Below are 55,157 nucleotides of genomic sequence, written 5' to 3'. Positions count from 1 at the left end.
ATCGCAGCGCGACCGCTCGAAATGGCGCGGGCTGTTCTGGTGGACGGCGAGGCTCAATCGGCCGTGGCGAAGCGCGAAGGCGTATCACGCAATGCCGTTTGTCTGGCGGTCAACCGGATTTGGGATGCCCATAGCGAGGTTCCCGAAGGTTTCGAGCGCGTGACGGCGGTTTTACCGAAACACAAAGCCTTCCTTGTGCGGCAATGGCAGCGCGAGGCGGTCAGGAAATTGGACGCCAAATGATGAAAACACTTGTCATAGCGAACCAGAAAGGCGGCGTTGGGAAGACTTCAACGACCGTGCATCTTGCTTATTACTTCAAAGAGCAAGGATTGAAGGTCGCGGTTATTGATTTGGACACCCAAGGAAACGCCAGTTTCACCCTTGGCGAATATGATAGCGGAGCCTTGGCGAGCAGCCTCTTTGATGGCGTGTCACAATTCGACCAGGCTAACGCCGATGGGATTGCGGTCTTTTCCGCCGATGGCCGGTTAGCCGATCTTGAGAAACTAGATCTTGGGGAAGCGGCGGGCGCGTTCAAGCGCAGTCTGGCCGTGATCGCGGCGCAAGGCTTTGACGTGTGCCTGATCGACACCCCCCCTTCCCTTGGCGTCAGAATGGCGGCGGCGCTGCTATCGGCCGACTTCGCGGCCTCGCCTATCGAGCTGGAAGCCTACAGCTTGCAGGGCATCCAAAAGATGGTGACGACGATCGCCAATATCCGGCGCGCGAACCCGGCGCTGCAATTCCTTGGAATGATTCCGAGCAAGGTTGACGGGCGGAACCCACGTCACGGGCAGCACCTTGACGAGCTGACCAGTGCCTATCCCCAGTTGGTCATTCCAACGCCGATCGGGAACCGGAGCAGCGTTGCGGACGCGCTGGCGTCGGGCGTCCCGGTTTGGTCGATCAAACGGACTTCGGCGCGGAAAGCGGCGCAGGAAATGCGAGCGATGGCCCGCCACATTCAAGAGAAAATGGAGATTTGACGATGGCCGAGAACACCGAGGACAAGAAGCCGGGCAAATCGTCCACCAAGGCCCCTCAGAAGCCCGTGCGGGCGTCGGGGCTGGGGTTGGAGGGGTTGGGCGACCTTTCGGGCCTCCTCGCCTCTCCTGCGGCCCCGGAGGGCGGTTCAGGGGCACCGCTCGAATTGGAGCTGGCGCTGATTGACGAAGACCCGCACCAGCCCCGCAAGCAGTTTGATGAAAATTCGCTGGCGGAAATGGCCGAGACGATCAGGGCGCGCGGCGTGAAAACGCCGATTTCCGTTCGCCCGAACCCGAAAGTTGAGGGCCGCTATCTCATAAACCACGGCGCGCGGCGCTATCGCGCATCGCTTTTGGCCGAGAAGGCGACGATTCCGGGTTTCATCGACCCGGATTATACCGAGGCCGATCAGGTCATTGAGAATTTGCAGCGAGACGCCCTCACGGCCCGCGAGATTGCCGACTACATCGGCCGCGAGCTGGCGAACGGGAAAAAGAAGGGCGAAATTGCGAAGGCCATCGGCAAATCACCGGCCTTTGTCACCCAGCACGCGACCTTGCTCGATTTGCCGGAGCCGATCGCCAAGGCGTTCCAAGGCGGGCGGTGCAGGGACGTGACGTTGATCTATGACCTTGTGGGCCTCCACAAGAAGCATAGCGAGGGCGTGGCGCGTTGGCTGGCCGATGCCGATCAGGAGATTACGCGCGGCTCCGTGCGGCTCTTGAAGGAGTTTCTTGAGGCCAATTTGGGCGACGAGGGCGATCAGGACGGCGAAGGCGCGGGCGACGACGAGGGGAACGGCGGAGCTGGTGACGATGCCGGGGCCGAGGGCGGGAAAGAGCCGAAGGAGGAAGACCCGCTAAAGCTGAAAAAGGCCATTGTGCAGGTTGTCCATAGCAAGCGCCCTGCCCGCTTGATCCTGAATAAGCGGCCGTCGCGGGATGGCGTGGCATGGATCAAGTATGAGGACAGCGGCGAGGAGGCCGAGGTCGACCTTGGGAAAATGCAGCTCGTTGCCGTTCTTGAAGGATGATCCAATGAACAAAGAGGATGATTGGCAACCGATAGAGTCCGCCCCCTCTGGCGTTTCGATCCTTCTTGCTTGGACCAAGCCCGGAAACTGGCAAAAGTATAATGAGGGGCTGGATTGGGTTTGGTGCGCAGGGGAATTGGTCGATGGGGAATGGCAGGAAGGCCCCTACGGGCAACCCGACTGGTGGATGAAAGACCCCCCTCCCCCGCCCGACATGCGCTAAGATCGAGGATAGGCCCCGCTTTTGCGGGGCCTTTTCTATGGTGCGCGACATGAAAAACCGGATATAGTGGCCGCTCGAAATTTTAGCGGCTAAAAAGGACGGCTATGCAGGACACCCCGAACGCGGACCCCGACAGGGTTTCCTTGGACGAGGGCACGGGCGACCCACAGGCGGACGCAGATCGCTTGCTAGACGAGGCGCGCACGCTGGACAGTCAGGAGGAGGCGGCTATCGCCACCGCCCCGACCGAGGAAACCTATAACGCCCAGCTACAGGCCGTTATTGAGGAGAAGGTGGAGCAGGCAAACCAGATCGAGGACCGCCTAGAAAGCATGATGGAACAGCAAACCGCACGTTTGCAGCAAATCCAGCAGCAGCCCCCCGGATTCTTGGCGTTCCCCGGCAAGCGCCTCGCGTGGCAGGCCCGGATTGCCAATGCGCAGGCGGCCGTGCAGCGGATCGCGCTAAGGCTGGAAGCCGTGCGCGAAATCCGCGACGGCATGGCCGTTCACGGCCCGCGCGTGGAGACGATCGCAGCGGCCAAGCTCGAATATCGGGAGCCGAAACTTGCCGACGATTTTGAGGAGTTGATGCAGGCGCGCCGGTTGCATGAGCTGCACACCCGCGCCGAGCGAGAGAAAGAGCAGATCAGGGAAAAGACGATCGAGCGCGGCGCGGACGATCGGAAACCGGCAGGGCGCACGCTCGCGCGCGGGCTGGCAAAAGACGCCGGGTAGATCGCCGCTACCCCGATCAATGGTGGAACAGCGCCGCAGCCAGCACGACCAACGCGGCGAACAGCGTCAGGCCGGAGGCTAGGAGATTGCGGTTGGCGACGGCGCGGCCATCGTTCAGGGGCTTTTGCAGCCCTGTCCCGATATGTTCCCCGACTTCCTTGATGATTGCCTTGGCGGCGGCTTCCATGCGTTCTGTCATGGCCGCTTCCGAGGCATCCAGCGCCGCGTTCAGCACCGATTCCGCCTTGTCGGTGATGGCGATCGACCAGCGATTGCTCATTTCTTCCAGCTCGCTTTTGAAGGCGCGTAGCTGTTCTTCCTGCGCATCCGCGCTTTCGCCCAGCAACATCGCATTGATGGTTTGGAGGATCATCAAGGGATCATCAGGGGCCAGCGTTACCCCGTTCTGGCGCGAGATTTCCGCGATCAACGCCGCGATTTTTTCGTGATCGGCCATCAGACAACCTTGGCCTTATCGAGTTCAGCAAAGACGGCATCACGAACGCGGCCGAGGCGGTGACGCTGCATCAAGGGTATGTCGCCGTCGCCCAGCGCCTCCTCAAAGGTCTTGCGAGCTGCCAGCATGTCCCGCACGTCCGCCCCGAAGGTTTCCTTTCTCAGATCGGGCAGGGTGACGATCGCGGCCACGCGGTCCTTTAGCTCCCGGTAGGCTTTGAGCTGTTCAAAGCTCTTGCCCTCTGCCTCTACCGGACCATGATAGGGGTTAAGCCACACGACGATTGCAGCCGGATCGGGGAAGGCATCGGCTACCGAGGCAAAACCTTGAAGCGTGTCAATCAGGGCTTGGCCGCCTACGACGATGGTATGCAGGATCAGCTTATGACCCAGATCGGCAATCACTTCCGGCGCGCCGTTGTCGAACATATAGGAGGACAAGGCGCTGTAGCTGCTCGCGCCGCTGTCAATGACCACCGATTCCTTGGAACCGGCGATCATTTCCATCATCGCGTCGAACTTGCGCGGGTTGATGTCGCCATTCTCCAGCAGCTCGACCTTGGAGACGTTGAGGGACTGGAACCCGGCGAGGGTGGCGTTGATCGGATCGGTATCAATGCAGAGGGGACTTTCACCGCGCTTCACCAGATATTGCGCCAGCATCGACGCGGCGAGCGATTTGCCCACGCCACCCTTGCCCTGCAAAACTATGTGGACGTTGCTCATATCAAATCTTCCTTCTTCGGGGTGGCGGGGTGATTGAAGCGCGTCGGCTTGGGCCGGGGCGGCGGATCAGCGTCGGCCGATGGGGAAGGGGAGGGCGGCGCTGGCGCTGCCTTGGGCGGTTCGGCAGTCGCGGGCGCGCGATACCGGCGAACGAATTTGACGAACCACGGATAGCCGAAGCCAATGCGGCCTTCTTCGGTCAGCAGCTCCCAAATCCCCCGCAGCGGCCAGCCTTCCGCAATGGCCGCGTCAATGTCTGATCGAGCGGCGAGGAATTGGGCGAGGTTGCGGTTTTTGCCCCCCGGCTCCCTCGTTGCCGCCCGTTCCCGCAGTCGTTCCGTGAAAGGCTTCTTGTTCTCGCTCATTCCCAGCCCCGCTAATTTGCAGCGCGCCTATCGGCTCTAAATCATTCTCAAAACGGCGCGAAACCGGCTCCATACCGGCTTATTCACGCTATATCGGTTGTTTTTGGCAGATTACGGCCTGCCCGGCTAGATATTTTCGAGGGTGAACGATATAGAGCCTATTATTATCTGGTGTTTGAACGTCGAAGACGGGGCAGGATAGGTAATGGAGGCATCCACGCAAGCGCGGACACCCCCATTACTCTCCCTTATTCGCGCCGGGGGCGCTCAACGGGAATCCTGCTCTGCGAGGCCGTCGCTACCGCAACGAAGGGGAGTGATTTGAACGACAAGCCCAAGGCCAAGCGGGAGCGGCACCACGTCAAAATATGGTGCAGCGCAGAGGACAAGGAGGCGATTGAAGCCGCTGCGAAGGCCAGCGGGTTGAGTGCGTCGGCCTACTTGCGCGTCCTTGGGCTAGGGCATCAACCGCGCCCCATGATCGACATTGAACAGGGCCGCGAGCTGGTGCGCGTCAATGGCGACCTTGGGCGTCTTGGCGGTCTGTTGAAGCTCTGGCTTACCGACGACGCCAAGTTGGAGGAAATGGCACCCGAACGGATGCAGGGCATCATTCGCGGCGTGCTGTCCAAGATTGAGGCCAATCAGGAGGAGCTTTCCTCCATCATCCGAAAGCTCTTGCGGTCCCGGCAAGATTTTAGCGGCTAAAAAAAGGGCCGCACGGATGATCGCAAAACACGTCCCTATGAAGGCGACCGCCAAAAGCGATTTTGGCGGGTTAGTGCGATACATCACAAGCGCGCAGGGGCGTGATGAGCGGGTAGGCTTGGTGACTATCACCAATTGCCAAGGGCAGACGCCAGAGGATGCGGCGCAAGATGCAATGTTTGTGCAGGCGGCGAACCAGAGGGCCGCGTCCGATAAGACATACCACCTGATAATTTCCTTCCGACCCGGCGAGACACCGAGCGCGGAGGTATTGCGCGACGTGGAGGAAAAGATTTGCGCCGCGCTGGGTTATGCGGAGCATCAGCGCATTAGCGCCGTTCATCACGACACCGACAACACGCACATTCATCTGGCGATCAACAAGGTTCATCCCACGCGGCACACCATCCACACGCCGTTGCGGGATTACAAAACGCTGGCCGTCATGTGCGCCCAGCTTGAAGCGGCGCATGGGTTAGAGCGCGACAACCATGAAAGCCGGAAGCGCGGCGGTGCGAACCGCGCTGGGGACATGGAGCAGATCGCGGGCACGGAAAGTCTGATAGGCTGGGCGCAGCGGAATTGCGCCGAACCTTTGAAGGCCGCCGCGAGCTGGACCGAGCTGCACCAGATCGCGGCCGACTTCGGCTTGTCCGTGCAGGCGCGGGGTAACGGCCTGATATTCGCGGCGATGGACGGCACAGCGATCAAGGCCAGTTCGATCGCGCGCGAGCTGTCAAAAGGGGCGCTCGAAAAACGCTTGGGAGCCTTTCAGGACGCGCAGGGCAGGGCAGGGGCATCGAAGGCCCGGCAGACCTACGAAAAGCGCCCCCTGCCTTCTCGTATCGACACCAGCGCCCTATTCGCAGCCTACCGCGCGCAGCAAGGCACGCGGGCCGACCGTCGAAAGAACGAGCTGGCCGAGGCGGCCGCCAAACGTCACGCCGCGATTGAACAGGTGAAGCGCATCGGCAGGACGAAGCGCGCGGCGATAAAGCTGCTAGGTGGCGGCCCGGCTGTTAAGCGCCTCAATTACGCACTGGCGGCACGATCCACCAAGGCCGCGATCGACAAGATTGTTGCCGCCCACGGGTGCGAACGGGAGCGCATCACGGCCCGCAATACCCGGCGCGGGTGGAACGATTGGCTACAGGAGCAGGCGAAGGCGGGCGATCAGACCGCCCTTGAGGCGCTGCGCGCGCGGGAGGGACGGCGCAGCGCCCCCAAGGACGCCTTGCATGTTGCAGCCATGCCGAGCGCAGCCCATCCCGCAGCGATCCGGCAAGACCACATCACGAAGCGGGGAACGATTATCTATCGCACGGCCAATGCAGCGGTGCGCGATGATGGCCAGCGCCTTCACGTCTCGCGCGGGGCGCAGATCGAGGGCGTTGTTGCCGCCTTGCGGCTCGCGCACGAACGCTATGGCGATCGGCTCGCGATCAGCGGCAGCGATCAATTCAAGGCCCTTGTGGTGGAAGCCGCCGCCCGTTCGGCCATGCCCATCACATTCGCGGACCCCGATCTAGAGGCCCGCCGTCAGACCATCAGGCAAGAGGAGCGCGACCGTGACAGACAAATCGCTGGACGAGGAGATAGAGGCGGCGCTGGCGTTGCTGGGCGAAACGCCGTCAATGGCGCTGGACGAGACGCCAGCACCACAGCACCAGGTCGAAATGGGACATTCCGACCCGGAGCCGTCAGAGCCGCAGGAACCGACGCCGGAATCGGCCGCGCAGCCGGAGGAGCCAGCGCCTCCGCCGATGGCGCTGGCCCCGCACAGCCCGCCAGAAATGGACATTCTCGCGCCGGAGGAGCCGAGGCCGCCAGCGAGCGCGCCGTTAAGCCCAACATTGGCCGCATTGGACGAAAACCGCCGCCCGAAAGCCGAGGTCATTTGCGCGACCTGTCCCAACTCGGTGTGGTTCAGCACGCCGAGCGAGGTGGCTTGCTATTGCCGCGTCATGTTCATTCAGACGTGGACGACCAAAAAGCCGGGCCAGATCGTCCTATGCGACGGAGCGACCATAGGGAGCGACTGACCGAAGATCAGTTGCGCGCAGCGGATAAATACATTGCCGAACGCAATGCGAAGCGGCACATTGGAATGGATATACCCGCGCATCGGCTGTTCACTGGCGATCATGGACCGCTGATTTACGCCGGAACGCGACAAGTCGAAGGGCAGAAATTGATACTCCTAAAAGATGGCGCTGACATGCTTGTGCTGCCCGTGGATGCGCGCAGCGCCGCGCGCGCGGGCAAGCTGGCGGTAGGTGCGGCGATCGACGTTGCCAGCAACGGCACCGTGAAAAGCAAGGGGCGCAGCCGGTAACGGCGGCGAGAAGGGCGAGGACATGGCAAAGAAGCGCAACACCGCCATAGGGCCGCAAGTTCGGGAGCGCGGACGGACTGGCGGCAATCGCCCGCTGTTGGCGGCTCTTGTTTCCGGTTCCGCTCTCGGAGGCTTATGGAGCGCAACGCAGATGTTCGCGCACCAGATGGCCTATCAGGCGACCTTGGGGCCGAACGCGGGCCACATATATGCCCCGTGGCGTTTCCTCCAATGGTTCAGCAAATGGAGCGAGGTTCCGGCGCTGAAACCCGCCTTCGGGCAGGCCGTGGGCGTCGGCACCGTGGTTTTCGGCGTGGGCGTCCTGATAACGGCCGCCGTTAAGCTGGCGAAATCGAACGCCGGGAAGGGCAATGCCTATCTGCACGGATCGGCGCGCTGGGCCGACATGGACGACATTCGCGCCGCCGGTCTCGTTGATAACGATGGGGTCTATATCGGCTCGTATGTGCAGAAGGACGGGAAGACCGTCTATTTGCGACATTCCGGCCCGGAGCATTGCCTTACCTATGCCCCGACGCGATCGGGCAAGGGCGTGGGCCTTGTCATCCCTACGCTGCTTTCATGGCCGCATAGCGCCGTCATCACCGATTTGAAGGGCGAGCTATGGGCGCTGACAGCCGGTTGGCGGAAGAAGCACGCTAACCAGATCGTCATGCGGTTTGAACCGGCCAGCTCGCGCGGGAGCGCCCGCTGGAATCCGCTGGATGAAATCAGGATCGGCACCGACAACGAGATTGCAGACGTTCAGAACCTCGCAACGCTGATAGTGGACCCGGACGGGAAGGGGCTGGAAAGTCACTGGCAAAAGACTTCGCGGGCGCTTTTCGTGGGCGTCATTCTGCACGCGATCTACAAGGCCAAGCATGGCGGCAACCCGGCGACGATGGCCGAGGTTGACGCCTTAATGTCCGACCCGACGCGACCCGTTCAGGAGCTTTGGGAGGAGATGGTGACATTCGGCCATTTGCCGGGAGGGAAAAATCATCCCGTTGTCGGCCGCGCCGCGCGCGATCAGCTCGACCGCCCCGACGACGAAGCGGGATCAGTCCTGTCCACCGCCAAGAGCTACATCGAGTTGTATCGTGACCCGGTTGTGGCGACCAACACCGCCGCTTCCGATTTTCTCATTCGTGACCTGATGAACAGCGAGAAGCCGGTTAGCCTCTACATCATCACCCAGCCCACGGATAAGGACCGGCTGCGCCCGCTTGTCCGCATCATGCTCAACATGATGGTGCGTATCCTCGCCCCCAAACAGGAGTTCGATGAGGGCCGGGTAGTGCCGAGCTACAAGCATCGCGCGCTCTTTATGATTGATGAGTTTCCCAGCCTTGGGAAACTCGAAATCATTCAGGAATCTTTGGCGTTCGCTGCTGGCTATGGCCTCAAATTCTACCTGATTTGTCAGGACACCAACCAGCTTAGGAGCCGCGAAACAGGCTATGGGCCGGATGAGCTGATAACTTCCAACACCCATATTCAGAACGCCTATCCGCCGAACCGTCTTGAGACGGCCGAGCATCTTTCCAAGCTCACAGGGCAGACCACCGTTCTTAAAGAGCAAATCACCAAAAGCACCGGACGCGGGGGAGGGGGCTTCTTTGGCGGCACCGTGTCCAAGACGGTGCAGGAAACCCAACGCCCGCTTTTGACGCCTGATGAGTGCCAGAGGATGCCGGGGCCGAAGAAGAACGGGGACGGCGACATTACCGAGGCGGGCGACATGCTGATTTATGTCGCGGGCTACCCCATGATCTACGGCCGTCAGCCGCTCTATTTTGAAGACCCGATATTCCTCGCGCGCGCGCAGGTTCCCGCACCGGATCGGAGCGACACGATCCGGGCCAACCAAGCGCCCAAGCCGCCCGAATCTGGCCGGAGGATCAAGCTATGAAGCGGCCGAGCTTCGCCAAGATCAGCCGCTATGCAGTTTGCGGCGTGGCCGGGGCCATGCTCGCCATGCTTGGCGCGAAGGCGGCGGGATTCCGCTTCAATGCTACGCCGAGCATCCCGGTAGGCATCTATCGGGCGACAGGTGGCACCGCGCAAAAAGGCGACCTTGTGGCGTTCTGTCCGCCCGCAGCGCCGCCCTTTTTGGAGGCGTTGCGTAGGCGCTACATCGAACCCGGCGACTGCCCCAGCGGCAGCTATGAAATGTTGAAGCGGATTTTAGCCGCTAAAGGCGACCGCGTAGAGATTGGCCGGGAGGGCGTGCGGATCAACGGCCGCCTAGTGCCCTACAGCGCGCCCCAGCTTGCCGATGGGGCAGGGCGGCCCTTGCCCCAGCTCGCTACCGATTGGACGCTTGGCGAAGGGGAAATCCTTGTGCTTGGCGATAGCGCGGCGTCGTTTGATGCCCGCTATTTCGGGCCGATCAGCGCGCGCCAAGTGACCGCTCCCCTCAAACCCGTTGTGACGTGGTGATGGCATGAGCGGAGAAATCATCGTCATTGCTGAAAAGCCCGAATTGGCGCGGGCCATTGCCGAGGGCCTTGGGGGAGGGAAGCGGCAAGATGGCTTCATAGATTGCGGCCGTCATTATGTGACATGGGCAATCGGCCACATGCTTGAGCTGGTGGACCCGCAAGACCCGTGGAGCATGGAGGCGTTGCCGATCAGCTTCATCCCGTGGGAGAAGCGGCCAGTTGCCAAGACTGGCGGCCAGCTCCGCACCATCGGCAAATTGCTCAAATCGGCGCAGAGCGTCATTCACGCGGGCGACCCCGATGATGAAGGCCAGCTTATCGTTGACGAGATTCTGCAATGGGCCGGAAGCCGGTTGCCGGTCCAACGGCTGCTAATCAATGACAACAACCTAAAGGTTGTGCAGCGGGCCTTGGCCACTATGCGGGACAACTGCGAATTTGCCGGGCTGTCCGCATCGGCCGAAGCCCGTAGCGTCGGAGATTTGCTTTATGGCGTGAACATGACGCGCGCCTATACCCTTGCGGCGCAGGCACGCGGGTTTCAGGGCGTCCTTAGCGTCGGCCGCGTGCAAACCCCGATCTTGGGCCTTGTGGTGCGGCGTGACCGCGATTTTGAGGCGCACACCAAGAGCTATTATTACACGGTATCGGGCCAGTTCGGATTTGCCGGGCAGACCTTCCCCGCCCGCTATCAGATCAAGGACGGCGACCCGGTTGACGAGCAGCGCCGTCTGATCGACCGCAATTTTGCCGCCGCGATAGCGGGGGCGGTGCAGGGGCAACCGGCACGCATCGCCAGTGCGAAGACAACGGCGAAAGAGGCAGCGCCGCCGTTGCCCTACAATCTCTTGAAGCTGCAAACCGATGCCGCGCGCAAGTTTGGCTACAAGCCAAATCAGGTGAAGGACATTACGCAGGCGTTGCGCGAGAAACACCGGCTTATCACCTACAACCGCAGCGATAGCGAATATTTGAGCGATGAGCAGCACGCCGACGCCCCCGGCGTTCTGGCGGCGATCGCCGCGACAGTCCCCATGCTGGCCGCGATCGCGCAGCGCGCGGACCCGGCGATCAAAAGCCGGGCCTTCAACTCGCAAAAGGTATCGGCGCATCACGCGATCATCCCGACCGAAGCCACCGCCGACTTTTCCGCGCTGACGGAGCCAGAGCAGCGAATCTATATGCTGATCGCGCGCGCCTATGTTGCGCAGTTCTGGCCCGCCAATCACTATGACCAGACCGAAATCGAGATCGAGGTTGCAGGCCATACCTTCGCCGCACGCGGCAAGGTTGTGACCAAGCCGGGGTGGACGGTCCTCTATAAGAACGATGTGGGCAATGAGGACATTGCCGAGGACGAGGACACCCTTGCCGCCGACTTGCGTTCGATCGCGCAGGGCATGACCGGGCAATGTCTTTCGGCCAGCGCCGACCAGCAGGAAACCAAGCCCAAGCCGCTCTACACGATGGCCACGCTTTTGACCGACCTAACGCGGGTGGCAAAATATGTGCGGGACGAGCGGCTTAGAAAGCTCCTGATCGAGAAGGACAAGGGGAAGGCGGGCGAGCATGGTGGCATCGGCACCCCGGCGACCCGCGACAGCATCATAGCCACGCTTTTCGAGCGCGGATTTTTGGTCGAGAAGGGCAAGAATATCGTCAGTTCCCCGCAGGCGCGTGCGTTCTACGACGCCTTGCCGGATCAGGCGAAATTCCCTGACATGACCGCCATTTGGCACGAACAGCAGCGGGCCATTGCCGAGGGCAAGAGCGATTCCATGACATTCGTTCGCGGACTGGCCGATTATGTCGGCCGTGAGGTCGCGCGCGTGAAGGAGCAGGGCCTTGCCATAGCGATCGACGCGCCGCCCTGTCCCTCATGCTCCAAGCCGTTGCGCCGGATCAAAGGCAGCAAGGGCTATTTTTGGTCCTGCACCGGATATGCCGACGGCTGCAAATTCACCGCCAATGACAAGGCGGGCAAGCCGGAGCTGGTGAAGGCTTCCGCGCCTGCGCCGTCGCAGCAGCACAAATGCCATGCGTGCGGCGCTGGCCTTGTGCGGCGTCCTTCCGCGAAAAAGAAGGGGGCCTTCTGGTGGAGTTGCAGCGCCTATCCCGGCTGCAAGCAGACCTATTTCGATAACAAGGGACAGCCCGATTTCAGCAAAGGAGAACGAGCATGACGGATCAGCCCAACGGACAGGACGTGCCCACTCTTGACGAGCTGGTGACGCGCAAACTTGCCGATGCCGAGATTCCCGGTGCGGTTGTCGAGTTCGATCCAGAGGAGGCGGAGAGGGCAGGGGCCTTTGTCGAGGACGCCATGAGCGAGGATGACGCGCGCGAGGCCGAGGAAGGGCTTGAGGGTGACGCGGAGCCGATCGCCACGGGACGCGGCGAATTGATCGCGGCAGCGCGCAGCGCCGACTAATCGGGAGGAGGCGAGGATATGGCCGAGGGCAAGATACCTTTTCACCAGCGCGTTGCCGACAAGCTGATAGAGCAGTTGAAGCAGGGCACCGCCCCTTGGCAAAAGCCTTGGGAGGCGACGGGCAGCAGCGGGTTGCCGTTCAACCCCACCACGGGAAAACGCTATCGCGGCGTCAATGTCCTCAATCTCATGTCCGAGGGCCGGGCTGATAATCGCTGGCTGACATACAAGCAGGCCGCAGCCCAAGGCGCACAGGTGCGGAAGGGCGAGAAAGGCTCCCTTGTCCAATACTGGCAGTTCGAGGAGGAGCGGGTAGTTCGGGACGAGAGCGGTAAGCCCGTTCTGGATGCCGAGGGTCGCCAGAGGAAAGAGAAGGTCGAGCTTGAGCGGCCCCGTGCGTTTTATGCCGTGGTGTTCAACGCCGAGCAGATCGACGGGCTTCCCCCGATCGTCACCACTACGCACGAATGGAATCCGGTGGAGCGGGCCGAGGCCATCTTGCGGGCGTCGGGCGCGAAAATCACCGAGGAAGCGGGCGACCGCGCCTATTATCGGCCTTCGACCGACAGCATCACCTTGCCGTTGCGGAGCCAGTTTCCGAGCGCGGATCGGTTCTACGCCACGGCGCTGCACGAGCTGGGTCATTATGCCGCGTGCCGGATTATGCCGCATGGCCTATCGGAACGCTTGTTTTCTGCGGATCAGCTATACGTTGGTTCGGCATAATCAAAGCTTCGTCCGACAGAGTTGGCGTGCCCGAGTTGGAGCGAGTTGCTGTCGTTCTCGCTGCAGGTTAGATAAGTGATATGCGGGAACCAGATTTGCAGATCGACGGATGGTGCCTTGAAGATGGAGAGGTGTATCACGCGGATGCGCCGAGCACATTTTGGATACCAGAGCGGGAGGATCGGGAAAATCTGCAGCCGGGCGATCTGGTAAAGCTTATATTTCAAATCAGCCTTGATGATCCTGATGAACCCATAGCAGTCGAGCGGATGTGGGTGTTGGTTCGCGAGCGACTGCCTGAGGGCTTCCTCGGACTTCTCGATAACGACCCGAGCGCCATTGGCGAGAACGACGAGTTCTGGAGCGGTATCGAGCTTCCTTTCCAGACACGGCACGTGATCGACATCGACAGAGGTGACAATAGCACGCTTGCACTTGCCCTCCGCGAGCCAAGGCGAAGTTGGTCTAGAATCTAGTCATGGCAGCTGGCGCGGTTCGCGTACCTCGTCGGCATCCTGGGTGGCTTCGTGCACCTCCTCGCGGATGATCTTGGTGGTAATCTCGTCGAGATGGGCAGTGAGGGCGCTGCTCAGTTCCTCAAACTCGGGCCAAAGCGTCATCTGGACGAAGCTGGCCGGGGCACGGATAATGACGGTCTGACGGTGCATCCGCGTGTAGCGGAAGGGCTTGATGCCGTATCGGCGGCATAGGGCGATAAAAAGCTGACGTGACCAGGGATCTGCAATCGAGAATTTGAACTCTTCGGCACGTTCCTGCTTGCTGGCGTTCTCGAATTTGACCCTGATGCGCTCCGCCGCCGCGCCGGCGGCGGACTTCTCACCATCGGTCTTGGCACCAGCATATAGCGCCTCGATCTTGCGCAGCTTCTCGCGGAGTTGGTCTTCGGACATCATCGCCGTCAATGCACCGTCGGCTTCTCGGTGAGGATGCCCTCGATCATCTGGCGGCGAGCGCGAGTGCAGGACAATACGGCCTCGTGGATCTCGGTCTCCATGATCCGCGTCAGTTCGCGCAAATGCTTGAACGTCGTGTCGAGCTTGGCGGCGTCATCGGCATCGGGTGCGTGCGAAACCAGCTCGCAAATACCCGCCATCATAGCGCGCATCTCCGCAAGACGGTCGACGGCCTCGTGTGCCCGCTCAGGCAGATCGATGACGTCCTCGCCATTGAACAGGCCTTCAATGAACCCATCCAGTTCCTGGAGGCGAACGAGGCCATATTGGCCCAGGTCGACGGCGGTAGGCTCCGTGGGCGGGCGGGTCAGCCGGAACGGCTGGCTGCGCTTCTGATGCCGGGTCAGGTCGTTCCACAGCCCTTGCACGAGAGTATCGAGCAGTTCGTTGACCTCCTCGATGCTGTCAAAGGGCGGCAGTTCGCCACCCCAAAGGTCTTTGATGATCTGAAGCGGCGAGGCCGAAATCGCGGGCGTTGCAATATTGCCCAGGAAGCGGGTGCGTACCTCATGGAACGGCACGGGGCACTCATGCTTGGCTAACAATGCCTGGGCAGTCTTAATGCTCGGCCCCTTGGTCGCCTTCTTCATATCGTCCCGCCCGCAACAAAGATCATGATCGTCATGCCCTAATCGGCAATGACGAGCTGACGATAGTATTGCGGTCGGGGCGGTCGCAAGGGTCGGATCGTGCTTCCATAGCAAGGAGCACGAAAAATGCCGAACGACCTGCAATCCCAGTTCGACCGAGATATCGCTACGTTCATGGAGCGGCTGACCGCCGAAAACTACAAGCCTCAAACGATAAAGGCCTATCGGGTCCTGCTGACGCGCTTGGTATCCCTGCTCGAAGCCGCCGGAATATCGCCACAAGACCTGACAGCGGAACGGGCGGCCGAGTTGGTTCGCAATGACGAACGCAACCGGCGCGAGCCCAACAAATGCCAGAATATCGCGCGACGCTTCGTCGCCCATCTTATCTCCAGCGGCACGGTGCCAGCTCCGATCGTGACACCGGAGCAGATAGCCCGTGCAGCGTTGCGCGTCGATTATGAAGAGTATCTGATTAGGCAACGCGGGTTAAGCCCGCGCACGATCTACCATTCCTGGCGCTTTGCCGACCGCTTCCTCGACCATCGGTTCGGCAGTGACGAAACCGATCTCGCGGCGGTCAGCGCAGGCGATGTGATATCCTTCCTTCAATATCTGCTTGGGAGAAAAGGTCCCTATCGCGACAAGACCGCCGCCACCCACCTGCGCAACTTCTTCCAATATCTGTTCCAGCGCGGCGTCACGGAAACCAACCTTGCGCTGTGCGTGCCGACCGTCGCCCAGCGCTGGGGTGCGAGGCTCCCGCGCTTCCTGTCGCCTGAGCAGATCGAAGCCCTGCTCGCATGGGTCCGCGACAATCCGAAGCATGGACTGCGCGATCATGCGATGCTGCTGATGATGGCGCGGCTCGGGCTGCGGGCACCGGAGGTGATCGCCATCCAGCTTGACGATGTCGACTGGCGCGCCGGTGAGTTGCTCGTCAGGGGCAAGGGCCAGCGGCATGATCGCCTGCCTGTCCCGCCGGATGTCGGAGAAGCGATCGCAGCCTATATCCGTCAGGAGCGCGTATCGGGATCACGGACGCTGTTCGTCTCGTTGCGGGCGCCAAATGGCCCCTTCAAGGATGGGCAGGTCATCAACACCATATTGCAGGATGCCTTCGCCGCGACCGGCGTCACGCCGCCCGGCCCGTATGTAGGATCGCATGTCCTTCGCCACAGCCTGGCGACGAACATGGTGCGCAACGGCGCGTCACTTGCCGAAATCGGCGACATGCTGCGCCATAGGTCGCGCGCTTCGACGATGATCTATGCGAAGCTGGATATCGACGGCCTGCGCTCGATCGCAAAACCGTGGCCGGTGGCGGGAGAGGCACAATGACTCTCGCTCATGAACTTGACCGCTATCTCAGCGTTAGGCGCAGCCTCGGATATGATCTGGGCACAGCCGAAAGGGCGCTGCGCCGCTTCGTGCAATATGCCGATGAGCAGGGCGTCGATCATGTCACGACCGACCTGTTCCTGCGCTGGCAGGGAGCGTTCGGCAACGCCAGACGATCGACATGGGGCGCTCGCTTCCTCATGGTACGCCTGTTCAGCCAGTGGCTTCATGGCATGGACGCTGCCCATGAAGTGCTTCCCCGTGGGCTGATCCCTTACCGCTATTGCAGAACGCATCCCTATATCTTCACCCCTGCGCAGATCGCCACCATCGTCGAAGAAGCAGCGCAGTTGCCGTCAATCTATGGCATGCGCGGTCTGACCTGTTCGACCCTGTTCGGGTTGATCGCGGTGACGGGCATGCGGATCAATGAGGCGCTGAGCCTCAATACCGGCGACGTCGATCTCGATACCGGTATCGTTCACATCCGCTGCGGCAAGCTTGGCAAGGAGCGCCTGCTTCCCGTTCACGATACTGTTCTCGACCGGCTGCGCGCCTATATCGCCCAGAGGGACCGGTTGCTGGGGGCCGCATCGGTTCCGTTCTTCGTCAAATGCGATGGAAGCAGGCTCGGCGATTGCGGCGCGCGCTACAACTTTGCACATGTGTGCCAACGCATTGGCCTGCGTGAACCTCAGACCAAGGGGCGCCACGGTCGTGGTCCCCGCATCCACGACCTGCGGCACAGCTTCGCTGCGCGAACGATGATCGACTGGTACAGATCCGGCAAGGATCCGGCACGGGAAATGGTCAAGCTGACCACATGGCTTGGCCACGCCAATCCCGATCACACATACTGGTATATCGAGGCAGTTCCAGAACTGCTGGATCTGGCGTCAGCCCGGATCACCGATCCGCATGATCGGGAGATATGCTCATGACCGGCATGACGTTCCCGGCGCTGCTCCAGCGCTTCTTCACCGACCGGCTTTGCACGCAGATGGAGGCAAGTCGCCATACGATCGCGGGATATCGCGATACGTTCCGGCTTCTGGTCCGCTTTGCCGCCGCACGATCGGGAAAGCCGCCGACGAGGCTCGGCATCGCCGATCTTGATGCCGACGTGATCGGCGACTTCCTCATCCATATCGAAACGGCGCGAGGCAATGGCGCGCGAAGCCGCAATACGCGCCTTGCCGCCATCCGGTCCTTCTTCCGCTATGTCGCCATGAACGAGCCGGAGTGGCTGCTGCACTGCCAGAGAATCCTCGCTCTGCCGGACAAGCGCTATGTGAAGAGAAGCGTCACGTTCCTCGACGGACCCGAGATCGCGGCATTGCTGGCTGCGCCCGACCGTTCGACCTGGACCGGTCGGCGAGACCACATCCTGCTGCTGGTCGCCCTGCAAACGGGCCTGCGGGCATCGGAACTGACCGGTCTGCGCCGCAGGGATGTTGTCCTCGGCACCGGGGCACATGTCCGCTGTCTGGGTAAAGGTCGCAAGGAACGTTGCACGCCGCTTCGTCGGGATACCGCCAAGGCTCTGCAAAACTGGTTGAAAGAATGGCACAGTGACGATGATGGGCCGCTGTTCCCCTCCATCCGTGGCGATCCACTCTCGCGTGATGCCCTCGAACATCTGGTCCGCAAACACTGTCTGACTGCTGCGCGTTCCTGCCCAAGCCTCGCCAGCAAGCGGGTGACCCCGCATACCCTGCGCCACAGCACCGCTATGGAACTGCTTCACCATGGCGTCGATCAGTCGGTCATTGCGCTTTGGCTCGGGCATGAATCCGTCGAGACGACGCAAATCTACATCCATGCCGACATGCGGCTGAAGGAAAAGGCACTGGCCAGCGTTGCTGCGCCACAAACTCGACCCGGCAGGTTCCGTCCCGACGACGAGCTTCTCGCCTGGCTCGAAGCCCTCTGATTATGCCGAACCGCCGCATGGCTGACCCACGGACAACCACCATTCTCAAAGGCCATGCGGCATAATCCGGCACGCGGCATAATGCCCTTTATGCCGATATCGGCATAAAGGGCACTGGACTGGCCACCCCAACCGCCTTGACCGGGATTTGGCGCACCCGTTCGGTTCGGAAGGCTATGCCCGCGAAGAATTGCGGGCCGAGATAGCCAGCCTAATCACCGGGCAGGAATTGCAGATCGGCCACGACCCGGAGCAGCACGCGGCCTATGTCGGATCATGGATCAAAGTGCTTGAGGAAGACCCGCTTGAGATTGTCCGTGCCGCATCGGACGCCGAGAAGATTCACACCTATGTTCTGGCGCTGGAACAAAAGCAGGTTCAGCAGGTCGAGCAGGCACACGACCATACGCAATATTTCGTCAGCAACGAGAATACGCTTTGCTATCAGCAGCCGGGCATGGCGATGTTGGGCGTTCTTGCCAGCAATATAGACGGGCGCAACCCGATTAACGGGCCATTCTATGCCAGTCCGCTAGACCAAATCCGGCCTGCCACGCGCGAGGATTTTGACAGGTTCCGCGTTACTCTACCGCCTGACTTCCAGCAGGCGCAGGAATATCGCCAGAATGATCTTGATGAGGGCGATCGGCTTGCGGTCGCGGACATGGCCAAGACTGTTCAAGCCTATGAGGAGTGGCAGAACGGCCCACATTTTGAGGGGAACGAGGAAGCGGACCTAGTAATATCCGACGACCTCAATATGGAGCTGGACGAGCGTATAAAGGCCGCCTTCGCCAGACCGGGGCTTGCGGCGGCGCTCAATGCTTCCGGGTTTACGGTCGAGCGGCTGACAGACCATAGCGGCGACAGATGGGCCGCCGCAGCCGGGGCCGTTGCCGCCATAGGCGATCCTATACCGGAGCCGCAGCACTATTCCGACCGCACTTTGCGCGCGCTGATCGACAAGCACGGTTGGGAGCCGGTTGATAGTGGCGGGCCGATGCACACCGTTCGACGGCAATTTGAGGGCGTCGGGCCGATCGGCACGATGATAACCCCGAACGGCGAGCGAAACCTTATGGCGGGCTATTCCGCAGATAGCGAACGCCGCCGCTATATCGCCTTGTCGCTTGGGCCGAACCAGATCACCGATTTTGACGGCCGCGACCAGAACCCGGAGGACGTTGCCCGCCTTATCAATTTGAAGGCCGAGCAATATGCCGATGAGCGCCGCGAGCGGCAGGGCTTGGCCCCTCTCTATGCGGTCAATTCGCCGGGCTTGGGCAGCGCCGCGACCGATCAGCGGGACGCCGCGCCAGAGCCTTCCACCCGCACGTATCTTGCGGTCCCCTATCGGGAAAAGGACGAGGCGAAAGCCTTGGGCGCGAAATGGGATAAGGCCGGAAAATCATGGTATGTCCCGGCAGGCGTCAATGTCGAGCCGTTCCAGAAATGGCTTTCAAGCGCCGTAGAGGCACCCACAGGAGATCTAGGCCAATCGCTCCCCGGCGAGCGCGCGCAGCGCCCCACGGCCCCGGAGCAGCCGCAGGAAGGGCAAACGATGAAGGACACCCCGCGTAAGGCGCGCGAATATCTGGCGGTGCCATATGGCGAGCGAAATCTTGCCAAGGCCAACGGCGCAAAATGGGATGCCGCGCGCAAGAGCTGGTATGCGCCGGAGGGCGCGGACCCGGAGAAACTGGCACGCTGGAAAATAGATAATCAGCCGCGCCAGCAGGAGGCGAAAAGCCCGGAGGTCGAATTTGCCGACGCCATGAAATCCCTTGGCCTTGAGGTTCCCGCAGGCCATCCCATCATGGACGGCAAGACCCACCGCGTTCCCGCGAGCGGGGACGGCAAGGGGGAGACGGCGGGCTTTTATGTCGCCTTCACCGATGGCCACCCAGCGGGCTACATCAAGAACAACCGTTCGGGGCTGGATATGCGCTGGAAAAGCACCGGCTATACCTTGAGCGACGAGGAGAAGGCCCGCTTGAACGCCGAGGCCGCCACCAAGCGCGAGGAGCGGGAGCGGGAGCGGGCGGCGACATATGATGCGACGGCGGAGCGCGTGCAGCAGCGCGCCGCACAATGCCGCCCGATCGAGCAGGCTACCCCCTACATGGAGCGGAAGGGCATAGCGCCCACGATCGGCGCGCTGGCCAGCGGGGGCGACAACACAATTCACCTTCCGGCGATCGACGCCAGCGGTAGGCACTGGACCACCCAATATATTCAGGAAGACGGCACCAAGCGTTTTGCGAAGGACAGCCACAAGGAAGGCTGCTTCCATGTGGTCAACGGGGGCGTGACGCCACAGGCCGCCCTAGCCGCGCTCGACAAGGCCCCGCGCATTATGATTGGCGAGGGATATGCGACGATGGCGACCGTCTCTAGCGTGGTGGACCATGCCACGGTTGCGGCGTTCGATTCCGGCAACCTTCCCGCCGTCGCTGCCGCATTGCGCGAGCGTTACCCCGACAAGCCGATTTTTATCATGGGCGAGGACGATCAGCGCGTCCTTGAGAAATTCGGCTACAACCCCGGCAAGGAGAAGGCGACCCAAGCGGCAACGGCCGTCAATGGCGTCCCCGTGTTCCCGACCTTTGCCCCCGGTGAGCAGGCGGCCGACCCGGCGCGCTTTACCGACTTCAACGATTTGCAGCAGAACAGCCGGTTGGGCCGGGAAGGCGTGGTGCGCCAGATCAGGGCCGCGATCGAGAACCCGCGCCAGCAGGAACGGGAAGCCCCCCGCATCCCTCTCGACCGCGAGCGCGAAAGGGAGCGTTCGGGGCCGGTTGTCGGAGACGATCAACCGGCCCAGCGCCGCAGCGTTCGCCGCTAGATCATGCGGAAACCAATTTCCTAGAGTAATCGAGAGAATGGAGCGCGGTTTTGAGATGGAACGCCGTTATATCGTCGTCCATCTCAACCGCGATAACGAGGCTTTGCCGCGCGAGGTCTATGGCGTGTTCGAGGCGGCGAACCTGTTCATCACTCAGGTCCGTATCTTTCATTATCCAAGCGGTTCGCGGGGCCTCTGCCTCGCTCGCGGTTAGGGTTACAGGCTCCCGATCTTCATGGCCTTTGGCCTCTAGCTCGCTGAGGTAATGCAGGCCGTGGAGCGCGTGTTTCAGTTGAAAGGCTGATAATTCGTCGCCCAGCTCCGCCGCGATAGCGAGGCTTTCGCGTGTGAAGGCTATAGCGTGTTGGAGGCGGCGATATTGTTCGCCGTTCAAGTCCGTCATCATCCGACTCCGAGCAGGTTCCAGAATGGCAATATACCTACATTTGGACGATATGGCGCACCCATTGAGCAAACTATTCGGGAAGCGGTTGAGGGAGAGGCGGCAAGCCCTCAAAATGTCGCAAGCGATGCTGCATGAGCAAACCGGCGTCACGGCCTCCTACATTTCGTTCATCGAGAACGGGAAGGCCAATCCGACCTTGGACGTTATGGCGCAGCTCGCGGACGCGATCGGGTGGAACGTCTCGGAAATGCTGGCCGCTGAAGCATAGTCGCGGCTGTCTATGCGCTGCAGCATAGTTGCCCGCGTCTATGTCGCCGGTGGCATAGACGTTCCCGTCTATGATGTTGGCCGGTGAAGCCCTTTCGCTGGCTTAGGAGGTTGCAGCATCGAGCCGGAGCCGTAATCATCCGGTGCCATGAAGGACTGGCCCGATCCGAACGACGATTCCGGCAGCGACTTGCTTATCCACATCGAGTTTTGGGGACTGGCGGCGCTTACCGGGCTTGCCTTCCTCGCGGGCGTTGGGCCGCCGATCGTCCGCTTTGTCCGTTCAATCATCGGATAGACGCGCGCCTATGATGCTGCCCCGTGGCGGGGAACAATGTAGGCCCATATGCCGCCTTGGCGCGCCCACTCTGGATGCGAATAGTTGTAGGCCATCATGGCAAGCGTGAACAGCAACAGCAGAATTGCCGACAGGTCGCCACGCGAAAAGGGCCTGTTGTTATCGCCGTTCATCGCCCCTTTTGACACGGGCGCGGTAATCGGATCGTTGCCCGCCTTGGTTAAATGTTGGTGGACGAGCTGGGCGGCGCAAAAAGACGGACCCGGCAGCTCATGCAGCCGGGTCCAGTGCAAGAACCTAAATGATCGAGAAAGGTTCTTAGGGTCGCAGGGCTGATCTAGGGCGCTTTGGTTAATCATTTCACAACAGCAACGAGCGTGCCGCTATGGGTCCACTTGCAGCAGCGCGGCGAGGATCGCGGTTCGCTCGCCCGCTGGCAGCTCGCTAAACATGCGTTTCCAGCGTGCCGCCTTGCGCTTGATCCTCTGGCGATCGGTGAAATCCACCCCGGCATGGGTGGCCCAATGCGCCGCGTCGGGCGCATAGTTCATCCATAAACATTCGGTGCGCGGCCCGCCTCGCGTCATGGCCTGATAGGACAGGACGCGCCAGCGCGGCGCGGGCAGCAGCTCGCTATACAGGGGCGAGGGATAGCCTGAAATCATCACCGAGGCGGGCAGCGCATCGAGGACGGTCAGCAGCTCCCTATGGTCCGCGTCCGTATAGTCATAGCGGTAGCGCGTGCCCGGATGGGAGCGCGTGGCGAGGACATAGGGGGGATCAGCATAGATCAGCACGCGCCCAGCGGCCGAAAAGTCGAAATCGCGCAGGAAGGCGAGGCAATCGACGTTGTAGGTTTCAACCGCCGCGCCATCGAACGCGCTCGATTCCTCCGCCGCGATCGAGCCGAAGCACTCAAAGGTAGCCGGATCAATTTCGAGGCCGATCGAGCGGGCAGCGGGAGGCTTACGCCGAAGGACGATGCCGGAGCCTAGATGCGTCTCAATGTAGGTATCGTGTGGCGGCATATTGGCAATGACAGCCTGATATGCGCCCGAAACCTGTTTCGAGCCGAGATAGCCGGTCATGGCACCTACTGGAAAAGAAGGGGCAGGCGGGGGAAGCGTCCCCCTGCGATCGGGCCGCCCAGCGTCCCGCTCGACCCCCACAGCAAGGGGCCAGCCCCTCGCAACGCTCCCCGGCGAACACCAAAGGGAAGGTTGGGGCTGGGGGCGTTCATCTGGAACGCCGGGGCGACGGCGGCTTAGGCAGGCCGTGGCCGATTTCGTTGGATTTGGTTTTGCCTTCGCCTTCGCTCTGGCCTGTCTTGAGGGCGTCGGAGAGTCCGGCGAGCGAGCTTCCCCGTGCGGCCTTTAGGAGAGACGTTCGGCCACTTTCCGGCGTAGCTTCTCGTCCGTCGCCATGTGCGAGGCTCCCACCAACATCAGGGCTTCCAACCGAGTAAAGTTGCCCGTGGGGAGACTGTCCTTTGAATTGGAGGGCGCAATCGGGGCCGACGCGGCCGAGCTGGTTGAGCCGGTCGAACTCTCTTTCAAGCCTCTCTTGAACAGGTCCATTTTCCAATTCCTTCCGCCATATATTTACACCATCCATGCCTTCTAGGCGATGAACATTCGCACGATCGCGCACGTCATGGACGGCAACCGAAATCTGATCGCCAAAGCGACGTAATAGCGCCTCTAGGCCGTCTGGCGTTCCCTCCTGAATACGTGTCATCACGGCCGCGCTCGCGCCCCGGCCCAGCTCCTCAAAGCGTTGGAACGTGTGCGCAAGCGCCTCCTCTGGCCGAGGCAGAACCGCAATCACCCCGACCCTGCACCCGGCGTTCAATGCCTGCTCGACCTTGGCGATGCTCGCTTGCGGATCGACAAGCTGGCCCTCAAAGATCGCGCGCACGCCATCCCCAAGCCGGTTGCCCTCATGCAGCGCCGCATACTGGATTTCAGAGGTTTTCCCGGCCCCCGGCATCCCGGTTACGAACAGCACCAGGTTGCGGGCTGGATCGGAGCTATCGGCCACTACGCGCCGGTATTGTTCGGCCGCCAGAACGGCCGCGGCATTGTGGACGGGCGCGTTGTATCGGCCGCGGGCCTCCCTTGAGGCGGTATATTCGGGAAGCAGCTCCTTCATGGCGTCCGCACAGACGTAGCGGCCCCCGAACGTGCCGGTTCGGGCCGCATAGTCTGTCAGGAACCGTTCGGGCGCAGCTTGCACGGCATCGACCACGCGCCGTTGCACGTCCGCGCGATCGGCGTCCGCAAACTCCAATACCCTGATAGGTTCCAATGCCATCCCGCTTCCTCTGTCAGATCCGGCATAGACGCAGGCGTCTATGAGAACCAGAACTATTTGTTGGAGCGTGGTCTAGCACGAATATAGGAAAGCCCGACACAGGGCCGGGCTTTCGCGCCTTTCGGACACAATGGGGGTTGTGTGCGACCCGAAAGCGATTTCGTCGCAAAACCGTATCGTGCGGGCGGCGCTATAGCAAGCGGTAGCGCCTCATGGCACGATAGAGATAAGGCCCAATGCGTAGGCCGATTCCGCTACCGCTTGCAAACCGCGATGCTTGAAAGGTCGCGTGTCGGGTCAATGACAATATCGGCCGATTTGCGTTCCGAATAGCGATCTACCAGTTGATCGGCATGAGGCCGCAACAGGATCGTGAATCGTATCAATTCCTCCATCACGTCCACGATGCGGTCATAATAGCTTGACGGTTTCATTCGGCCTGTTTCGTCAAACTCTTGAAACGCCTTGGCGATGCTCGACTGATTGGGGATCGTGAACATTCGCATCCAGCGGCCGAGCAGGCGGAGCGTATTCACGGCATTGAACGACTGCGACCCGCCCGATACCTGCATCACCGCAAGAGTGCGCCCTTGGGTTGGGCGCAGACCCTTCATTTCCAGCGGCAAATGGTCGATTTGCGCTTTCATGATGCTGGTGATTTGGCCGTGTCGTTCCGGGCTGCACCACACCATGCCTTCGGACCACATGGCATGGTCGCGCAATTCGTGGATGGCGGGATGATCGTCGCCCTTCACCTGATCGGGCAAGGGGAGATCGGACGGATCGAAAATGCGCGTTTCTGCGCCGAACAGTTGGAGCAGCCTTGCCGCTTCCTCAACAGCGAAGCGCGAGAAGGATCGTTCGCGCAGACTGCCATACAAAAGCAGGATTCGCGGCGGTGGATCGGCCGCGCCAAGGCCAAGGGCGGGCCGCTCATAGGTATAGCGTAGATCAAGAGCGGGCAGATGGTGCGGATCGGAAAGCGCGCGGAGACGGGTCAAGCGATGGCTCCTTTCTCATACCAACCGCGCGTTCGCTTCACGATGGCGACAACCGACAACATCACCGGAACTTCGACCAGCACCCCAACCACTGTAGCGAGCGCCGCCCCCGATTTGAGGCCGAACAGGCTGATTGCAGCGGCAACGGCCAACTCAAAGAAGTTGGACGCGCCAATGAGCGCGGAGGGCGCTGCAACGCACCACGCAACGCCAAACCGGCGACTTAGCCAATAGGCCAGCCCGGCGTTGACATAGACTTGGATCAGAATAGGGACGGCCAGCAGGCCAATGACCAACGGCTGTTCAACAATCGCCTCACCCTGAAATCCGAACAGCAGCACCAGCGTTGCCAGCAAGGCGACCAGCGACACAGGCCCAAGCCGGGCAAGGAGGCGGTCTAGGGTAGCCTGCCCGCCCGCCGCCAACACCGAGCGCCGGACGAGCTGCGCGAGGATCACCGGCACCACGATATAGAGGACGACCGAAAGCAGCAGCGTGTCCCACGGCACCGTCACCGATGCGACACCCAGCAGCAAACCGACCAGCGGGGCGAACGCAAAGACCATAATGAGGTCATTCAAGGCGACCTGACTCAAAGTATAAGTCGGCTCGCCATCACACAGGTTGGACCAAACGAACACCATTGCCGTGCAGGGGGCGGCGGCAAGCAGGATCAGCCCTGCAATATAGGACGGCGCTTCACCCGCTGGCAGGAGCGGAGCGAACAGCCAACCGATGAACAGGGTGCCGAGCAGCGCCATCGAGAACGGCTTGACCGCCCAATTGATGAACAGGGTGACGCCGACACCCTTCCAATGCTGCCTGACGCTTCCAAGCGCCCCAAAGTCGATTTTGAGTAGCATCGGCACGATCATCAGCCAGATCAGCACCGCAACCACGAGATTGACGCGAGCGACTTCGGCCGACGCGATAGCGCCGAACAAGCCGGGGAGCATATGGCCGAGCGCGATGCCTGCGACGATGCAGAGCGCCACCCACAGGCTCAGATACCGCTCGAAGAAGGAAATGCCGGGACGAGGCGGCACCGGGGCCGCAAGGGGAGCCGTTGACATACTTGCCTCAGACGACCCGCTGGCCGCGTTCGTCCACGACCCGTTCGCCATCTTCCTTTGCGAACGCGCCCTGTTGCGGCGAAGGCAGCATGTCCAGCACCACTTCCGAAGGGCGGCACAGCTTCACGCCAAGCTGCGAGACGACCAGCGGCCGATTGATAAGGATTGGATGGGCCATCATCGCATCCAGCAAGGCTTCGTCGGTCAGGCTTTCGTCACCCAAGCCAAGTTCAGCATAGGGCGTGCCTTTCTCGCGCAGGAGGTCGCGCGGCGTGATGCCCGCGCGTTCGATAAGCTGGGCGAGCAAGGGGCGCGCGGGCGGCGTTTTCAGATACTCGATGACATGCGGCTCGATCCCGGCATTGCGGATCAGGCCCAGCGCGTTGCGCGAGGTGCCGCACTCCGGGTTGTGATAGATGATGATGTCAGTCGGCATCGGTGTTTGCTTTCGGATGAGTAGCGCCTTCGACTTGGCCGATTTCACGGACCTTGGCCGCGAGCGCCATGCGGTCGATGCTGTCATGTGGGAGCGCGAGGAACAGCGCGATACGGTTCAGCAGATAGCGAAGGGCGCGAACAAAGGCGTCGCGCTGCCCGTCCCCTCCGACCTTGGCAGGGTCTTCGATCCCCCAATGGGCCGTTATCGGCCGTCCCGGCCAGACGGGGCAGGTTTCGCCCGCCGCGTCGTCGCAGACGGTGATAACGAGGTCGATCTTTGGCGCACCCGGAGCCGCGAACTCGCTCCAACTCTTGGAACGCAGCCCTTCGGTCGGATAGCCGAGCGAGGCCAGCACTTCCAATGTCATCGGATGCACGTCGCCCTTGGGGAAGCTACCCGCCGAATAGGCCCGGAAGCGGCCTTCGCCCAGCTTGTTGAGCGCGCTTTCCGCCAAGATGGAGCGCGCCGAATTGCCGGTGCAAAGAAACAGGACGTTGTAAACCTGATTGCTCATGCACAGCCCTCCTGTCCGCATCGGCTATCCAGCGCGACCTTGGCGAGAGGCGCGCAGATTTCAGGGTGCCCACCGCAGCAATCCTGCATCAGATATTCGAGCAGTTCGGTCATGTTCTCATATCTCGCGTTGTAGATGATCGACCGCCCATCACGCCGACTCTCGATAAGGGCCGCGTGAGAAAGAATGGTCAGATTTGACGAAAGCGTGTTCGGTGGCACGTCGAGGCGACGGGCAATTTCGCCCGCCGCCATGCCTTCACGACCCGCTTGAACCAGCAGACGGAAAGCGGCGAGACGGCCTTCATGGGCGAGCGCGGACAGCGCGGCGACAGCGTTTTTCAGTTCCATATTTCTATGTTAGCGGAAATATCGAAGTGTGGCAATCTTCGCGTGATACGGCGAGCGCCATCCTAGTTGCCGTGCTGTTAATCATGGCCGACAACGGAAACTTATCATTGGGCGTGCAGCGCGCGTTTGATGGATAGAGATACCGGAGACGGGCGAAGGCTGCACGCAGTTGAGGACCGTGCGATTGCGCGCCGCATTGAGGCGGAGCGTTGGAAAGCCTTATGGGATGAAGCTCACCCCGCAGCGGTCGAGGCCCCGGCCAAGGACCAAGCGACCCCGGCGAAGCCACGCCGCTTTCGCTCGCTATTAACGCTATTTCATCGGGATTGATTGAGGTGCCCTAGCGATCCGGCACGCCCAAAAGGCGGTCATTGATGGTCACAACGATGGGCGGGATCAGGTTGTAGAGCTGATGGGCCAAGACCGCGCCGACAAAGAACACCAGAAGCGGGTGTGCCTCAATCAGATCATAGTTGGCCCGCACGAAAACTGTCCCCGCTGCGAAAGCGAGGACATAGAGGATCATCGTCAAAGCCCCATCGAATAGGCTGCGCATCGTCATGGCCTGATCCTAGCCCCTTTATTCGACAGGGGCGAGGGGCGCGCTGGCGCAATCGTCGCCACCGCACAGAAGCCGCAGCGAGGGCTTACCCCATGCCTGCGCGCCGCATGTAGGGCAGCGATATTTGATCCGGTTCGATCGGTTCCCCGTGGCGGGCTGAAGCACGTCCGCCAGATGGTCGCTGGCAGCGCCGGCGCCGGCGCCGGCGTCGATCGCCGGCGTCGGCATAATCGCCGGGAACCGATCGAGCCACGAAATGCGGAAATTCTGCGTCAACAAGGCGTCCGTGGCGAGCATGAAGGGACCGCCCGGAACGGCATAGTCGGCCATTTTCTGCCCTGTCCTAGCGCCTCCGGGCTGGCCGGTGCTGGACGGCATGAGGCCGATCGCTTCCATTTTGTCGGCCCATTCCCGGTTGTGATAGCCGGAGCGTGACGGGTTGCCGAAATGGAACTGCCATGCGTGGACCATTTCATGCACCACGGTTTGAAGGACTTCGAGCAGGGGGACCACGGCGAAATATGCCGGGTTGATGGCGATTTCATCGGTCTTGCTCTTGTCGTGATGATGCACGAACCGCTCCGATGAGAAATAGCCGTAGCTCCGCTTTTCCCTCTGCATCGTAATCAGGCAGGGGGGCAGCTCGCCCGCGAACAGCTCCCGGTTATAATGGTCGAACGCCAGTTGCAATTCAGCATAGGCTTGCGCGGTCGGGTTGGTCATGCGCACAGCCCCTTCGCTTCGGCCGCGCAGCGATCCTTATGGGAATACCACTCGCCCAGCGCGCTACCGCGACCACCTTTCCCGAACCATGTCCCGGAGCGCCAACCGCACTCGCAGCTTACCGAAACGCCAAAGCTATAGCTTGCCAGCTTGTGCCCCTTGAGGGGCCTTTCCTTCGCCATAATCAGACCCCCCTTTCATTGCGGCGTCGTTCAACGTAGCCATCGGCCTTGCCGTCCTCGTAATGCTCCCAAAGGTCGGGGTTCGTCGGTTCGCAGCCCTGATAGCGGGGATCATCGGGCCAGCGGCCACAGTTCCACCCGGCGTTATAGGCGCGCTGCTGATCCTCATGGGTCATTGGCTGGCTCCCTGTTCAGCGAGGCGGGCCATGACGCGCACCATATTGTCAGAAAGCGACTTGGCCGAGCCTAGCGCGTCGTCGCGGTCATCCGTGTAGTAGGCGACCCGTTCGGCATGGTCCCGGTGCCAATCGGCATCATGGCGGCCCTGATCGGCCTCTACGATCGAGGCGAGCCGGAACGTCACCCGATACTCGCCTTCCTTTTTGGTGATCGCCATATGAGGCAGCGCCCGAACGGCGGTGAACAACTGGCGGTCGGTTGTGACGGCCCGCGCCGCGCGCTCTTTCTTGCACTCCTCGCACACGCGGGATTTGAGGCTCTGTTGCAAAAATCGTGAAGCTTGAGCATGCTTGGCGGAGATTGGACGGACGGAACGATGACGGATTTCAAGTGGCGCCATTTCCAGGGTGATGTGATCCTGTGGGCGGTGCGCTGGTATTGTCGCTATCCGATCAGCTATCGCGACCTTGAGGAAATGCTGGCGGAACGCGGCATTTCGGTCGACCATACGACGATCTATCGCTGGGTCCAGTGCTACGCCCCGGAGATGGAGAAGCGGCTGCGCTGGTTCTGGCGGCGTGGCTTTGATCCGAGCTGGCGCCTGGATGAAACCTACGTCAAGGTGCGGGGCAAGTGGACCTACCTGTACCGGGCAGTCGACAAGCGGGGCGACACGATCGATTTCTACCTGTCGCCGACCCGCAGCGCCAAGGCAGCGAAGCGGTTCCTGGGCAAGGCCCTGCGAGGCCTGAAGCACTGGGAAAAGCCTGCCACGCTCAATACCGACAAAGCGCCGAGCTATGGTGCAGCGATCACCGAATTGAAGCGCGAAGGAAAGCTGGACCGGGAGACGGCCCACCGGCAGGTGAAGTATCTCAATAACGTGATCGAGGCCGATCACGGAAAGCTCAAGATACTGATCAAGCCGGTGCGCGGTTTCAAATCGATCCCCACGGCCTATGCCACGATCAAGGGATTCGAAGTCATGCGAGCCCTGCGCAAAGGACAGGCTCGCCCCTGGTGCCTGCAGCCCGGCATCAGGGGCGAGGTGCGCCTTGTGGAGAGAGCTTTTGGCATTGGGCCCTCGGCGCTGACGGAGGCCATGGGCATGCTCAACCACCATTTCGCAGCAGCCGCCTGATCGGCGCAGAGCGACAGCCTACCTCTGACTGCCGCCAATCTTTGCAACAGAGCCCGATTGAGAGCCTGTGTTATACATGCTGAGTGCGACCCGAAGGGCCTCTTGCGGGGTGCGACCCGTCTTGGCCGAACGGAAATTGGACAGGAGCACACGGCCTGCCGCTTCGACATTGGCGCACTGCTTGAAAACAGTGTCCCACGTCAGGCCGAGCCAGCCCATGTTGCGTGAATTGATTTGGCCGAGGCCGAGATCCACGCTGTAGCCGCGCGCAACATAAGAGCGCGCGGTTGCGATAGCCTCCGCCTCATTGCGCGGACGGCGCGGCTGACTGGCCACGCCGTTGACGTTGATCGCAAAAACATAGTTGGAAGATTCCGCATCCACGATCGCGGCGATCGTATGCGGCGCTACCGCTGGGGCGCATTGCGCCGCCAGCGAAAGAACGGCTCCGGTTTCGAGGAACACGTTCCCGCTCCCGGTCAGTTGCGCGGCTGATAGTAGGTCTGTTGCCGCCCGTCAGTCCAAGTGACCGTCAAGCGACCAGGCCTCCCATCATCCGGCTTCTTGTATTTTGTCTTGGCGATACCCCCGCCCGTGCATGTCGGGAAGCTGCCGCCGAGAGCCAGCACCCGCCACAGTTTCGTTATCGGTGGAACACAGGCTGGATATTGCGTCGGACCACCCGGGTTGGAGATGCACAGAACAACCTCACATGCCCAAGTATTATCCGACGCTACAGCGGGGGTCGATTGCACCGCAGCCCCCACCAAGGCGGCCGCGAGCGCGAAATTAAAAGCTTTCATCGCTTTCTCCCTCGTCATCGAGATTTATGCACATATCACGATGAGGGGGAAAGGGAAGCCTAAAACGCCAATTTGTTGCTGCATTGTTTGTCGGGGACCAATCGGATATGGTCATCCTCATATCCGTAATCGAGCACGACATGCCGCACGGCACTTGACAGTCGCTTGTATGTTTTAAGCGTCGGTTGCTCGAATAGGCAGACATTCAGCCACTTATCGCCATGCCACGATACTTTAACGTTGATGATCCATTCACTCGACGGCAACTGCGCAATCTCGACCGCTTGGATCATTCCCCCAGCGGGGCGGCGGGTGGTTAGTTCGCGTTCCAGGATCGGATCATACTGCCAATCGTCGCTATGCGGCATCGTGATTTATTCCCTTTTACCGATAAGGATATGTCTATCCTCGCTTTGACGGCGAGGGCAACCCGGCTTGTCCTCTCTTGCCGTGCAACCACATTACAGCCATTAAGCGTGTCAACACGCTTATTCCGGCACCACATCAACCTCTTGTGTTTTAGACCTATGGCTCGCCCGAAAAGACAGGAAGACCCCCTTCTCCCGGTTCCCTTGCCCCGGCGTCGGCCGAGCCGCGCGAACACGCGCAATCTCGCAGCGTCGGTGAAACCCGAGCTGGCGGCAGAGATCAAAAACCTTGCTGAGCGCGAACAAACGTCCGTTGCCGCCCTGGTCGAAGAGGCGACGATTAATCTCTTGAAAGCACGCGGGATCGAATATCCCGACTATCTGCGCCACTACCGCAAGTTGGCGTGACGAGCGCGTTATAGGCCCAGTCGGCCCGAAGCTGCGATTTTGGCCAGGTTGAAGAACGAACACTGAACGCTTGATTGATTCTACCGGCTCTGTTGCAAAGATTGGCGGCAGTCAGAGGTAGGCTGTCGCTCTGCGCCGATCAGGCGGCTGCTGCGAAATGGTGGTTGAGCATGCCCATGGCCTCCGTCAGCGCCGAGGGCCCAATGCCAAAAGCTCTCTCCACAAGGCGCACCTCGCCCCTGATGCCGGGCTGCAGGCACCAGGGGCGAGCCTGTCCTTTGCGCAGGGCTCGCATGACTTCGAATCCCTTGATCGTGGCATAGGCCGTGGGGATCGATTTGAAACCGCGCACCGGCTTGATCAGTATCTTGAGCTTTCCGTGATCGGCCTCGATCACGTTATTGAGATACTTCACCTGCCGGTGGGCCGTCTCCCGGTCCAGCTTTCCTTCGCGCTTCAATTCGGTGATCGCTGCACCATAGCTCGGCGCTTTGTCGGTATTGAGCGTGGCAGGCTTTTCCCAGTGCTTCAGGCCTCGCAGGGCCTTGCCCAGGAACCGCTTCGCTGCCTTGGCGCTGCGGGTCGGCGACAGGTAGAAATCGATCGTGTCGCCCCGCTTGTCGACTGCCCGGTACAGGTAGGTCCACTTGCCCCGCACCTTGACGTAGGTTTCATCCAGGCGCCAGCTCGGATCAAAGCCACGCCGCCAGAACCAGCGCAGCCGCTTCTCCATCTCCGGGGCGTAGCACTGGACCCAGCGATAGATCGTCGTATGGTCGACCGAAATGCCGCGTTCCGCCAGCATTTCCTCAAGGTCGCGATAGCTGATCGGATAGCGACAATACCAGCGCACCGCCCACAGGATCACATCACCCTGGAAATGGCGCCACTTGAAATCCGTCATCGTTCCGTCCGTCCAATCTCCGCCAAGCATGCTCAAGCTTCACGATTTTTGCAACAGAGCCACCTTAAGGATCGGCTCGATCAGGCACTCCAGTTGCGCGGGACACGTGACTTCGCCTCCATCGAGGACTGGCGCACGTTCCTCGCCCAGATCGTGGGCCGCCACAATGCCCGGCGGCGCGATGCCTTGCGCATCGAAGCTGAGCACCTGCGCCCGTTACCTTCACGCCGCAGCTGCGATTATGATGAAGCTACGGTGCTCGTCACCTCATCGGGCGGCTTCGTGCTGCGCAAGGTCTTCTACACCGTGCCTTCCCGGCTCATCGGCCATAGCCTGCGAGCCAGGATCTTCGATGACCGGATCGACCTTTATCTGGCCGGGCAGCCCATCGAGACCCTGCCACGCGGGAGGGCGCCCGATCGCGGACGGGGCGGTCATGACCACGTAGTCAATTATCGGCACGTGATCCACAGCCTGCGTACCAAGCCCCACGCGCTGGCAAACCTTGTCTATCGCGACAAGCTCTTCCCTCGCAGCGAATATCGCCGCTGCTGGGATGCTCTGGAGGGTGCGCTTCCCAAAGCCGCCGCATGCCGCAGCATGGTGGGGCTGCTGTGGCTTGCGCATGACCAGGCCTGCGAGGCTGAGCTCGCCGCGACCCTGACCGGCATACTCGATGGCCAGGGTTTACCCGATCTGAGGGATCTGCAGGAGCGCTTCCAACGCCCCGGCAAAGAGCCGGCCGATGTGGTCGTCGATATTCCCCAGCCTGACACATACGACGATCTGCTCACCGCCAGGGAGATGGCCGCATGAGCATCACTGTCGACACCGCCCAGCTGCCCATGTTGCTTGGCACGCTGCGTCTGCCCACCATTGCCCGTCTCTGGCCGGACTTCTGTTCACGAGCGGACAAGGAGGGGTGGCCGGCTTCGCGCCTGCTGGCAGCCTTGGCCGAACTGGAACTCGCCGAACGCGAACAACGCCGGATCCAGCGCCATCTTACAGAAGCACGGCTGCCTCCCGGCAAGACCCTGGATGCCTTCGACTTCAGCCTCGTTCCCACCTTGAGCAAGGCCCAGGTCATGGCTCTGACCCAAGGAGATGCCTGGCTCAAGGCGGGCCACAATCTTCTGGCATTTGGTCCGCCCGGTGCCGGCAAGAGCCACGCCGCAGCCGCCATCGGCAACGAGCTCGTCGCGCGCGGATACCGGGTCTTCTTCACCCGAACCACCGATCTCGTCCAGCGTTTGCAGGCCGCACGTCAGTCCCTGACCTTGACCCAGGAGATCGCCAGGCTCGACCGCTTCGACCTGCTCATCCTCGATGACCTGTCCTACGTCCGCAAGGACCAGGCAGAGACCAGCGTCCTGTTCGAACTCATCTCTGCCAGATACGAAAGGCGCTCCATCATGATCACCGCCAACCAACCATTCAGCGGTTGGGATTCCATTTTTTTGGATAAGGCAATGACTGTCGCTGCCATCGACAGGCTCGTTCACCACGCCACTATCCTGGAAATGAACGTCGAGAGCTATCGCAGGCGATCCGCCCTGGCCTCAGCGACATCGCTCCGCGACAGTGCTCCTGATCCAGCGACATCGCCCAGCGACATCGAAACCATGCCAGCGACATCGCTGCGCGACAACGCCTCTTGATCCAGGCCAACCTCGTGTGACACTATCCCCAACGTCACCGCTGACACATCACCATCAATGTCGCTGACCAGTCACCGACGATGTCGCGCTACACGCATCCACGCTTTCGCCATGGCGGATTGCCAGATCGCGCCAGAACGCCGTTTCAGCGAACATTTCCTCGCGCAGCGCCTCTTCGATAGCGGTCTGACCGCTGGCGACGGCCTCGTTCTCCAGTTCCTGCAAAAGTGCCATCACCATACGGCCGGTGCTCAACCGATCCTGCAACAGCGACGTGAACACGTGATCAAGCTCGGCCCACCTCGGGGCACCCTCTTCCTGTAAAGCGGCCTGCGACTGCCGCCAGCGGCTAGATACCGCGATAGCCTTGAACGCGATCTGCGCGATGAGCCGCTCGCGATTGCCGATGTGGTAATTGATTGCCGACGGGCTCATTCCTGTCTTTCGCGCCAGACTTCGTGCGCTGAGCGCTGCCAGACCGCTCTCTTCGGCAAGGTCATACGCGGCCTCACTCATCCGCTCTGCCTGGGGCGAGGCTTCATCGGACATATATCGCAAGCGACTCAAACCTGACACCCTTCTGTACAGCCGTTCGAATTAAGCTCCGCCCGAATTCGGCTGGCTTTCCCAATCTAGATAGAGCCTCACCACACCGTTGCCAAGTTTGCTCCCTGAGCAGGACGGCATCGCGCATATCGCTTCGCCGACGGCGCATCCGCACAGGATACCCACGAGCGTTTCTCCGGCTGTCATAGAAGATTCACACGATACACCTACCTGTACAGCCGTTCGATTCGGGCAGGGGGTCCTATGAAGTATTCACACATCCATCGATGGGCGGGGTCCCGGCGTATGCCGCAACGGCCTGTCGTCTCCGACTAGGCCCCTCATTGTCCTGAGCGACGCGAGATCCACCCCCGATCCGGGCGGTGGCCGATGTCGCTCGCCCTCTTCTGACATACATGTTCCAAGGACTGATTTCATGGCCAGCTCATCGCAGCACAAGTTCCGCCGCGTTCATCTGCTATCCTCCGCCTTCGCTTCCCTGACGATCGCGGCTCCCCCGGCTTACGCCGCCGACGATCCTGTCGAGGCAGGTGGCGACATCATCGTCACGGCCCAGAAACGCGACCAGCGGCTGATCGATGTTCCATCGGCAGTCAGCGTCCTGTCTCCAGAGGCACTGCGCGAAGCGGGCGTGAAGGACTTGATCGACGCCTCGCGCCTGACTCCCGGCGTGGTCGTGTCACCCCAGATTTCCGGCGGTCGCACCATCCAGACCTTCACCATTCGCGGCATCGGCTATGATGATTTCCGGCCCAACGGCAATCCGTCCGCCGCCGTCAGCATCGACGGCGCCTATCAGGGTTCGGCGGCGCTGGTCGGCGGACAGATGTTCGATGTCGAACGCATAGAGATATTGAAGGGGCCGCAGGGCACGCTCTACGGCCAGAACACCACGGCGGGCGCGGTCAACATCATCTCGCGCCAGCCCACGGACACATGGGAGGGGGAGGCGCGCGTCGAATATGGCCGCTTCAACTCCTGGCGCGCGGAAGCTGGGGCGGGCGGCGCTCTGGCCGATGGCGTCAAGCTGCGGGTGGCGGGCGTCTTCGACCGCACCGACGGGTTCATGACCAATATCGGCACGCGCGGTGTCAGTGGATCGGCCAATCCTGCCGTCCCCGCGCTCGCCGATCCCGGCGTCAACACCGAGGCCAATCGCTCCCAATATTACGGCGGTCGCGCGATATTGCTGCTGGAGCCGACCGACGGCACAACGGTCACGCTTAATGCCCATGGTTTCCATGAATCCGGCGCGGTGCAATTTTTCGAGCGCACCGCCACGGTGCGCGGTTTTGCGCCGCTGGCGCCCTTTACGACCGATTCCGCCATCGATCCGTCGCTCGACAAGACCAGCTATGGCGGATCGGTCACGCTGAACCAGAAGATCGGCGGTGATATGCTGCTGGTCGCCATTCTCGGCTGGGAAAAGTTGAAGCAGCAATATTCTGCTGCGGGCGACGTGGTTCCGACGCGGATCACCGACATCATCTATCGCGACAATGTAGAGCAGGGGACGGCGGAACTACGCCTCCAGAATGCGACGCCCGGCCGGTTCGACTGGGTGGTGGGTGCAACGGCTTACAGGGACAAGGTGCGGCTGCGCAGTAACCTCGACCTGACCGATTTCGTGCTGAGCGTGCTGTCCGCCGACTATATCCAGCGACGCCGCAGCGTCGCGGGATTTGCCGATGGCAGCGTCAGGCTGGGCAGTCACTGGAAGATCGGCGCGGGCCTGCGCTACACCCATGATGAAAGCCGGTTCGACGGATCGACCGTCGACCTCAATCCCTTCGGTGTGAGCATCGCCCCGGCCGTTTTCGGTCCCATGCCATTCAATTTCAGCCGGACCTTCTCCGACAACAGCCTGTCGGGCCGCCTGAATGTCAGTTACGAAATCTCGCCGTCCGCGACCGCTTATGTTTCGGTCAGCCGGGGGTTCAAGGCGGGTGGTTTCGACGGATCGACCTCCGTCACCCTCCCCGAAACCGATCCGTTCAAGTCGGAGCGGGTCTGGACCTATGAGGCGGGCGTCAAATTCCTGCCGCGCGGCGGCCCGGTGCAGATCGATGCGTCGGTCTATTACAACGACTTCAACAATCTTCAGGCGAGCCTCAACAAGCTCATCAACGGCCTGCCCACCAATATCCGCACCAATGTGGGCAGCGCTCGCACCTATGGCGCGGAAGCGAATATCACGGTCCGACCGCTACACGGGCTGGAAATACAGGGCGGCGTCTCGCTTCTCGATAGCAAAATACTCGACATGCGTTCGGGCAATGCGGCGGAGAGGTTACGGCGCATCGGCAATGAACTGCCCTTTGCGCCGAAGATGACGCTGACCGGTTCGATCCGCTATGCGATACCGCTGGGCGGCGACAGGGTGCTGACGCCGTCGGTCAATGGCCGCTTCGTCGACGATTATTACACCGAACTCGACAATTACCAGCCGATCAAGGGCTATTTCCTTGGCAATGCGCAGATGGAACTGGCATTTGCCGAAAGGATGACGGTGGGGGCATGGGTTCGCAACTTCACCAATAAAAGATACGCGACGACCCTTTACGTGGCTCCGCCCGTCTACGCGGCATTCCGCGGCGCGCCGCGCACTTATGGCGTTTCGCTCGGCTACACTTTCTGATCAGCCAACCAACATACAAGCAACTATTGGAGTTTAACATGACCCTCCTTGGCCATTGGACGCGGCAAATTGCGTTCTCATCGGTGGCGGCTATGGCGCTCGCTGCCGGGACAGCCGCCCAGGCGAACAGCCATGACGATAGTTTCACGATCGCGGTGTTGCCCGAGGCTCTGTTGCAAACTCTGACACGGTTTCCAAGATTGGGCTCATGTACTGTCAAGGTCAGTTGCGATGAACGATTTCAAAGGACGGCATTTTACCGGCGAGGTCATCCTATGGGCGGTGCGCTGGTATTGTCGATACGGCATCAGCTACCGTGATCTCGAGGAAATGCTGTCCGAGCGTGGGATCGATGTCGATCATACGACGATCTATCGCTGGGTGCAGCGCTACGCGCCGGAGATGGAGAAGCGTCTCCGCTGGTTCTGGCGGCGCGGCTTTGATCCGAGCTGGCGTCTGGATGAGACCTACGTAAAGGTGCGGGGCAAATGGACCTACCTGTACCGGGCGGTCGACAAACGGGGCGACACGATTGATTTCTATCTGTCATCGACACGCAGCGCCAAAGCGGCGAAGCGCTTTCTGGGCAAAGCTCTTCGTGGCCTGAAGGACTGGGAAAAGCCGGCCAAACTCAATACCGACAAGGCACCCAGCTACGGCGCAGCAATCGCTGAGCTGAAACGCGAAGGCAAACTGGCGGCGGAAACCGAGCACCGGCAGGTGAAATATCTGAACAACGTGCTCGAGGCCGACCACGGCAAGCTGAAGATGCTGATCAAGCCGGTACGTGGCTTCAAGTCGATGCCAACGGCCTACGCCACGATCAAGGGCTTCGAGGTCATGCGCGCCCTACGCAAAGGACAGGCCCAGGCATGGTGCCTGCAGCCAGGTATCATGGGGGAGGTGCGCCTGGTTGAAAGAGCATTCGGAATTGGACCCTCGGCCCTGACCGAAACCATGATTATGCTCAATAAGCATTTCGCCAATGCTGCCTAATCCCCCAACTGGGTGACGCCGCGCGGCCGTGCCCCATGTTTGCAACAGAGCCAATCAATTCATCCCAGGAACAGAAACATGCTTCGAAACGCCACGAGATCATCAGCCGCTCTGGTCCTCGTTTGCTTGCCGGTATTTGCCGTTACCGCGCACGAACGTCATATGCACAGCATCGATGTGCCGGCGCCGCAGCCGGGCGCCGATGCCGGAGAAGCGCGCTGGCTGGCGGGCGATCATCACACTCACAGTCGCTTTTCGACCGGCTATGACGAAAAGGCCGACCCGCCGACGCCGACCGTGGGCGGTGATGCGATATACCCGATTCCCATGAACGCCCTGATGGCGCGCAAATTCGGTTTGGACTGGATGGTGGCGACCGATCATGGCGGCCCCAATCATAGCAAGGTCAACCACGACCACGCCTATCCCGAACTGCTGCGATCACGACAGCTGGTGCCGGAATTGGTGCAATTCTTCGGCATGGAATTCGATACGCCCGGATCGGATCACAGCAGCATCATCGTTCCGGCAGGTGACGACGAGGCCGACCGGTTGCGCGAGCTGGAGAAGGGCTACGGCGCCCGCGAGGCGTGGCCCCGCGATCCGTCGCGCAACAGTGAAGGGCGAATGCTGGACGCATTGCGGACAATGGATGCACAACAGCCAAAGCCTGTTCTTTTCGCACACCATCCCTCGAGGTCCGCAACCGGCATGGGCAAATACGGCCTGACCACCCCTTCCGAATTGCGTGGCTGGAACGATACCGCGCCGGAAGTCGCCATCGGGATGGAAGGTGCGCCGGGCCATCAGGCCGCCGGTCAGGTCGGCGAAAGTGTCGGCCCTTCGCGCTATGCGGCCTATTTCGGCGATGCGATCCCGCGCGGGGCCTATGGCGATTTCCCGACCATGGGTGGTTTCGACCAGATGACCGCGCGGCTTGGCGGCTTCTGGGATTCCATGCTGGGTGAAGGACGACGCTGGTGGATTACCGCCAACTCAGACTCACACATCAACTGGACCGAAGGCGGTTTCGACTTCTGGCCTGGCGAATATTCGAAGACTTATGTCCACGCGCCAAAGAACCCCGCATCGATCATCGCCGCCATGCGCGCCGGACGCATTTTCGTGACTACAGGCGATCTCGTGTCGGAACTTGAGATTCTGTTGGGAACAGGCGCCGATGCGCGTCCGATCGAATTCGGTTCCACCATAAATGCAGGCAATGGTGAGCCGCTTCACCTTACGATCCGCTTTCGGGATCCCGACGGATTGAATGCCAATGGCGACAATCCTGCCGTTCACCATATTGACCTGATCCGCGGATCGGTGGGCACGAAATCCGCCGATCCGAATCTTGATCGGAATCCGAGCACGCGCGTCGTGGCGCGCTTTACCGAGGCGGAATGGAAGCGAGAGGGCGAATGGCGCGTGATCGAAACGGCTCTCGAACCGGTCGCAGGCGATGAATATCTCCGTCTGCGCGGGACGAATACTGAGGATGCCGAGCCGGCGCCCGATGCCGAGGGCGAAGACGCATGGACTGATCTCTGGTTTTATTCCAACCCGGTTTTCCTTGGCTCGTCGATGCGCCGCAACCCCTAGGAACAATATCTCCGCCACGGCCTGGGTCCGCAACCTGACCGACACATACTATCCGCTCTCCCGATTCAACTCCGCCACGACCAGCACCGACCTCCCGGCGGCCCCGCGCACCTATGGCATCACGCTTGGATACAAGTTCTGAACCCAGCGCAATGTGGGTGCGGTGAATCTGATTTCACGACCGATATCAAAGCCCATTCATCAAACACCACCTTCATCAGGAGATCTTATGGTTAAGCATAGAAACTTCCGCGAAATGGTTTCCGCTCTCGCTATGCTCGCAGGGCTGTTCACCGCCGGAGAAGCTTCCGCCGAGTTCGTGACGCAATCCGATCAGCGGCCGCCGTCGCCCGCGCGTCTGATCTTCCCCGATACGAAGGACGGACATCATATTTTCGCCGGCGACCTGCACCTGCACACCGTATTCTCGGACGGCTCGGCCTGGCCGACGCTTCGCCTCGCAGAAGCGGCGCATGACGGGCTTAAGTTCGTGTCCTTCACGGAACATGACATCATCACGCCAAAGATCCGCGACACCGGCACCAACAAGAACCGCAGCTATGAAATCGGCCGCGCGTTCATCTCTTCGGGCATGCTTGGCCTCGGCGGCATGAAACTCTCGCTCGGGTCGGAGATCACGCGCGCGATCGGGCATTTCAATTGTCACTTCCTCAAGGATGCAAATGCGCTGAACCCGGGGAAAGTCCATTACAGCACCTTCAAGCAGACGGTCGCGCTGGACCGGGTCGACTGGAACCGGACCAGCGCGGACGAGAAAGATCTGGAAGCACGGTTCCGCGAAGCGAAGCGGCAGGGCGCCATCTGCCAGTGGAATCATCCGACCATCCCCTCCTCCTCCCCTGGTGAGGCAGTGGTGACGCCGTTCCTCGAACGGATGTTTTCAGAGGGTCTGCTGTCGGGGATTGAGGTTGCGCAAAGCGATTTCATCCACCCCAGCGCGATGGACGTGGCCCTGAAATATAACCTCTATATCGCGGCGACTACGGACGCTCATCTCGGGACCGCGTTGGAGCAGGAGGCGGCGGGGATGGATCACCGCGTCGCCACCCTGTTCCTGACGCAGGGAGAGGATGAAGCGGCCTTCAAGGATGCGCTGGAAAAGCGTCGTACGGTCGGCCTCTTCCGCGACACTTTCTTCGGCACGCGCGAGAATGTTCAAACGGTGATGAACGCGGTCCTGAAGATGTCGTTCACCAAATATTCGCCGTCAGAGTTTCTGATCGGAAACTCAGGCGAGATGGAGATCGCGAATGCTGGCCCGATCGACGTCGAGCTTGAGATCGTTCAGCCGGACTTTCGCCTGCTGAACTATCCGCGCTTCGTGAAGATACCGCATGGATCGAAAGTCACGCTGAAGGCGCTGCGCATCGACGGCCCGAACTTCAAAGGCCTGAAAGTCCGCGTGATCAATTCGCTTGTGACATCGCGTGACCAGCTGGAATTTTTCCTGGAGGCGCAGCCGTTCGATCTGAACGCCATCACCGGCAAGGGTACGCTGAGCAACATCCCCGACGATCTCGACGGCTGGATGTAAGACGGCTGAATGTTCGGCGGCCATGGGTCTTCGGATCCATGGCCGTTTGCATGTCATGCAAGCTCGCGCACCGCTTGCTGCCTCTTCTCATGCCGCGCAAACTCGCCGAGGGCATCCGCAAGAGACGGCAGGTGCGCCCCGCGCCCCGTCGCGAGCGGTACGCGGGAGGGGCGTGGCGCCATTTGGTTCAGGCGGGCGCCCGGCACGGCGCGGATCAGATGCCGGGGCAGGTTCAGGCTGTCCGCGACGGCTTCCGCGAACTCTGCCCATGATAGCTCCGTCTCATTGGTGAGGTGCCAGAGGCCCTGCTCACCGTCGATCAGGAGGTCGAGCGCGACCCTGACGAGATGCGGCACATAGGTCGGCGTGATCCGCTGGTCCGCCGCGGCCTCGAACGGCTGCCCCGCCGTCAGGGCGCGAGCGACCGCGACGGCAAAGTTGAACTCGTCATGGGGAGAGAAGAAGGCTGCGGTGCGAACGATGAGATGCGTCCCCGCCAGGGCGAGAAGTCCCTCCTCCATGCGCGCCTTGCTCTCGCCATAGACGTTGCGCGGGTCGGGCGCGTCGGTTTCGACATAGGCCCCTTCCGCCTTGCCCCCGAAGACGAGGTCGCTTGAGACATTGAGGGTGGCAAGCCCCCGCTCCTCCGCCATCCGCGCAAGGCGGACCGGGCCGTCGCTGTTCGCCGCAAAACAACGGGCGGCATGGCTTTCCGCCTCGTCGACCCGTACCCAGCCGGCGGCGTTCACCACTGCCCAGGGATCGTGCCGGTCCAGCGCAGCCCCGATGCTGGCCTCGCTGGTGATGTCGAGCGCGTGCCGCGCCGTCAGCACATGCGGTATGTTGCGGAGCGTACAGGCCCGCGCGAACGCTTGCCCCAGGGTTCCTGTCGCGCCCATGATCAGGAGGGGCCGACCCATGGGCGCACGCTCCCTGCAACTGTCCGCCCGGTGCTGCACGGCCGGGGCAGGACGGCGGACGGCGGGATATTCAAGCCGGATCGGCCGACGCCACCAGCCCGGCTGCGCTGCAAGCGGATGCCGTGCAGCGCCAGTGGCCAGAGCCGTGCCGAGCGCTGCGAGAGCGGTCGCGCGCGGCGTTCCGCTACTGACGTCGAATATGCCCGGCTCATAGATGCCGGGGGCGGTCAGCAGCGTGTTCCATCCGCTACTGCCGAGCAGCGACCAGAGCGTGATCGCTCGCACGTCCACGCCCTCATTGCGCAGATCCTCGGCGCAATCCCACGCCTCCGCCAGCCAGCGCAGCTGCTCCTCGCGCGTGCAGCCATTATGGACTTCGGTGACCGCGATCGGGGTCGCATAGCGGTCCCACGCCTCCTCTATCACGCCCCTCAGACCGGGCGGGGGCGGCTCCAGCACCCGGATCGCCTCGACATCGGCATAGCGCTGCCCGTCATTGCCGCCATGCGCATGGGCGGGATAGCGCTGCATGCGATGGTCGAGGAACCGCTCGCTGGTCAGATAATGGTTGATGCCGATGATGTCTGGCGGACAGGGATCGGCCGCAATGGCCTCCAGCCTGTGCTCCAGCCCGTGCGCGGCCATGCGCCGCCACAGCGGATGACCGCGCCGTACGCGCCCGAACAGCAGGTCCCATGTCGCCCAGCGCCGGATATTCTCGAACGCAGCCTGCTCGCGCAACTCGGCAGTGGCGAAGGTGCGGCCGAGATCCTCCGTCTGAACGAGCCGCGCGGCGGGATTGACCCTGCGAATGGCCTGCATCGCGAGCCGGGTTCCGTCGATCTGGTTGAGGAGCGCGCGCCAGAACGCGCCCTCGTCGCGGACATGCGGATACCAATGGCCATAAAGCGCCGAAAAGCGCGCCGTGGTGAGCGGCTCATTGACCGGCGTCCACTGGTTGATCCAGGAATAGCGCTCCGCAACGCGGGCCGCGAAATCAGCGAGACCCCGCGCGAAACCGTCATCGTCGAGGAGATGCGTGTAGGAGGGACCGCTGCCGTGATGGACAAGCCCGGCAATGACGTCGATGCCATGTGCGCGCAGCCGGTCGATCCGCGCATCCACGCCCTGCCAGAGATGCTGTCCGGGCCGATCAGGCGCAATGCATTCCCATAATATAGGATAACGGATCGTCGTTATGCCGATGTCGGCAAATAGATTCAGATCGTCGATCCGATCATAGTGGCCGCATCGCTCGAACTGATCCTGATATGTATCCCGAACCCTGTTGATGGTGCACTCCGGCCCACCCCATAATTCCAGATGCCTCTTCATCGTACATATCTCCCAGACCTTCGCCAGAACGACTGACATGGATCAGGTTTCCGCTCTCGACTTGATATCTTGTGTTATCTCTTTGAACTTGGGCCGGTTTGTACAGGAACCGGAGCGATGAACGGCGTGTTGCCGATGTTCATCATTCAGCAAGGTTCCAGACATGAGCGGCATTCCAAGCGACGTCGACGCCATCAACCCCGACAGCCCGACGGAGGGCGGCGGCACGCTCATCTGCTTCAGTCACCTGCGCTGGAACTTCGTCTATCAGCGGCCGCAACATCTGATGAGCCGCTTCGCCCGGGACCGGAAGGTCATCGTTTGGGAAGAGCCGATCCACGATGCGCCAAGTGCGACGTTGGACACCCATGTCTGCGACTGTTCCGGCGTCACCATCCTCACCCCGCACCTCCCCGCCGGCCTCAGCCGGCATGAGGAGACGGAAACATTGCGCGCCCTGCTCGACGGCGCGATCACCCGCGATCCGGCTCTGTTGCAAACTCTGACACGGTTTCCAAGATTGGGCTCATGTACTGTCAAGGTCAGTTGCGATGAACGATTTCAAAGGACGGCATTTTACCGGCGAGGTCATCCTATGGGCGGTGCGCTGGTATTGTCGATACGGCATCAGCTACCGTGATCTCGAGGAAATGCTGTCCGAGCGTGGGATCGATGTCGATCATACGACGATCTATCGCTGGGTGCAGCGCTACGCGCCGGAGATGGAGAAGCGTCTCCGCTGGTTCTGGCGGCGCGGCTTTGATCCGAGCTGGCGTCTGGATGAGACCTACGTAAAGGTGCGGGGCAAATGGACCTACCTGTACCGGGCGGTCGACAAACGGGGCGACACGATTGATTTCTATCTGTCATCGACACGCAGCGCCAAAGCGGCGAAGCGCTTTCTGGGCAAAGCTCTTCGTGGCCTGAAGGACTGGGAAAAGCCGGCCAAACTCAATACCGACAAGGCACCCAGCTACGTGTAGGCGCTTGCAAACGTAGCGGCCTCTGCTCGCAAACAGAGCAGATTGTTGCTCAGATTACCTGACAACGGACAAGCCGCGTTGCTCACGCTAATTGACAACGTGCTCACAATCATTTGCGCCTGCTCGCAAACAGAGATGGCGTGCTCACGCTTTCTGCCAACGGCGGTCTGATGGTGAACGCACCTACCGATCAGGCGAGACGGCCTCATTCCCGATGAATCCAAAGCTGATATGATCACGTACGGAAGCGAACATCACGACGCTAAGCAGGTCAGAATACTTGGCTGCGAAGTCGGCGGGCAAGTTCGCCTCGTGCGGTGGATCAAAGACGATGCCGTCGCCGTCAACGCGTAGTGCTGCTCCCGGCTTTGTGCCTGCATGCTTCTCCAGTGCCCTCGCAAACTCGCCCAAAGACTGAAAGCTTCCACGTTCAGGAAATCCTTGAAGCAACTTACGCTCTCGCAGCGTAGCTGTCAGGCTCTCAAGCATCTGCGGCCGAGCCGCTTCTGAAGTGTAATCGTTGTAGGCTTTATACATCGCGCCGTCCTCAAACGTCACGATCTCATGCGCGGCCGCATCTTTGATACATTCGAAGTGGCCCTGATTGGCCCTTGCCGCAGGTCCGATGATCACTTCTATGCTCTGAAGGTCTTCCTCGTACTTGACCGAGATGCCCCCGGCCTTCAGTCCACACTTCACGAGGCGCTGCTCAATAACCTGTTCCTGCGTCATGGGCACCTCAGGCGCTTGATCCATCATGGCGTGTCCTCGATGCTTCTGCCTCGATCCTGCACGCGAGTTACCACGCAACGGACCCAATGTCCGCTAATGGGGGTTGCTGCCGAAAACGAAGGTCAAGTCTGGGTCAGGCGGCTTGCGCCGTTTTACGGAAAAAGGTCGTCTCCGGCCCGATCAAATCCGAGTCGATGCCGCTCTCCTCGGCCGCCAGTTGCTGGATGATCCGCCATATCTCGGGAGCGGTAAGGCGAGCGCCGTCACGTGCCAGCCTGCCACGGTTCTGGTCCGTGACCAGGCGGGCCAGATCGCCGATGGTTTCGCATCCGCGAGGCAATCGTCGGCGATCGATATACCGCAACCACAGCCCCGCATAGGCGCTCGCTCCAGCGCCGAAAATGCGAAGGGGCGGCGCCAGCGTCGTGAAGACAAGGATAGCGACCGCGATGGCGAAGCAGAGACCCCCGGTAATCCCGAACCATCCGGATCGTGTCGCGGGCATCTTCAGGTCGGTATCAGCTTCCAGTTCGCTGAACGCAAGACGCAGGTTCTCACCGACCAGTGGTGCCAAAGGCGCGTCCGGCCCGACGTGCCGGCCAAGCCGGAGCGCGCGCCGAAGTCTATAGAATGTCATCTGCGTGGCGCATGTCGTACCGCCGCCGCCATGAGCCGCAACATGCGCGACGACATGGTCACGCACCTCGCCGAACGTCGTCCACGGCAGGTTCGAGCGAAGGCGAAGATCGAAGGTGCGCTCGATCGCGACAAAGAAGTCGGTGTCGTCACCGTCGCCGACCCAGTTTATCGTATCGAGCGTCTGCATGGATCCTCCGTCAGCCAGGCTTCTTCAAAACGACCGTTTCTGACGAGCCGATCGCTTTGCCTGGCCGGCAACGTAAATCTGCGGGCCACTCTTTGTCAAAACTGTTCTGGAAACCTCTTTCGCAAAAAGGTATGTCTCCGACGAGTTTGGAGAAGAATGAACGCCCATGCGGGTCGGCTATGCCAGGGTCAGCACCAGCGACCAGAATCCGGAGCTTCAGCTTGACGCATTGCGCCGCGCTGGCTGCGACCGGGTGTTCACCGAGAAGGCGTCAGGTGCGCGTGATGACCGGCCCGAATTGGCGCGCATCCTGGGCGACGTGCTGCGTGCAGGCGACACGCTGGTCGTTTGGAAGCTGGATCGCCTCGCCCGCTCGCTCAAGAAGCTGATCGCCACGGCCGAGGAGTTGGAGCGCGAAAAGATCGGACTGGTGTCGCTGACGGAGAGCATCGACACCACCACGCCTGGGGGCATGCTCACCTTTCACGTGTTCGGCGCCATCGCGCAGTTCGAGCGGGCCCTGATCCGGGAGCGGACTACCGCAGGGCTGGTGGAGGCGCGTCGGCAGGGCCGCAAAGGTGGCCGCCCGTCGGCAATGCGCCCGAGCGACGTCGCTGCGGCACGGGCGATGATGAAGGAGGGACATTGCCGGTGCGCGACATCGCCAAGCGCATGGGCGTGTCGGTGGCGACCCTCTATCGCTACGCCGGTAAGCGCGGCAGCGGCGCACCGGCCAAGGAGCCTGCCGCAGCCCATGGCTGACCGGGCGAAGCGGCCGCCCGGAGAGGCGCTGGTCGACCTTCGCCGACGATTGTCGCTGTTGCCCTCACGCGACCCCGGTCGCACCGAGATCATCGCCCGCGCGGCCGAGGCTTATGGCATTTCGATCTGGACCCTGTACCGGGCGCTGCGCGAGCTGAACCGGCCGAGGTCGGTGCGCCGATCCGATCACGGCGCAACGCGGGTCGCCCCGCAGGTCGAGATGGAGCGCTACGCCGAGATCGTCGCCGCTCTTAAGATCAGGACCACCAACAAGAAGGGCCGGCACGTCTCGACCGCTCGCGCCATCGAATTTCTGGAGACCGATGGCGTCGAGACACCCGAGGGCTTGGTCAAGGTCGCACCCGGCCTGCTGAAGCGGGCGACGATTGACCGGCTGCTCCGCGCGTCGGGGCTGGACTATGCCCGCGTGACCCGCCCGCACGCGGCGGTGCGCTTCCAGGCGCGGCGATCCAACGAGTTGTGGCACTTCGACATGAGCCCGTCCGACCTCAAGCAGGTCGAGGCGCCGCTTTGGATCGAGCAAGGGCGCGGCAAACCGACGCTGATGCTGTTCTCGGTCGTCGATGACTGCTCGGGCGTGGTCTATCAGGAATATCGCAGCGTCTATGGCGAAGATGCCGAGTCCGCGCTGCGCTTCCTGTTCAACGCCTTTGCCGCCAAGCCCGAGCCCGAACTGCCGTTCCAAGGTCTGCCGGTCACGATCTACATGGACAACGGCCCGGTCAGCCGGTCGCGCGTGTTCCAGTCGGTGATGGGCAGCCTGGGCGTGCGCGTCCTTACCCATCTGCCGCCCAAGTCTGACGACCGGCACACCGCGGCCCGCGCCAAGGGCAAGGTCGAGCGGCCGTTCCGCACGATCAAGGAGGTGCACGAGACGCTGTACCACTTCCACAAGCCAAAGGACGAGGCGGAAGCCAACCTGTGGATGCGGCGTGCGCTGGTCACCTACAACAACGGCGACCATCGCTCCGAGCCGCACGCGCGGGTCGAACATTGGCTGCGGCATTTGCCCGGCGAGGGCGTGCGCGCCATGTGCTCTTGGGAGCGGTTCTGCGCTTTCGCGCGCGAACCCGAGCGGCGCACCGTTGCTGGCGACGCGACCGTATCGGTCGAGGGCGCTTCCTACGAGGTTGAGCCCGAACTTGCCGGTGAGACGGTGACGTTGCTCTGGGGTTTGTTCGACCAGCAGCTCTTCGTGGAGCATGACGGCAAGCGGCATGGTCCCTACGAACCGTCGCGCGGCGCAGTGCCGCTCTACCGCTATCGCAAGTACCAGAAGAGCCGCGCCGAGGAGCGGCTCGACAAGGTGGTCCGGCTTGCCGACCAGCTCGGGCTTCCCCGCGCGACGGTGACTGGCGGCGACCGGCCACTGCCATCACTGCCGCCCTCCACCGCAGGGCTCGCGGTGCGGCAAACTCCTTTCCCGGAACCGATTGCCGAGACGGCATATCCGACCGGGCTCGCGGCGCGCCATGCCATCGTCGATCAGCTTCGAAGACCGCTCGGCTCGCTGCCCGAGGCGGACCGCGCCTTCATCGACGCGCTGCTCGGCGAGACGCTGGACAAGACCATCATCGCCCACCGCATCCGCGAGCGGTTCCAGGCAAGACGGGGGACAAGCTGATGCTCGCTGACGTTCAATCCAGCTACGGGCTCGCCCGCCCGTTCCAAGGCGTCGGCAACTTCGAGACCGAGCATCAGCGCAACCTTGTGCGGGAAGTCTGCGCAGCGGTTCAGACCGGCAGGCTTATCGTCGTCTCCGGCCTGGTCGGATCGGGCAAGACGCACCTCCTGCGCCGCATCGAGGACGAGCTGGCCAGGGCGGGCAAGGTCGCTGTTGCCAAGTCGCTCGCAGTCGACAAGCGCCGCACGTCGCTGCCGTCGCTGATCGAAGCGCTTTTCTACGACCTCTCACCCGGCGACCGCGCCCAGGTGAAGATCCCCAAGCAGGCCGAGCGCCGCGAGCGCGACCTGCGCGACATCATGCGCAAGGGCAAGCGCCCGGTCGTGCTGGTCGTCGACGAGGCGCACGACCTCCACCACAAGACGCTGACCGGCCTCAAGCGGCTCATGGAGGTGGTGGCCGATGCCGGCGTGCTGCTGTCGGTCCTGCTGGTCGGCCATCCCCGGCTCCGAAACGATCTGCGCCGTCCGCAGATGGAGGAGATCGGCTATCGCACCACTACGTTCGACTATGAAGGCATCGGTGCCGAACGCCGGGACTATGTCGCCTGGCTGCTCGGCGCCTGCGCGGCCGAGGGCGTCAAGGTCGCCGACCTGATGGAGGAGGATGCGATCGACCTCATTGCGGAGCGTCTGCGTACGCCGCTCCAGATCGAGATGCACCTGACGCTCGCCTTCGAGCAGGGCTTCCGTTTCGCCGCCAAGCCCGTCACGGCCGAGATCGTCGAGCAGGTGCTGTCACGCGCGATTGACGACCTCGAACCAACGCTGACGCGCAACGGCTACGATGCGGGTTCGCTTGTCAGCCAGCTTAACAGTCGCCCATCCGACGTTCGCGCGTTTCTCGCCGGAACCTTGGACCCGGAACACACCCGCGAACTGACCGAGCGGCTCCGGGAAGCGGGAGTGCCGATATGACATCGCATTGGCTACTATTGTGAGCAGGCCATTGCCGTTTGCGAGCAGGCGCGGATGAAGGCGAGCACATTGTCAGTTAGCGTGAGCAGCGAAGCTTGTCTGTTGTCAGATAATCTGAGCAACAATCTGCTCTGTTTGCGAGCAGAGGCCGCTACGTTTGCAAGCGCCTACAGCTACGGCGCAGCAATCGCTGAGCTGAAACGCGAAGGCAAACTGGCGGCGGAAACCGAGCACCGGCAGGTGAAATATCTGAACAACGTGCTCGAGGCCGACCACGGCAAGCTGAAGATGCTGATCAAGCCGGTACGTGGCTTCAAGTCGATGCCAACGGCCTACGCCACGATCAAGGGCTTCGAGGTCATGCGCGCCCTACGCAAAGGACAGGCCCAGGCATGGTGCCTGCAGCCAGGTATCATGGGGAGGTGCGCCTGGTTGAAAGAGCATTCGGAATTGGACCCTCGGCCCTGACCGAAACCATGATTATGCTCAATAAGCATTTCGCCAATGCTGCCTAATCCCCAACTGGGTGACGCCGCGCGGCCGTGCCCCATGTTTGCAACAGAGCCTTCCTGCTCACCTATGAGCTGGACGTGACGCCCAATAATCTCCTCACCGCCCACGGGGCCTTTTCAGGGTCCAATCCCGCCCTTGCGCGCAAGATCGCCCAGCATGTGACCGCTGGCCTAGCGGTGACACAGGAATGGCTGGACGAGATCACGGCGGCAGACGAGACGATCGACAAGCACGATGGCATCCAGCACCTTATGGCGAGGCTGGAAACAACGCTCGAAAGTTTCTCGAAGAACGCCAACGACACGCGCAGCGCGACGGCCGATTATACCGACGAGCTGGAACAGCATGTGGCCGAGCTGGATCAGGTTCAGGGAACCGGGCAAATCCTTTCCAGCCTAGCGGATTTGGCGAAGGCGATGCTTGAGCGAACCCGCAAGCTCGAAACCGACATGCGGCGCAGCGAGGAGGAGGCCAAGGCGCTTCGCCGTAGTCTGGAACAGGCGCGGCGTGAGGCAGAGATTGACCACATGACCGGCCTTCCCAATCGCCGGGCTTTCGATGCGGTCCTAGAGCGGGAATATCGGGACGCCAGATCGAGCCTTGACCCGCTGGCCGTGGCGTTCTGCGATATAGACCATTTTAAGCGTATCAATGATACGCACGGCCATGATGCAGGCGATCGGGTCATTCGACTTATCGCGGAAATGCTCGCTACGATTTCGGACGATAATTGCCATGTAGCGCGCCACGGTGGAGAGGAATTTGTTATGCTGTTCCGGGGCCTCAGCCTGTCCGAAGCGCATAAGAAACTTGACGGCTTGCGCGAACAAATGGCCGAACGTCGCTTGCGAAACCGCAAGACGGATGAACCATTGGGCCAAATTACTTTTTCCGCTGGCATTGCGGACGTGTTTGATTTCCCCGATCCAAGGGCGGCCCTCAAAGCGGCCGATGAAGCCCTTTACGCTGCAAAGCAGGGCGGCCGAAACCAAGTGATGATTGCTCCCAAGGGCGGCACGGAGGCCACATGAACGGGGGACGCCAGATGAAGACGTATTCCCCGGCGCGAAGCTCTCTGATCCGGCAATGGTGCGGGCAATGGCGGGGCGCTGGCGGTCCTCGCCGGGATGCTGGAAGGGAAAGGCGTCGCATCGGTGGAGGAAATCTCCAACGTGCTAGGAATCTACTCTGTCATCACCGGAGAAACGGCCCCCGATGAAGGTTTGATCCTCGCTTGCTGGGCGGGCATTTTGCGTGACGCGGCACAGAAGAAGGCCGAAAAGGACAGGGAGCCGGAATAATGGGAGAAGGATCGGACGGCGCGGCCGTGCTGGTTGTCGAGGATGAACCCCTTGTTAGGACGATGGCGGCGACATTCTCATGGATGCTGGCTATCGCGTTTTTGAGGCGTGCGAGGCGGCCGATGCTCTGGCGATCCTTGACGGCCGCGATGATATTGGCGCGGTGTTCACCGATATTGAAATGCCCGGAATGACGGGCCTCGCCCTAGCCGCTGCTGTCCGCGACCGTTGGCCCTCCATGCCGGTCCTTGTTACCTCTGGCCGCGTGCGACCAGGTTCGGGCGAATTGCCGAACGGAGCTGCCTATATCGCCAAGCCCTACATGCCCGGTGAATTGGTCGCCACGCTCGGCAAGATGCTCCCTGCCCCTGATTCCGGCGATTAGTGTTCCGCCACGCTGAATGAGCCGCGAACAAGGGCCAGCCCTTCCGAAAGCCGTTCGGCCGCCTCTTTCTGCTCGATGCCTAGTCGCTTGGCGATTTGCTCGACTGAAAGCCCGTTCTGGCGATGCAGGAACAAGGCCCGGTCAGTCAAATGCGGCAATTCATCCACGCAGTCCCAAAACTCGTTTTCGGAAATGTCATGCGTGGTGACGCCATGCACGTATCTATTGATTGTTGCAGATAACAATCTGCCGGGGAATCATCGACCTCAACGAGTATCGCTAGAGCTTTTTCCATGAACTCTAGGGCAACCGCTTTTTGCTGCTCCCGGTAGATATTGGAAGAATCAACCATAGCGTAGTCCTCCTTGCGATCGTTGTAGAGGGACGATGACTCAACAATACGCCGATTGCACGCGGAACTAGGTCAGATTGAACAGTAATTTTATTACAACGGCAAGCAACACTCGCCTGCCCGGACAGAGGGCAGCAAGGGCTAGATTGTTGGCTGGTCTTCCGACGATGGCGCAGTCCTTGCGGGCCATCGTCGGAAGTGGACGGCTGCACAAAATGGGGGCGTGCAGCCGCGCCGGGCTCTAGCATAAAATTGCCGTCCTGCATCCCCGGCGTTGATACATTCGTCGCGCAGGGCGCTCGATTGAACCGCCGATCCCGGTGCCCCACAATCGTTCCGCTGATAACATCGGCCGCGCAGTAGCACATACGCGCATAATTTTCGCTTGCGAGCTATGTATATTTGTGCATAATAGCCGCGATGGATACGGAACGGCCGGTTCGATGGGTGGCATCGTCAAAGCGCGATTTTCGGGAGTTCCCGGACGATGTGCAGGACGTAATGGGCTATGCCCTGCACCTCGCGCAGCAAGGCGGGCAGCACGCCAGCACTAAGCCGTTGAAGGGCTTTGGCGGCGCTGGCGTGGTCGAGATAATAACGACTACCAAGGCGATACGTTCCGCACGGTCTATACGGTCAAATTTGCGGAGGCGGTCTATGTCCTGCACGCCTTCCAGAAGAAATCCAAGCAGGCAAGCCACGCCGCAGGCCGATATGGATTTGATCCGAACGCGCTGAAAACCGCGAGGAGCATCACCGGCAACACCAGACCCGCGAGGCACAGCATGAGCGCACAGGACGAAATCATTGAGGAAGGCAGCGGCAATGTCTTTGCCGATCTAGGCTTTGCCGATCCCGACACCCACCTTTTGAAAGCCCAGCTCGTTACCCGTGTGGCCGAGGCCATGCAGGAGCGGAAATTGACGCAGATCGCCGCCGCCAAGGTTACGGATCTACTCAACCGGAATTGTCGCGCATCCTGCGAGGCCAGTTCCGCAGCGTCTCGGTTGAGCGGCTTCTAGCCATGCTCACCCGGCTTGGCTGCAAGGTCGATATTGTGGTGCGTCCGCAGGGGCGGACCACTGAATCGGCCGTGATCCACTTCGCCTAATGTGCGATGATTTCGCGCAAGCCGGCTCGATATGTTCGAGGCCGGGCTATTCGGCCAAGGGCCTGCCTTCTGGCGCTGGATCGAAACCGACGCGGCGCAACCCTATCTTGCCGCTTTTGCCGCCGATCGACGGCCGCCCGAACCCGGCGAACCCTTCGCTATCGACCTAGCGGCCGACGACTTGCTTGCTCCCGATCGCCTCGCCCAGCTCGCCCTACAGATCGAGGCCGACCATGCTTAATCCCGATCCATCCATAGCCGACCTTGACGCATTGCTAGATCGCCACCGCAATGACGATGCGGCTATGGAAAAGATCATTCGCGGGTATCTCCGCTGCGCGATTTATAGCTATCAGAAGCATTGCGTCAGGCGCGCCTTGCGGCACATCGGCAAGGACGATTGGAGTTTCAAAGAGGAAGACGTTGCGCCTTGAGGGCCGAAGGCGCGAAATCCATTTCGGACTTTCGAGACTGGCTCATTGAGGAGCTGGCCGGGATGGGGATGAGCGCCCACACCGGCTTGCCGAATTGAGCGCCTAGCGCGCCGTCGCTTCAATTGCTGGCGGTGATTGTGCGCGGAATAAACCGTTCGTCGGCCGCAGGATCGCCGGGCACCGGATGCAGCATGTCGCGCCGGAAATTCACCGCAACGGAAATAGGCGCGGCGTTCGGCCGAGCCCGCCATGATGCGGGCTTGTGGAACTGGCGCAGCCTCATAGCTGGCCATCGGCCGCACGGCCGCCGAGGTTAGGCCCCCTATCCCGCGTTCCGCTCTGGCGACGACAATTTGAGCGCGATCGAGCGGCCGAGTCTGATCGCCGGTATAGAACGCCAGATGCCAATGATCGGAATGGCCCCTGTCCCCCGGTCCCAGCAGCTCCGCCACGCGAATACCATGTTGCGCCATCACGGCGCGGATTTGCTCGCGCGTGATCGTGTGCAGCCCGGCACGCGGCACGAAATCCACCGCCTGCCCATATTTGTGAAAGCTGTTGGCGGCCCCGTAATTGGCTTCCAGCGCCCGCCACGTATCCGTTATACGTGCATTGAAGGCAGCGGCCAAGATCGAGGCGACATAGCCCGCCGAGGCGTCGGCGCTGGCTTGAGGCTGGACGATCGCCGGTTGCGCCACGGCCGCGAGCTGGCCCCTGTCCCCGGCGTCGGCCGCCGTGATCGTGAGCGGGCTTGACGCCGATCGCGCAGCAGGACCGCCGCCGCTGATCGGCACGCCGTTCACGCTATAGGTGTTTTGTAGCGCGAGGAAAGCCATGCCTCCCAGCGTGCCGCCTTCGCCATAATCGCCGCACGATACCGGGCATTATGGACCGGCGTTCGGGAGTGATAATTGGCAACCCGCGTCCACAGGTCGCCATTGTCGTCGCGGATATGGTTTCGGATACGCCAAGCGGCGAGATTGTAGGAGTAGCACCCCGGCGCAAGCACATATTCAGGCCGGATGCCGTAGCGCGCCAGCGATTGAATATAGCTGGAATTGAGCTGCATCGAG

At 61.4% G+C, this 55,157-nt stretch carries 59 protein-coding genes and 7 pseudogenes (1 of these 66 running past the window's edge); 38 read left to right on the top strand and 28 right to left on the bottom strand.

All coding sequences use genetic code 11. From position 1 onward, the window contains the following. The 4 genes from FA702_RS18095 to FA702_RS18080 form a co-directional block, all read left to right on the top strand. Positions 1 to 243: the 3' portion of a TrfB-related DNA-binding protein gene (locus tag FA702_RS18095; protein WP_136957547.1), read on the top strand. The gene continues 54 nt to the left of window position 1, outside the view; the window shows 243 of its 297 coding nt (coding positions 55-297); its start codon lies beyond the left edge, outside the window; it ends in the stop codon at positions 241 to 243. Further along, positions 243 to 989 (top strand): ParA family protein, encoded by a 747-nt coding sequence (locus FA702_RS18090; RefSeq protein WP_136957579.1) that lies wholly within the window; start codon positions 243 to 245, stop codon positions 987 to 989. Before FA702_RS18095 ends, FA702_RS18090 begins: the two co-directional genes overlap by 1 nt. A 2-nt stretch (positions 990 to 991) precedes the next feature. Beyond that, positions 992 to 2,023: a ParB/RepB/Spo0J family partition protein gene (locus tag FA702_RS18085; RefSeq protein WP_136957546.1), complete on the top strand. Its 1,032-nt coding sequence runs from the start codon at positions 992 to 994 to the stop codon at positions 2,021 to 2,023. Positions 2,024 to 2,350: 327 nt separating this feature from the next. Further along, positions 2,351 to 2,983, top strand: coding sequence for an IncP plasmid survival protein KfrC family protein (locus FA702_RS18080; protein WP_136957545.1), 633 nt, complete (start codon positions 2,351 to 2,353; stop codon positions 2,981 to 2,983). A gap of 16 nt (positions 2,984 to 2,999) precedes the next feature. On the opposite strand, the gene FA702_RS18075 is transcribed toward FA702_RS18080, so the two are convergent. The 3 genes from FA702_RS18075 to FA702_RS18065 are packed head-to-tail and all read right to left on the bottom strand — an operon-like array spanning position 3,000 to position 4,530. Then, positions 3,000 to 3,440, bottom strand: coding sequence for a conjugal transfer protein TraM (locus FA702_RS18075; protein ID WP_136957544.1), 441 nt, complete (start codon positions 3,438 to 3,440; stop codon positions 3,000 to 3,002). After that, positions 3,440 to 4,165: a conjugal transfer protein TraL gene (locus tag FA702_RS18070; RefSeq protein ID WP_136957543.1), complete on the bottom strand. Its 726-nt coding sequence runs from the start codon at positions 4,163 to 4,165 to the stop codon at positions 3,440 to 3,442. The genes FA702_RS18075 and FA702_RS18070 overlap by 1 nt, the downstream gene beginning before the upstream one ends. After that, complete coding sequence (locus tag FA702_RS18065; RefSeq protein ID WP_136957542.1) at positions 4,162 to 4,530, bottom strand: TraK family protein; 369 nt, start codon at positions 4,528 to 4,530, stop codon at positions 4,162 to 4,164. Before FA702_RS18065 ends, FA702_RS18070 begins: the two co-directional genes overlap by 4 nt. A 321-nt stretch (positions 4,531 to 4,851) precedes the next feature. On the opposite strand from FA702_RS18065, the gene FA702_RS18060 reads away from it, so the two are divergent. The 8 genes and pseudogenes from FA702_RS18060 to FA702_RS18025 all read left to right on the top strand — a co-directional run bounded on the left by FA702_RS18060 (position 4,852) and on the right by FA702_RS18025 (position 13,653). Next, positions 4,852 to 5,238 (top strand): conjugal transfer protein TraJ, encoded by a 387-nt coding sequence (locus FA702_RS18060; protein ID WP_136957541.1) that lies wholly within the window; start codon positions 4,852 to 4,854, stop codon positions 5,236 to 5,238. A 37-nt stretch (positions 5,239 to 5,275) separates the two neighbouring features. Beyond that, complete coding sequence (gene traI, locus FA702_RS18055) at positions 5,276 to 7,573, top strand: TraI/MobA(P) family conjugative relaxase (protein WP_255504834.1); 2,298 nt, start codon at positions 5,276 to 5,278, stop codon at positions 7,571 to 7,573. A gap of 22 nt (positions 7,574 to 7,595) precedes the next feature. After that, a complete protein-coding gene (locus FA702_RS18050) occupies positions 7,596 to 9,488 on the top strand; it encodes a type IV secretory system conjugative DNA transfer family protein (RefSeq protein WP_136957539.1) in 1,893 nt (630 codons plus the stop codon). After that, on the top strand, positions 9,485 to 10,018 hold the full coding sequence (gene traF / locus FA702_RS18045; RefSeq protein WP_136957538.1) for a conjugative transfer signal peptidase TraF: 534 nt from the start codon (positions 9,485 to 9,487) through the stop codon (positions 10,016 to 10,018). The genes FA702_RS18050 and traF overlap by 4 nt, the downstream gene beginning before the upstream one ends. 4 nt (positions 10,019 to 10,022) lie before the next feature. Next, positions 10,023 to 12,203: a DNA topoisomerase 3 gene (locus FA702_RS18040; RefSeq protein ID WP_136957537.1), complete on the top strand. Its 2,181-nt coding sequence runs from the start codon at positions 10,023 to 10,025 to the stop codon at positions 12,201 to 12,203. Then, positions 12,200 to 12,451 (top strand): conjugal transfer protein, encoded by a 252-nt coding sequence (locus tag FA702_RS18035; protein ID WP_136957536.1) that lies wholly within the window; start codon positions 12,200 to 12,202, stop codon positions 12,449 to 12,451. The genes FA702_RS18040 and FA702_RS18035 overlap by 4 nt, the downstream gene beginning before the upstream one ends. Positions 12,452 to 12,469: 18 nt before the next feature. Then, positions 12,470 to 13,099: pseudogene (locus tag FA702_RS18030) on the top strand (ArdC family protein); the annotation flags it as partial. A 173-nt stretch (positions 13,100 to 13,272) separates the two neighbouring features. Further along, a complete protein-coding gene (locus tag FA702_RS18025; RefSeq protein ID WP_210417666.1) occupies positions 13,273 to 13,653 on the top strand; it encodes a hypothetical protein in 381 nt (126 codons plus the stop codon). Here FA702_RS18025 and FA702_RS18020 read toward each other — a convergent pair whose 3' ends face one another. Further along, complete coding sequence (locus FA702_RS18020; protein WP_136957578.1) at positions 13,654 to 14,091, bottom strand: hypothetical protein; 438 nt, start codon at positions 14,089 to 14,091, stop codon at positions 13,654 to 13,656. It abuts the gene before it with no gap. 5 nt (positions 14,092 to 14,096) lie between these two features. Then, positions 14,097 to 14,741 carry a hypothetical protein gene (locus FA702_RS18015; protein ID WP_136957535.1) on the bottom strand — a complete coding sequence of 215 codons (645 nt, stop codon included), beginning with the start codon at positions 14,739 to 14,741 and terminating at the stop codon, positions 14,097 to 14,099. A gap of 126 nt (positions 14,742 to 14,867) precedes the next feature. Between FA702_RS18015 and FA702_RS18010 the strand changes: the two genes are divergently transcribed. The 4 genes and pseudogenes from FA702_RS18010 to FA702_RS17995 all read left to right on the top strand — a co-directional run. Then, entirely contained in the window at positions 14,868 to 16,082 is a 1,215-nt protein-coding gene (locus FA702_RS18010) for a site-specific integrase (protein WP_136957534.1), read from the top strand. Next, positions 16,079 to 17,023: a tyrosine-type recombinase/integrase gene (locus FA702_RS18005; RefSeq protein WP_136957533.1), complete on the top strand. Its 945-nt coding sequence runs from the start codon at positions 16,079 to 16,081 to the stop codon at positions 17,021 to 17,023. The genes FA702_RS18010 and FA702_RS18005 overlap by 4 nt, the downstream gene beginning before the upstream one ends. After that, positions 17,020 to 18,015, top strand: a complete 996-nt coding sequence (locus FA702_RS18000; protein WP_136957532.1) for a tyrosine-type recombinase/integrase — start codon at positions 17,020 to 17,022, stop codon at positions 18,013 to 18,015. The genes FA702_RS18005 and FA702_RS18000 overlap by 4 nt, the downstream gene beginning before the upstream one ends. A gap of 109 nt (positions 18,016 to 18,124) precedes the next feature. Then, positions 18,125 to 20,860, top strand: a pseudogene (locus FA702_RS17995) (DUF5710 domain-containing protein); the annotation flags it as partial. 1 nt (position 20,861) lies between these two features. Here FA702_RS17995 and FA702_RS17990 read toward each other — a convergent pair. Beyond that, positions 20,862 to 21,254: a hypothetical protein gene (locus FA702_RS17990; RefSeq protein WP_136957531.1), complete on the bottom strand. Its 393-nt coding sequence runs from the start codon at positions 21,252 to 21,254 to the stop codon at positions 20,862 to 20,864. Positions 21,255 to 21,378: 124 nt separating this feature from the next. Here FA702_RS17990 and FA702_RS23300 point away from each other — a divergent pair, with 124 nt between their 5' ends. Further along, the gene (locus FA702_RS23300; RefSeq protein ID WP_255504842.1) at positions 21,379 to 21,534 is read left to right on the top strand and encodes a helix-turn-helix domain-containing protein; all 156 of its coding nucleotides are present in this window, start codon (positions 21,379 to 21,381) and stop codon (positions 21,532 to 21,534) included. Between the two features lie 147 nt (positions 21,535 to 21,681). Then, positions 21,682 to 21,831 (top strand): hypothetical protein, encoded by a 150-nt coding sequence (locus FA702_RS22860; protein ID WP_168196125.1) that lies wholly within the window; start codon positions 21,682 to 21,684, stop codon positions 21,829 to 21,831. 8 nt (positions 21,832 to 21,839) lie between these two features. Here the strand turns inward: FA702_RS22860 and FA702_RS17980 are convergent, their stop codons facing one another. The 12 genes from FA702_RS17980 to FA702_RS17925 all read right to left on the bottom strand — a co-directional run bounded on the left by FA702_RS17980 (position 21,840) and on the right by FA702_RS17925 (position 29,568). Further along, entirely contained in the window at positions 21,840 to 22,124 is a 285-nt protein-coding gene (locus tag FA702_RS17980; protein ID WP_136957529.1) for a hypothetical protein, read from the bottom strand. A 90-nt stretch (positions 22,125 to 22,214) separates the two neighbouring features. Then, positions 22,215 to 22,919 carry a DNA adenine methylase gene (locus tag FA702_RS17975; RefSeq protein WP_136957528.1) on the bottom strand — a complete coding sequence of 235 codons (705 nt, stop codon included), beginning with the start codon at positions 22,917 to 22,919 and terminating at the stop codon, positions 22,215 to 22,217. A 148-nt stretch (positions 22,920 to 23,067) separates the two neighbouring features. Then, positions 23,068 to 24,144, bottom strand: a complete 1,077-nt coding sequence (locus FA702_RS17970) for a zeta toxin family protein (protein WP_136957527.1) — start codon at positions 24,142 to 24,144, stop codon at positions 23,068 to 23,070. 254 nt (positions 24,145 to 24,398) lie between these two features. Continuing rightward, positions 24,399 to 25,145, bottom strand: coding sequence for an arsenical resistance protein ArsH (arsH, locus tag FA702_RS17965; RefSeq protein ID WP_136957526.1), 747 nt, complete (start codon positions 25,143 to 25,145; stop codon positions 24,399 to 24,401). Continuing rightward, positions 25,142 to 26,218 (bottom strand): ACR3 family arsenite efflux transporter, encoded by a 1,077-nt coding sequence (gene arsB, locus FA702_RS17960; protein WP_136957525.1) that lies wholly within the window; start codon positions 26,216 to 26,218, stop codon positions 25,142 to 25,144. Before arsB ends, arsH begins: the two co-directional genes overlap by 4 nt. A gap of 7 nt (positions 26,219 to 26,225) precedes the next feature. Further along, positions 26,226 to 26,654, bottom strand: a complete 429-nt coding sequence (arsC, locus tag FA702_RS17955) for an arsenate reductase (glutaredoxin) (protein WP_136957524.1) — start codon at positions 26,652 to 26,654, stop codon at positions 26,226 to 26,228. Next, a complete protein-coding gene (locus FA702_RS17950) occupies positions 26,644 to 27,171 on the bottom strand; it encodes an arsenate reductase ArsC (protein WP_136957523.1) in 528 nt (175 codons plus the stop codon). The genes arsC and FA702_RS17950 overlap by 11 nt, the downstream gene beginning before the upstream one ends. Next, positions 27,168 to 27,521: a helix-turn-helix transcriptional regulator gene (locus tag FA702_RS17945; RefSeq protein WP_136957522.1), complete on the bottom strand. Its 354-nt coding sequence runs from the start codon at positions 27,519 to 27,521 to the stop codon at positions 27,168 to 27,170. The genes FA702_RS17950 and FA702_RS17945 overlap by 4 nt, the downstream gene beginning before the upstream one ends. Positions 27,522 to 27,861: 340 nt before the next feature. Further along, positions 27,862 to 28,083 carry a hypothetical protein gene (locus tag FA702_RS17940; protein ID WP_136957521.1) on the bottom strand — a complete coding sequence of 74 codons (222 nt, stop codon included), beginning with the start codon at positions 28,081 to 28,083 and terminating at the stop codon, positions 27,862 to 27,864. Positions 28,084 to 28,101: 18 nt separating this feature from the next. Then, positions 28,102 to 28,806 carry a SprT-like domain-containing protein gene (locus tag FA702_RS17935; RefSeq protein ID WP_136957520.1) on the bottom strand — a complete coding sequence of 235 codons (705 nt, stop codon included), beginning with the start codon at positions 28,804 to 28,806 and terminating at the stop codon, positions 28,102 to 28,104. A gap of 184 nt (positions 28,807 to 28,990) precedes the next feature. Then, entirely contained in the window at positions 28,991 to 29,164 is a 174-nt protein-coding gene (locus FA702_RS22855) for a hypothetical protein (RefSeq protein WP_168196124.1), read from the bottom strand. Beyond that, entirely contained in the window at positions 29,161 to 29,568 is a 408-nt protein-coding gene (locus tag FA702_RS17925) for a hypothetical protein (RefSeq protein WP_255504841.1), read from the bottom strand. The genes FA702_RS22855 and FA702_RS17925 overlap by 4 nt, the downstream gene beginning before the upstream one ends. Here FA702_RS17925 and FA702_RS17915 point away from each other — a divergent pair. Further along, the gene (locus FA702_RS17915; protein WP_001389365.1) at positions 29,545 to 30,309 is read left to right on the top strand and encodes an IS6-like element IS6100 family transposase; all 765 of its coding nucleotides are present in this window, start codon (positions 29,545 to 29,547) and stop codon (positions 30,307 to 30,309) included. The genes FA702_RS17925 and FA702_RS17915 overlap by 24 nt on opposite strands. 18 nt (positions 30,310 to 30,327) lie before the next feature. Here the strand turns inward: FA702_RS17915 and FA702_RS17910 are convergent, their stop codons facing one another. Both FA702_RS17910 and FA702_RS17900 read right to left on the bottom strand, forming a co-directional pair. Further along, a complete protein-coding gene (locus FA702_RS17910; protein ID WP_255504840.1) occupies positions 30,328 to 30,774 on the bottom strand; it encodes a lytic transglycosylase domain-containing protein in 447 nt (148 codons plus the stop codon). A 397-nt stretch (positions 30,775 to 31,171) separates the two neighbouring features. After that, positions 31,172 to 31,480 (bottom strand): hypothetical protein, encoded by a 309-nt coding sequence (locus FA702_RS17900; protein WP_020819813.1) that lies wholly within the window; start codon positions 31,478 to 31,480, stop codon positions 31,172 to 31,174. A 255-nt stretch (positions 31,481 to 31,735) separates the two neighbouring features. Between FA702_RS17900 and FA702_RS22850 the strand changes: the two genes are divergently transcribed. After that, complete coding sequence (locus FA702_RS22850) at positions 31,736 to 31,888, top strand: hypothetical protein (protein WP_006949649.1); 153 nt, start codon at positions 31,736 to 31,738, stop codon at positions 31,886 to 31,888. A 139-nt stretch (positions 31,889 to 32,027) separates the two neighbouring features. Here FA702_RS22850 and FA702_RS17895 read toward each other — a convergent pair whose 3' ends face one another. Next, positions 32,028 to 32,792, bottom strand: a complete 765-nt coding sequence (locus FA702_RS17895) for an IS6-like element IS6100 family transposase (RefSeq protein WP_001389365.1) — start codon at positions 32,790 to 32,792, stop codon at positions 32,028 to 32,030. Between FA702_RS17895 and FA702_RS22845 the strand changes: the two genes are divergently transcribed. Both FA702_RS22845 and istB read left to right on the top strand, forming a co-directional pair. Further along, a complete protein-coding gene (locus tag FA702_RS22845) occupies positions 32,769 to 33,608 on the top strand; it encodes a hypothetical protein (protein ID WP_168196123.1) in 840 nt (279 codons plus the stop codon). The genes FA702_RS17895 and FA702_RS22845 overlap by 24 nt on opposite strands. After that, the gene (gene istB, locus FA702_RS17880) at positions 33,605 to 34,450 is read left to right on the top strand and encodes an IS21-like element helper ATPase IstB (RefSeq protein WP_006949666.1); all 846 of its coding nucleotides are present in this window, start codon (positions 33,605 to 33,607) and stop codon (positions 34,448 to 34,450) included. The genes FA702_RS22845 and istB overlap by 4 nt, the downstream gene beginning before the upstream one ends. A 54-nt stretch (positions 34,451 to 34,504) precedes the next feature. On the opposite strand, the gene FA702_RS17875 is transcribed toward istB, so the two are convergent. Next, the gene (locus FA702_RS17875; RefSeq protein WP_058456839.1) at positions 34,505 to 34,966 is read right to left on the bottom strand and encodes a TetR family transcriptional regulator; all 462 of its coding nucleotides are present in this window, start codon (positions 34,964 to 34,966) and stop codon (positions 34,505 to 34,507) included. Between the two features lie 466 nt (positions 34,967 to 35,432). Here FA702_RS17875 and FA702_RS17870 point away from each other — a divergent pair, with 466 nt between their 5' ends. From FA702_RS17870 to FA702_RS17850, 4 genes are all read left to right on the top strand, one after another. Further along, positions 35,433 to 37,655 (top strand): TonB-dependent receptor, encoded by a 2,223-nt coding sequence (locus tag FA702_RS17870; protein WP_136957517.1) that lies wholly within the window; start codon positions 35,433 to 35,435, stop codon positions 37,653 to 37,655. Positions 37,656 to 37,886: 231 nt separating this feature from the next. Beyond that, positions 37,887 to 38,651, top strand: coding sequence for an IS6 family transposase (locus FA702_RS17860; RefSeq protein ID WP_006949122.1), 765 nt, complete (start codon positions 37,887 to 37,889; stop codon positions 38,649 to 38,651). Between the two features lie 162 nt (positions 38,652 to 38,813). Next, entirely contained in the window at positions 38,814 to 40,253 is a 1,440-nt protein-coding gene (locus tag FA702_RS17855) for a phosphoesterase (protein ID WP_255504839.1), read from the top strand. Between the two features lie 256 nt (positions 40,254 to 40,509). Continuing rightward, entirely contained in the window at positions 40,510 to 41,808 is a 1,299-nt protein-coding gene (locus FA702_RS17850) for a hypothetical protein (RefSeq protein ID WP_168196122.1), read from the top strand. A 53-nt stretch (positions 41,809 to 41,861) separates the two neighbouring features. On the opposite strand, the gene FA702_RS17845 is transcribed toward FA702_RS17850, so the two are convergent. Beyond that, on the bottom strand, positions 41,862 to 44,102 hold the full coding sequence (locus FA702_RS17845) for a family 1 glycosylhydrolase (RefSeq protein ID WP_255504836.1): 2,241 nt from the start codon (positions 44,100 to 44,102) through the stop codon (positions 41,862 to 41,864). Positions 44,103 to 44,226: 124 nt separating this feature from the next. Between FA702_RS17845 and FA702_RS23010 the strand changes: the two genes are divergently transcribed. Together FA702_RS23010 and FA702_RS17835 are read left to right on the top strand one after the other, a co-directional pair. Then, a complete protein-coding gene (locus FA702_RS23010; protein WP_210417667.1) occupies positions 44,227 to 44,703 on the top strand; it encodes a hypothetical protein in 477 nt (158 codons plus the stop codon). After that, positions 44,615 to 45,040 (top strand): annotated as a pseudogene (locus FA702_RS17835) (IS6 family transposase); the annotation flags it as partial. The gene FA702_RS23010 and the pseudogene FA702_RS17835, both read left to right, overlap by 89 nt. A 189-nt stretch (positions 45,041 to 45,229) precedes the next feature. On the opposite strand, the gene FA702_RS17830 reads toward FA702_RS17835, so the two are convergent. Beyond that, on the bottom strand, positions 45,230 to 45,805 hold the full coding sequence (locus FA702_RS17830; RefSeq protein WP_168196121.1) for a hypothetical protein: 576 nt from the start codon (positions 45,803 to 45,805) through the stop codon (positions 45,230 to 45,232). 106 nt (positions 45,806 to 45,911) lie between these two features. Next, positions 45,912 to 46,604, bottom strand: coding sequence for a hypothetical protein (locus FA702_RS17825; protein ID WP_136957512.1), 693 nt, complete (start codon positions 46,602 to 46,604; stop codon positions 45,912 to 45,914). Positions 46,605 to 46,770: 166 nt separating this feature from the next. Between FA702_RS17825 and FA702_RS17820 the strand changes: the two are divergent. The 7 genes and pseudogenes from FA702_RS17820 (at position 46,771) to FA702_RS17790 (ending at position 52,187) form a co-directional block, all read left to right on the top strand. After that, positions 46,771 to 47,366 (top strand): annotated as a pseudogene (locus FA702_RS17820) (recombinase family protein). Next, a complete protein-coding gene (locus FA702_RS17815) occupies positions 47,359 to 49,011 on the top strand; it encodes a DDE-type integrase/transposase/recombinase (protein ID WP_136957511.1) in 1,653 nt (550 codons plus the stop codon). The pseudogene FA702_RS17820 and the gene FA702_RS17815 overlap by 8 nt, the downstream one beginning before the upstream one ends. Further along, complete coding sequence (locus FA702_RS17810) at positions 49,011 to 49,988, top strand: ExeA family protein (RefSeq protein ID WP_136957510.1); 978 nt, start codon at positions 49,011 to 49,013, stop codon at positions 49,986 to 49,988. Before FA702_RS17815 ends, FA702_RS17810 begins: the two co-directional genes overlap by 1 nt. Positions 49,989 to 50,153: 165 nt before the next feature. After that, positions 50,154 to 50,503, top strand: a pseudogene (locus FA702_RS17805) (DDE-type integrase/transposase/recombinase); the annotation flags it as partial. 75 nt (positions 50,504 to 50,578) lie between these two features. After that, positions 50,579 to 51,532, top strand: a complete 954-nt coding sequence (locus tag FA702_RS17800; RefSeq protein ID WP_255504835.1) for a diguanylate cyclase — start codon at positions 50,579 to 50,581, stop codon at positions 51,530 to 51,532. Positions 51,533 to 51,628: 96 nt separating this feature from the next. Further along, positions 51,629 to 51,802: a hypothetical protein gene (locus FA702_RS17795; protein ID WP_168196120.1), complete on the top strand. Its 174-nt coding sequence runs from the start codon at positions 51,629 to 51,631 to the stop codon at positions 51,800 to 51,802. 79 nt (positions 51,803 to 51,881) lie between these two features. Next, positions 51,882 to 52,187: a response regulator gene (locus FA702_RS17790; protein WP_370385524.1), complete on the top strand. Its 306-nt coding sequence runs from the start codon at positions 51,882 to 51,884 to the stop codon at positions 52,185 to 52,187. Here the strand turns inward: FA702_RS17790 and FA702_RS23295 are convergent. Further along, positions 52,184 to 52,405: a sigma factor-like helix-turn-helix DNA-binding protein gene (locus FA702_RS23295; RefSeq protein ID WP_255504838.1), complete on the bottom strand. Its 222-nt coding sequence runs from the start codon at positions 52,403 to 52,405 to the stop codon at positions 52,184 to 52,186. The genes FA702_RS17790 and FA702_RS23295 overlap by 4 nt on opposite strands. 554 nt (positions 52,406 to 52,959) lie before the next feature. Between FA702_RS23295 and FA702_RS17780 the strand changes: the two are divergent. The 3 genes and pseudogenes from FA702_RS17780 (at position 52,960) to FA702_RS17770 (ending at position 53,891) form a co-directional block, all read left to right on the top strand. Next, a pseudogene (locus FA702_RS17780) lies at positions 52,960 to 53,328 on the top strand (type II toxin-antitoxin system RelE/ParE family toxin). Continuing rightward, positions 53,325 to 53,650 (top strand): annotated as a pseudogene (locus FA702_RS17775) (helix-turn-helix domain-containing protein). The pseudogenes FA702_RS17780 and FA702_RS17775 overlap by 4 nt, the downstream one beginning before the upstream one ends. Positions 53,651 to 53,681: 31 nt before the next feature. Continuing rightward, positions 53,682 to 53,891, top strand: coding sequence for a hypothetical protein (locus FA702_RS17770; protein ID WP_136957508.1), 210 nt, complete (start codon positions 53,682 to 53,684; stop codon positions 53,889 to 53,891). Between the two features lie 111 nt (positions 53,892 to 54,002). On the opposite strand, the gene FA702_RS17760 is transcribed toward FA702_RS17770, so the two are convergent. Together FA702_RS17760 and FA702_RS23005 are read right to left on the bottom strand one after the other, a co-directional pair. Then, positions 54,003 to 54,920 (bottom strand): hypothetical protein, encoded by a 918-nt coding sequence (locus FA702_RS17760; RefSeq protein ID WP_210417665.1) that lies wholly within the window; start codon positions 54,918 to 54,920, stop codon positions 54,003 to 54,005. Next, positions 54,884 to 55,153 carry a hypothetical protein gene (locus FA702_RS23005; protein WP_210417664.1) on the bottom strand — a complete coding sequence of 90 codons (270 nt, stop codon included), beginning with the start codon at positions 55,151 to 55,153 and terminating at the stop codon, positions 54,884 to 54,886. Before FA702_RS23005 ends, FA702_RS17760 begins: the two co-directional genes overlap by 37 nt. Positions 55,154 to 55,157: the final 4 nt, after the last annotated feature.

The sequence above is a fragment of the Novosphingobium sp. EMRT-2 genome (assembly GCF_005145025.1).
GTDB lineage: Bacteria > Pseudomonadota > Alphaproteobacteria > Sphingomonadales > Sphingomonadaceae > Novosphingobium.
This window is presented reverse-complemented; position numbering and strand designations above follow the sequence as displayed.

Coding starts and splice junctions, on each gene's coding strand:
- FA702_RS22855 (WP_168196124.1), bottom strand. CDS start 29,164: ATGACCCATGAGGATCAGCAGCGCGCCTATAACGCCGGGTGGAACTGT.
- FA702_RS17815 (WP_136957511.1), top strand. CDS start 47,359: ATGGCTGACCGGGCGAAGCGGCCGCCCGGAGAGGCGCTGGTCGACCTT.
- FA702_RS18010 (WP_136957534.1), top strand. CDS start 14,868: ATGCCGAACGACCTGCAATCCCAGTTCGACCGAGATATCGCTACGTTC.
- FA702_RS17860 (WP_006949122.1), top strand. CDS start 37,887: ATGAACGATTTCAAAGGACGGCATTTTACCGGCGAGGTCATCCTATGG.
- FA702_RS23300 (WP_255504842.1), top strand. CDS start 21,379: ATGTCGCAAGCGATGCTGCATGAGCAAACCGGCGTCACGGCCTCCTAC.
- FA702_RS18065 (WP_136957542.1), bottom strand. CDS start 4,530: ATGAGCGAGAACAAGAAGCCTTTCACGGAACGACTGCGGGAACGGGCG.
- FA702_RS17875 (WP_058456839.1), bottom strand. CDS start 34,966: ATGAGTGAGGCCGCGTATGACCTTGCCGAAGAGAGCGGTCTGGCAGCG.
- arsC (WP_136957524.1), bottom strand. CDS start 26,654: ATGCCGACTGACATCATCATCTATCACAACCCGGAGTGCGGCACCTCG.
- FA702_RS17760 (WP_210417665.1), bottom strand. CDS start 54,920: ATGGCTTTCCTCGCGCTACAAAACACCTATAGCGTGAACGGCGTGCCG.
- FA702_RS17845 (WP_255504836.1), bottom strand. CDS start 44,102: ATGTCAGTCGTTCTGGCGAAGGTCTGGGAGATATGTACGATGAAGAGG.
- FA702_RS18080 (WP_136957545.1), top strand. CDS start 2,351: ATGCAGGACACCCCGAACGCGGACCCCGACAGGGTTTCCTTGGACGAG.
- FA702_RS18035 (WP_136957536.1), top strand. CDS start 12,200: ATGACGGATCAGCCCAACGGACAGGACGTGCCCACTCTTGACGAGCTG.
- FA702_RS18005 (WP_136957533.1), top strand. CDS start 16,079: ATGACTCTCGCTCATGAACTTGACCGCTATCTCAGCGTTAGGCGCAGC.
- FA702_RS18050 (WP_136957539.1), top strand. CDS start 7,596: ATGGCAAAGAAGCGCAACACCGCCATAGGGCCGCAAGTTCGGGAGCGC.
- FA702_RS17940 (WP_136957521.1), bottom strand. CDS start 28,083: ATGACGATGCGCAGCCTATTCGATGGGGCTTTGACGATGATCCTCTAT.
- FA702_RS17915 (WP_001389365.1), top strand. CDS start 29,545: ATGACGGATTTCAAGTGGCGCCATTTCCAGGGTGATGTGATCCTGTGG.
- FA702_RS17945 (WP_136957522.1), bottom strand. CDS start 27,521: ATGGAACTGAAAAACGCTGTCGCCGCGCTGTCCGCGCTCGCCCATGAA.
- FA702_RS17810 (WP_136957510.1), top strand. CDS start 49,011: ATGCTCGCTGACGTTCAATCCAGCTACGGGCTCGCCCGCCCGTTCCAA.
- FA702_RS17935 (WP_136957520.1), bottom strand. CDS start 28,806: ATGACCAACCCGACCGCGCAAGCCTATGCTGAATTGCAACTGGCGTTC.
- traF (WP_136957538.1), top strand. CDS start 9,485: ATGAAGCGGCCGAGCTTCGCCAAGATCAGCCGCTATGCAGTTTGCGGC.
- FA702_RS17950 (WP_136957523.1), bottom strand. CDS start 27,171: ATGAGCAATCAGGTTTACAACGTCCTGTTTCTTTGCACCGGCAATTCG.
- FA702_RS17825 (WP_136957512.1), bottom strand. CDS start 46,604: ATGCAGACGCTCGATACGATAAACTGGGTCGGCGACGGTGACGACACC.
- FA702_RS18090 (WP_136957579.1), top strand. CDS start 243: ATGAAAACACTTGTCATAGCGAACCAGAAAGGCGGCGTTGGGAAGACT.
- FA702_RS17895 (WP_001389365.1), bottom strand. CDS start 32,792: ATGACGGATTTCAAGTGGCGCCATTTCCAGGGTGATGTGATCCTGTGG.
- FA702_RS22860 (WP_168196125.1), top strand. CDS start 21,682: ATGAAGGACTGGCCCGATCCGAACGACGATTCCGGCAGCGACTTGCTT.
- istB (WP_006949666.1), top strand. CDS start 33,605: ATGAGCATCACTGTCGACACCGCCCAGCTGCCCATGTTGCTTGGCACG.
- FA702_RS18085 (WP_136957546.1), top strand. CDS start 992: ATGGCCGAGAACACCGAGGACAAGAAGCCGGGCAAATCGTCCACCAAG.
- FA702_RS18020 (WP_136957578.1), bottom strand. CDS start 14,091: ATGATGTCCGAAGACCAACTCCGCGAGAAGCTGCGCAAGATCGAGGCG.
- FA702_RS18015 (WP_136957535.1), bottom strand. CDS start 14,741: ATGAAGAAGGCGACCAAGGGGCCGAGCATTAAGACTGCCCAGGCATTG.
- FA702_RS23005 (WP_210417664.1), bottom strand. CDS start 55,153: ATGCAGCTCAATTCCAGCTATATTCAATCGCTGGCGCGCTACGGCATC.
- FA702_RS17970 (WP_136957527.1), bottom strand. CDS start 24,144: ATGGCATTGGAACCTATCAGGGTATTGGAGTTTGCGGACGCCGATCGC.
- FA702_RS22845 (WP_168196123.1), top strand. CDS start 32,769: ATGGCGCCACTTGAAATCCGTCATCGTTCCGTCCGTCCAATCTCCGCC.
- traI (WP_255504834.1), top strand. CDS start 5,276: ATGAAGGCGACCGCCAAAAGCGATTTTGGCGGGTTAGTGCGATACATC.
- FA702_RS17900 (WP_020819813.1), bottom strand. CDS start 31,480: ATGCCGCATAGCGACGATTGGCAGTATGATCCGATCCTGGAACGCGAA.
- FA702_RS17925 (WP_255504841.1), bottom strand. CDS start 29,568: ATGGCGCCACTTGAAATCCGTCATCGTTCCGTCCGTCCAATCTCCGCC.
- FA702_RS17795 (WP_168196120.1), top strand. CDS start 51,629: ATGCTGGAAGGGAAAGGCGTCGCATCGGTGGAGGAAATCTCCAACGTG.
- FA702_RS17790 (WP_370385524.1), top strand. CDS start 51,882: ATGGATGCTGGCTATCGCGTTTTTGAGGCGTGCGAGGCGGCCGATGCT.
- FA702_RS17870 (WP_136957517.1), top strand. CDS start 35,433: ATGGCCAGCTCATCGCAGCACAAGTTCCGCCGCGTTCATCTGCTATCC.
- FA702_RS18070 (WP_136957543.1), bottom strand. CDS start 4,165: ATGAGCAACGTCCACATAGTTTTGCAGGGCAAGGGTGGCGTGGGCAAA.
- FA702_RS17975 (WP_136957528.1), bottom strand. CDS start 22,919: ATGACCGGCTATCTCGGCTCGAAACAGGTTTCGGGCGCATATCAGGCT.
- FA702_RS17855 (WP_255504839.1), top strand. CDS start 38,814: ATGCACAGCATCGATGTGCCGGCGCCGCAGCCGGGCGCCGATGCCGGA.
- FA702_RS18075 (WP_136957544.1), bottom strand. CDS start 3,440: ATGGCCGATCACGAAAAAATCGCGGCGTTGATCGCGGAAATCTCGCGC.
- FA702_RS17770 (WP_136957508.1), top strand. CDS start 53,682: ATGTTCGAGGCCGGGCTATTCGGCCAAGGGCCTGCCTTCTGGCGCTGG.
- FA702_RS17850 (WP_168196122.1), top strand. CDS start 40,510: ATGGTTTCCGCTCTCGCTATGCTCGCAGGGCTGTTCACCGCCGGAGAA.
- FA702_RS18000 (WP_136957532.1), top strand. CDS start 17,020: ATGACCGGCATGACGTTCCCGGCGCTGCTCCAGCGCTTCTTCACCGAC.
- FA702_RS23010 (WP_210417667.1), top strand. CDS start 44,227: ATGAGCGGCATTCCAAGCGACGTCGACGCCATCAACCCCGACAGCCCG.
- arsB (WP_136957525.1), bottom strand. CDS start 26,218: ATGTCAACGGCTCCCCTTGCGGCCCCGGTGCCGCCTCGTCCCGGCATT.
- FA702_RS17830 (WP_168196121.1), bottom strand. CDS start 45,805: ATGATGGATCAAGCGCCTGAGGTGCCCATGACGCAGGAACAGGTTATT.
- FA702_RS18040 (WP_136957537.1), top strand. CDS start 10,023: ATGAGCGGAGAAATCATCGTCATTGCTGAAAAGCCCGAATTGGCGCGG.